Below are 57,671 nucleotides of genomic sequence, written 5' to 3' on the forward strand. Positions count from 1 at the left end.
TGCTGGAAGAAAAACAATTGCGAACAACTTTGACCGTGCGTCTGAGTTAACGGCTGTTCCTGATGCGCGAGTGCTGGAAATGTATAATGCTTTGCGCCCTTACCGTTCAAGTAAGCAAGAGCTGTTGGATATCGCTAATGAGCTGGAAACAAAATACCAAGCAAAAATCAGTGCAGCTTATGTTCGGGAAGCGGCAGCACATTATGAAAAACGGAAAAAACTTAAAGGTGACAACTAAATTCTAGTTCGGAAATTCAGGAAGAGGAGCAATGAATGATGAAACGTGTAATTGGGATTGATATTGGAAATTCCTCAACTGAAGTCGCTTTAGTTGAAGTCGATGACCATCAGCATGTCCGATTCCTAGAATCAGCAATTGCGGATACGACCGGAATAAAAGGAACGAAGAAGAATCTATTTGGTATCTACAAAGCGATTAATGAGGCTTGTTCAAAAAATCGCCTTAAGGTTGAAGACATCGATCTGATCAGGATCAATGAAGCAACGCCCGTTATCGGGGATGTGGCGATGGAAACCATCACAGAAACCATTATTACTGAATCAACAATGATTGGACACAATCCGAAAACACCTGGTGGATTAGGACTGGGTGTAGGAACAACGCTTCGGTTCAATGAGTTTGAAAAAGCAGGTAAAAAAGAGATCCCTTATATTTTAATCATTGATAAATCCTTTGATTTTGATGATGTGGCTAAAAAAATCAATCAGCTAGTCGCGAATGGTTATCTGATCACTGCTGCGATTATGCAATCCGATGATGCTGTTTTGGTGAACAATCGTCTAACACATAAAATTCCAATAGTCGATGAAGTTTCCTATATTGATAAAGTACCAGTAAACATGCTGGCTGCGGTTGAAGTAGCGGAAACAGGCCGGGGGGTTTCTCAATTATCTAATCCTTATGGGATTGCGACGGTTTTTGATCTTGATTCGGAGGCAACTAAAAATATTGTCCCTGTTGCAAGAGCCTTAATTGGCAATCGTTCTGCGGTGGTGATCAAAACGCCAAAGGGTGATGTCAAAGCACGAACAATACCTGCTGGTAAAATCGAGATCACTGGAGGAAATCGTCGTAGTACTGTAGGAATTTCGGCGGGTGCTGAAAAAATCATGGAAGCTGTATCGGCCTTTGAAGTAATCGATAACGTTACTGGAGAATCTGGAACGAATGTTGGCGGTATGCTGGAAAAAGTTCGCTTAACAATGGCTGAGTTGACGGATCGACCAGTCAATCAAATCTTTATTCAAGATTTATTGGCGGTGGATACCTTTGTGCCGATTAGTGTCAAAGGTGGTTTAGCCGGTGAGTTTTCAATGGAACAGGCGGTTGGGATTGCCTCAATGGTCAAGTCTGATCACTTGCAAATGTCCAAAATTGCTGATGAAATTCAACAGGATTTAGGCATTAAAGTTGAAATTGGCGGAGCGGAGGCTGAAGCGGCGATCTTAGGAGCATTGACCACACCGGGAACTTCTGCACCTTTAGCGATATTAGATTTAGGCGCGGGTTCGACAGACGCATCGATTATCAAAAAGGACGAAACTATTGTGGCGACCCATTTGGCAGGTGCAGGAGATATGGTAACGATGCTGATTCAATCGGAATTAGGTTTAGAGGATGTTTATTTAGCTGAGGACATCAAGAAGTACCCTTTAGCTAAAGTGGAGAATATTTTCTATATCCGTCATGAAGATGGTTCTGTTCAATTCTTTGATGAACCTTTAGATCCAGCTTTGTTTGCCAAAGTGGTGGTGGTAACACCTGATGGATATGTGCCAATACCAGGAGACGATTCCATCGAGAAAATCCGATTGGTTCGACAAACAGCGAAAGAACGTGTTTTTGTAACCAATGCGTTACGAGCTTTGCGGCGTGTTAGTCCGACAGGAAGTATTCGAGATATTCCGTTTGTCGTAATCGTTGGCGGTTCTGCTCTGGATTTTGAAATACCTCAGATCGTCACCAATGCACTGTCTCATTATGGATTAGTTGCGGGTCGAGGAAATATCCGACAAATCGAAGGACCGCGGAACGCAGTGGCAACGGGATTAATTCTCTCCTATCTAAGGGAGGGATTCGATGGAGCTTGATTTAAATGTTCGTCCAGTTGTGTTGATCTATATTTCTAAAAATGTGTCAACGGAGGATATTCAATACATTCTTTATGGCTTGGAAGAAGAAAAAATTCCTTTTTCGATTGAGCAAAGAGATTTTTCGACAGCGACAGAGGCTGCTTATGTCGCGTCGAACACTTCTTCTTTAAATGTTGGAATCGGCTACGTAAATAATGAAGCAGCTCTGCATTATAAAAATTTGGCACCAGAAACTCCTTATCAATCGATTCAACGAGTTGTAACTTGTCCGCCGATGATTTTGAAAAGGTTCGGCGGGAATGCGGCACGTTTAGTAAAGGGTGTGCCATTCAAATCAATTGATCCTATGGAGGTGAAACTATGAAACAAGCAATTGGCTTAGTCGAGGTGAAGGGTCTGGCTAGTGCTATCGAAGTATCAGATACGATGGTTAAGGTAGCAAATGTTGAACTTTTAGGCGTTGAAAAGGCAAAAGGGTTTGGCTGGATGACGGTTAAGGTTGCTGGTGACGTTGGCGCTGTGAAGGCAGCAGTTGATGCTGGTAAAGCAAAAGCAGTCGCCAACAATGTGTATTTGTCAGCACTGGTTATTCCTCGCCCAGCCAATAATTTAGAAAACTTCTTCTTTGCGAAGGAGAAAAAAGCCTCAGATTTACCTGCGGAAAGATCGGATAAAACGCCAATGGTTAACGAACCTGTGGTAGAAGAAGCGAAAAAAGTTTCAGATCAACCGAAATCAGAAGAGGAACCAGTGGCGGCGGAACCGATTAAAGAAACGACAGACAAAAAAGAGGCGGTAAAAGAAGAATCAATTAAGGAAGAGCCAATCAAACAAGATCAGGTTAAAAAAGAAAAACCAATCAAGGAAGAACCGAAGAAGAAAAAGAATCCTCCTAAAGGATCAAAGAAATCTTCGGAGTCCAAAAAGAAGAAATAGCGCCAGAAAGTAGAGCTCTTAAAAATAGGATTAATTTTTACGTCAGGAAAAATTAGTTCATTGAGATGAAATAGGATGGCAGTTCCACTTTTAGCAGTTAGATTCAAAAGAGATCAATCTGAAAGAAACTGTTAATTAAGAACAAAAAAGTATAGTGGAATGGTATACGGCTTGAAAATAGGATTAATTTTTACGTTAGGAAAAATTAGTTCTCTGAGATGAAATAGGAGGAATAGACATGAATGATGCATTAGGAATGATTGAAACAAAGGGACTTGTCGGAGCTGTAGAGGCAGCAGATGCGATGGTCAAAGCGGCGAATGTAACCTTAGTTGGGACTGAGAAAATTGGTTCTGGATTAGTTACTGTGATGGTTCGCGGAGATGTTGGTGCAGTAAAGGCAGCAGTGGATGCAGGAAGTGCGGCTGCTGATAAAGTGGGGGAAGTGGTTTCCGTTCACGTAATCCCAAGACCGCATCGTGATGTTGACGAAATTTTGGTCCCTAAAGTAGGCAATGAATAATTACAGTGTCGAGGAAATCAGAAAAATTGTTCGTGAAGTGTTATTGGAGATGCAAGCAGAAACATTTCCAATTGGCATCTCTAACCGACACATACATTTAACGGAAGAACATTTCAATATTCTATTTCCGAATGAAACGATAGAACCTCTAAAACCTTTGAAACAACCAGGTGAATTTGCGTCGAAACAGACAGTATCCTTAGTAGGAGCAAAAGGAGAAATTAAAAAGGTTCGAATCTTAGGGCCATTACGGAAACGATCTCAGGTAGAAATTTCAAAAACGGATGCACGAAATTTGGGTCTTCAGCCACCGATTCGTTTGTCTGGGAATTTAGACGATGCAGTGGAAATCATGATTCGCAGTAAGGCGGCAGAACTGACTATTCCTGCGGCTATCATAGCGAAACGCCATATCCATCTTAATTTTCAGGACTTGGAACGCTTGAAATTGAAGGAGGGACAGATTGTCTCAGTAGAGATTTTCGAAGGGACACGTAGAACGATTTTTCACGATGTAGAGTTGCGACCGGGAAAAAATTTTGTTTTAGAGATGCATGTAGATACAGATGAAGCCAACGCTGCAGATATTCAGCCAAATACAAGAGGACGGATTATCAAGGAATAATCCAGAGGAGGAAGTATGGAATCAATCGAAAAGGCCAATCAATTATTAACTTCTTTTCATGAACTTGTGAACACCAAACAAGCGCAGGCGTTTAATCCTGAAGATGGTTATAAAGTTGGAGTCGATTTAGGTACTTCCTCCATTGTATTAGTTGTTTTAGATGGAAAGAATCAGCCGGTTTTCGGTGCCTTCGAGTATGCAAACGTTATCCGAGATGGACTAGTCGTTGACTATCAACAATCAGTCCAAATTGTGAATCGTTTGCGTATTCAAGCAGAGGAAATACTTGGGTTTTCGTTGAAAGCAGCATCAGGCGCTATTCCACCAGGAACAGTGGGAAACAACAAGCGAGTAGTGGCAAATGTCATTGAAAGTGCCAATATGCTGGCGGATCATTTAGTCGACGAGCCTACAGCAGCTGCTCTAGTTTTAGGTGTAACTGAAGGTGCGGTAGTAGATGTCGGTGGTGGAACGACCGGTATCAGTATTTTTGAACAGGGACAGCCAATCATCGTCGAGGATGAACCCACTGGTGGGACACATATGACGTTGGTTATTGCTGGAAATAATAAAATATCAATTGAAGAGGCTGAACTGCTTAAGCGAGATCCAGCACGTGATCGAGAGAATTTTATTATTTGCCGTCCAGTGATCCAACGAATGGCGAATATTACTGCCAATGTCCTGCGAAAGCATCCAACAGAACCGATTTATGTTGTTGGTGGCGCCTCGTATCTATCTGAGTTTGAAAAAGAATTTTCAACGTATTTGAAACAAGAGGTATACAAACCGAAATATCCTCAATTTGTAACACCAATTGGAATTGCGATGTCATCTAAGCCAATCATGGATTTGATGTAAAGCGAGATCCAATGGAAACAGTCACTATATTAGTAATTAGAACTGGGAGTAAGAATATGGACGAGTTAATTAAGCGTATTATTTCAATTATCAATGAACGAGAGCAAAATACCTTAGTTCTTTCTTGTCGTACGCCTTCCCCTGTTAGCCAAGGAATTAGAAGCTTTCTATATAACAAGCATATTCATTTAACCGAGGTAGATATCCTATTTTTAGAGCGGTTCATAAAAAAAGACGAACAAGATCCACTGGTGAAATGGCTGTATCAAAGTTATAGCTATGATTGTCGTCTGACCTTTGAACTTGCTTTCTCAAACACAGATTTGATTCCCAATGAATTATTCAACGAATGCAGTGTTCGACTGCTTAATAATCAAGGAAAACAATACTTTCTATTACCAAAAAGGGTCATTACTTACCAACAAGTAGCGATGCTGACACAACAGGATATTCTACTCATTGCATCCAATCAGCTCATTACAGATTTGGCGAGGGACCGATTGCGGGAAAGAAAAGTCGTTGTTGAAGAAAGGATGTCCGTTCTACTTTTCGCAGGAATTTAAAGGAAACTAGCCGAACGTGAAAATGGATTTGTATGATAAATGCACGAAAAGTAACCCATCCTTAATTAGAGAAAGGAGTTCAACCCTATGCTGATGGCAAAAGTAATTGGAAGTGTCGTTTCAACTCAAAAGGATGCCTCATTAGTTGGAAAAAAATTGATGATCATTCAACCGATTAACTCTGAGCAACAGGATATTCGCTTCCAGCAGGTGGCGGCGGATACAGTAGGGGCTGGTATTGGAGATTATGTTTTATTAACTAGTGGCTCTTCTGCTAGAAAACTGTTTTCGACTCCTTCAGATGCTGTTGATTATGCAATTGTTGGAATTATTGACACGTTTGATTTTTAGGGAGCTGAGGAAAGTATATGGCGATTTATACAAAAACGGGAGATAAAGGAACAACAAGCCTTTTTGATGGAACAAGAGTAAAAAAATCAGATCTGCGTGTCGATACCTACGGAACATTTGATGAATGTTGCGCCCAAGTCAGTGTAGCTCAGAAACTGGCGAGAGATTCAGAAACGATTCAGCATTTAGAATGGGTCCAACAAAAGCTTTTTCAATTGAATGCGGAAATCGCGACACAAAAAGATTTCACGAAATTGGAAGAAAAAAGCACATTGATTGGATCAAAAGACATTCATCAAATGGAAGAATGGATCGATCAGTACACTAAACGATTGCCTGAATTGCATCAGTTTATTTTGCCGGGGCAAACCCATTCAGGCGCTCAGCTGCATGTAGCTCGTGCAGTTTGTCGCCGGGGTGAACGTTTATTGACGGACTTATCTGAAGCAACAGATATACGCGAGGATCTTCGAAAATTTGTAAATCGACTATCAGATTGTCTTTATATTTTTGCTCGAATGGAAGATCAAAAGGAGAGCGAACAAAAGTTAATCAATGAGATCCTTCGCCGCTATCTCGAAAAAACGGGCGTACCACTACAGAAAAGTCCATTAACGATGTATCAAGAAATATTCCGTGCTTGTGAAGCACAGGCTGTAAAAATGTCTCTACCTGTTTCGATGGCATTAGTTGAAAAAAATGGCAAGCTTGTAAGCTTTTATCAAATGCCAGGTGCTCTGCTGGTCAGTGAATCAATGGCACAGAAAAAAGCATATTCTGCTGTTGCCATGAAAATGCACACGCATGAATTAGCGAAGCTAGTCCAGCCGGACGGTGCCCTTTACCAATTAGAGACGTTGACTGATGGACAAGTCGTTACTTTTGGTGGAGGATTTGTAATTAAAGATGTTTCTGGAAATGTCATTGGTGGCTTGGGTATCAGTGGTGGTGCCGTAGAGGAAGATATGGCGATTGGTCAAAAAGGTTTAGAGAAGTTGAAGGAGATTGGCTATGCGTGAAGAAGAAGTAAAGGAACTGATTAAAAAAATTCTTCAAGAAGCTCAAGCAACTACCTCTCCAGCGAAGGAATATGGTGTTTTTGAGACCGTTGAAGAAGCCATTCATGCGGCAAAGTTTGCCCAAGAATGCTACGAGAATCAAACTTTAGAAACAAGAAGAAAAGTCATTGCCGCGATACGTTGCGGCATGCAGCCGCACATTGAAAAAATTGCTCGCGATACGCTAGAAGAAACTGGCATGGGGCGTTACGAAGACAAGATACAGAAGCTGCAGCTGGCGATAGATAAAACACCGGGGGTCGAGGATTTACGTACAGAGGCATTGACCGGTGATAATGGGATGACCTTGTATGAACTATCTCCATATGGTGTAGTGGGAGCGGTTACACCAAGTACCAATCCGGCTGAAACGGTTATTTGTAACGCCATTGGCATGCTGACAGCCGGGAACGCTGTATATTTTAGTGTTCATCCAGGAGCGAAGAAAATTTCGAGTTGGGTCGTAAGTAAAATGAATGAATTGGTTTACGAAGCTTGCGGTATCCAGAATCTGATCGTAACAATTGCCGAGCCTTCAATTGATGCAGCACAGGAAATGATGATACATCCGGATGTGCCATTGTTAGCTATTACTGGCGGACCAGGTGTGGTTCGACAAGCTCTGAAAAGCGGGAAGAAGGTTATCGCGGCAGGGGAAGGAAATCCGCCTTCACTTGTGGATGAGACGGCAAATGTCGAAAAAGCTGCGAAAGATATTGTAATCGGTGCATCGTTTGATAACAACATTCTTTGTACGGCTGAAAAAAGCGTCGTTGTCGTAGAACAAGTAGCGGATTACTTGATCCTTCAGATGGAAAAGCAAGGGGCCTATTTGGTACAAGATGACGCGGTTATTCAAAAAATGATGGACATGACCATTATGGAAAACGGTGCGCCTAGTCGGAAATTTATTGGTAAGGATGCCAATTACATTTTAGCCGAGGCGGGTGTCAACGTAGACTTTGATGTACGGGTGATCATTTTACGGACAGATAAAATTCATCCTTTTGTTGTGAAGGAAATGCTGATGCCGATTTTACCGATTGTTACAGTGAAGGATTTTGATGAAGGGTTAGCAACAGCTCTGCAGATTGAAAACCGACGTCATCATACCGCGACCATGCATTCACAAAATGTTGGTCGAATGAATATCGCGGCGAAGAAGTTTCAAACGTCAATCTTTGTTAAGAACGGCTCCTCTTTCGCCGGCTTAGGTTTTGGCGGAGAAGGCCCAGCCACCTTTACAATTGCCACGCCAACAGGAGAATGTACGACCTCGGCGCGGGATTTTGCTAGAAAACGCCGCTGTGTGCTGACTGATGGGTTTTCAATTCGCTAGAGGGGAGGTTTTTGTTTGAAAAAATGGTCAATGAAACCAGAAATCTATTCTGGTTTTGCCAGTCTGGAACGACTGCAGCAATTTGAAAAAGAAAACCTCTGCTTCGTGTGTGACCCCTATTTAGCGGAGTCCGATAGCTTAAAAAGAATTTTAGGTTATGTGAAGCGGACAAATACGGTGGAAATTTATTCTGAGATTATCCCCGATCCGCCAATTGAAACAGTAATAGACGGAATCGAAAAGATGACAAAACACCAACCGACCGTGGTTATCGCAGTTGGCGGAGGCTCGGCCATTGATACGGCTAAGGCGATGTTGTTCTTCTATAAGCGAACAACAGGCAATAAAGTAAAGCGGTTTGTCGCTATTCCAACGACTAGCGGTACCGGATCGGAAGTCACAAGCGCATCTGTGATTACGGATACTCAAAACAAAATTAAATACCCGATTTTTCATGAAGCGATCATTCCCCATGAGGCAATCTTAGACGCAAGCCTAGTCATGTCTAGCCCGCCTTCGGTGACAGCGTTCAGCGGGCTGGATGTTTTAACTCATGCAATGGAATCGTTAGCTTCAGTAAATCGAACAAATTATACCAATGCTTTGGCAGAAAAGGCGACAGAGTTGGTTTTCCAATATTTACCAACTTGTGTGAACCAAGGAATGGAGCTAGATGCCCGAATTCAAATGCATGAAGCTTCTACCTTAGCCGGTTTGGCCTTTGATGCGGCAGGTCTGGGTGTCTGTCATGCGATTGCTCATCAAGTGGGCGCGAATTTTAAGGTCCCTCATGGGCTAGCAAATTCTATGCTGCTTCCCTATGTAATAGAAGCAAATAGCAAGAATAAAGAAACTCGAAGAAATTACGCAAGAATTTCACGTAAATTGGGCATCTGTCCGCCAAGTTTGCCAGATCATTTGGCTGTTTCAAACCTCTCTCAAGCGGTTCAACAACTAGCGATCGAATGCAAGGCGCCAATTAAGTTAAACAGCTTTGGGGTTCAAGAAGAGACAGCTTTGCAAGCGGAGGATACGATTGCGAATAACGCATTGAATGACACGACATTCAAGACCAATCCGGTTCAGTTCTCAGTAGAAGAAATCAAAGAGATCTATCGCAAAATCATTAAGTAGCAATGACAAACGGCATGAACATCAGACTTATTTTTCTGAACAGAAAAATAAATACATTAAAAAGAATAAGGGTGTCAGTTCCTCTTTTGCAGTTTGCTTGAGTAAAAAGGAAATAATGAATTACAACTAGCTAAAGATCGAACAGTATAGAGGAATGATATACGGCATGAACATCAGACTTATTTTTCTGAATAGAAAAATAAATACATTAAAAAGAATAAGGAGGTCTCATAATGAATAGTCCAGTATTTGGTGAATTTTTTGGTACGATTGTTCTGATCCTATTTGGGTCGGGGGTTGGTTGTTCTGTCAATTTGAAAGGTACTTTAGCAAAAGGTGTTGGTGCTAGTTGGCTATACATCGCGGTAGGCTGGGGTGTGGCGGTTATGCTAGGTGTGCTCAGTAGCGGATACTTCGGTTCACCTGGTCACTTGAATCCAGCGGTTACTATTGGATTTGCTGTAGCAGGTTCTTTTGAATGGGGACAGGTAGCACCATTTATTTTGGCACAGGTTGCTGGAGCCTTTATAGGTGCCTTGATTGCTGCCATTCATTTCTGGCCGCATTTCCAACAAACAACAGTGGAAGAAGGCAATAGTGTTGGTATTTTTGCTACAGGACCAGCCATTCCAAGCACAGCATTAAATTTAGTTAGTGAAATCATTGCAACTTGTTTCTTCGTTTTAGCGATTCAATTAATGCCTGCTGATATTCCTCCTGGATTACAGCCATTGATGCTTGTATTTGTTCTGATTGGTATTGGGTTGTCATTAGGTTCGACCACCGGTTATGCCATTAACCCTTGTCGAGACTTCGGTCCACGGTTGATGTATGCAGTAATGCCAATTCCAAATAAAGGAGATGCGAATTGGGGTTATGCTTGGATTCCGATTGTCGGTCCAATCATCGGAGCTTGTATCGCGACCTTATTAGTAAAAGGTTTAGGATAAAAATTATTGCTGTGAATTCAGTATCTTATCATTTTATGACGAGATACCGTATTTATTATCAGCAGAGGAGGAAAAGATGGCGAATAAAATTATGTCTATCAATGCCGGCAGTTCCTCGTTAAAATTTCAATTATTTGAGATGCCTGAGGAAGAGCTGTTAGTAAAGGGATTATTTGAACGAATAGGGTTAGAGGATCAAATGGTTTTCTCCTATTCAATGAAAGAGGAAAAAGTAAAAACAACGGTTGAGGGGAAGACCCATGAAGCAGCCATCAATTTTCTTTTGCGCTTTTTGCTAGAGAGAAAGATTTTAACTAGTTTAGACGAACTTTCTGCCGTGGGACATCGTGTGGCTCATGGCGGTGAGGAATTTAAGGCATCGAGTCTGGTTGACCAAAATGCTCTGATAAAAATCAAAGATTTAGGCAAGTTGGCTCCTTTGCATAATCCGGTAAATGTCGTGGGGATCGAAGCGCTAAAAAAAGAGTTACCTAATTGTCCTCAAGTCGCTGTTTTTGATACGTCCTTTCATCAGACGATGGCACCAAAAAATTATATCTATCCGTTGCCCTATCGTTTTTATGAAGAGAATAATGTGCGTCGCTATGGTTTCCACGGGACGAGCCATCAATTTGTAGCAACAGAGGCAGCTAGCTATTTAGGAAAGCCTTTGGAATCGTTAAAAATTATTTCCTGTCATTTGGGGAATGGAGCGAGTATCTGTGGGATCAAAGAAGGCAAATCTGTGATCACGTCTATGGGCTTTACACCATTAGCTGGCTTAATGATGGGGACGCGCTGTGGCGATATTGATCCGTCTATTATTCCATTTTTACAAAATGAGAAGAATCTTTCAGCCAGTGAGATGGACCAGCTGATGAATGGGGAATCAGGATTTAAAGGTGTGACAGGGTTCAGCAGTGATACACGGGATATTATCAGTGAAGCTGAGAAGGGTAATGAGAAGGCAAAGCTTGCATTGGATATGTTTGCAGGACGCGTGAAGCAAACAATTGGTGCCTATACTGCGGAGCTTGATGGTATGGACGTGTTGATTTTTACTGCGGGAATAGGAGAAAACTCTTCTGTTATTCGTGAGATGATCTGCGAGAATCTAACCTTCTTTGGTGTTCAGATCGATCAGGAGCTAAATCAGCAGAATAATAAAAAAATCAGTTCAGCGGCTTCTTCTGTAGAGGTATTGGTCGTAGAAACGAACGAGGAGCTGATGATTGTTAGAGATACGTTCCAATTGATTTAAATAAAGTGTATGAGCTCAGAAAAATGCCATGGATTCGAAAAAATCCATGGCTTCTTTTTATTGGATCAGACTGTCAATCAATTCTGGATGAGGATTGGATAAGACGATCTTATTGATAAGCATCGCCTGATCGCGAGCGCCGTTTGCACCAGCTTCAACCGCGGCTTTCACGGCTGCGACGTCACCTGTCAAAACAACGAAGGATTTGCCGGCGATGCCTGTACCTAACTGAATCGCAATCAGTTCAACGTCGGCAGCCTTAACTGCGAAATCGGCTGCGATAATTGAGCCGGTGGCTGAATAATATTCTAATACTCCCACTGCTCGAATGTTTTCTGGTACTTTGGCCATGTTAATGGCTTGGATCACGAAACTGTTGATTCGTGGGATGACCAATTCACCAACGACGTAGCGTCCTCCAAGTTCAACGCCTACTTCCATAGAGCGCTCAATGGCTGCGACCTGCCCGCAGATCATGATGTAGTATTTTCCAGGACAACTTGCTCGCGCCATGATTAATTTCGCGTCAGCGGCTTTCAGCATGTAGTCCACGACCTCAATTCCTTTGGCGATACTGTTTAGTTCTAAAAATCCGATCGTATCCATTAATTTCATTAGTTGTCCCTTCTTTCAATTGTAATACCGGTATCTATAGCAGTCACTGTACCATCAATGCTTGCATGAATAGCTGCACCTAATGCTTTTTCAGGTTTTCTGCCGATCATCTCGCCAGCTTTGACTTGATCGCCCACCTGAACAGTCGGCTCACAAGGTGCGCCGATATGCATCTTCAGCGGAATAGTCACGCGATTCGTTTCATACTTTGCTAATTCTTCGACTGTTAAATCAACGTATTGCTTCAGTCCGTCCTTCAATAAAATTTTAACTGGAGAGACCTGCTGAAACTCCCGCATGATAGAAGGGGAAAGGGGCTGTTCGGTTTTCTGATACCGAATGCCTTTTTCTGCTAAACGCTGCTTCACATACTTATTGACTTGCCGTGGTAAAAGCCCCATTGGACAGGCAATCGTCTCGCAAATCCCGCATTCGCAGCAAAGGAGCGCTTCCTTCCAGATCGGGTCGTCATCAATATCCTCAGGAATCTCTGTAATGGTTAAATGACGCATTACTCGATGAGGATGAATGGGGTGCCCAATCTGATATCTAGGACAAAGCTCTGTACATAACCGGCATTGAATACAGGAGGAACGGGCTTTATTGATCATCTGAGGGATTTCTTTTTCTAGCAATTCATAGATAAAGTCCCGTTTCTCCATAATGATAATGCCAGAGGTTGTCTTCGTTACTACTTGCTGGGAGAAGTCCTCCTTTGTACCGGTTTTCCCCATCATCGGTCCGCCGTTGATAAATAGAAAATCGTCGATCGTCGCACCGCCGGCCAAAGCCAAACAATCTTCAAAAGAGGTGCCAATTGGAACCTCTAGGATTTTTGGTTCATTGACTGCACCTGTGATCGTCAATAACTTATGTGTGACATTTTTTCCTTGCTGAGCGTGGAAAACATTCAGCATAGTGGAAATATTGGAGATAACACAGCCGACTTCAATTGGAATGCCTCCTGGAGGCACGGTTCGACCAGTGACTTCAAAAACCATAATCTGTTCGTCACCAGCGGGATAGAAATTGTTCATTTTGAAGATAGAAATTGGTGCATTGTATTTCTGAATGGCCTTTTCTAAGGCATTGATTTCTTTTGTGTAATGCCCCTTTGTGGCGATCACGAGATGCTCTGCCTCTAATAATTTTCCTACCGCTGTAATAGCTTGAATACATTCTTCCGCATAATGATTCATGACATAATGATCGGTTTTTAGAAGCGGCTCGCATTCCGCCGCGTTGATAATAAAATACTCCGCTTTTGTATTGTATTTCGCAGCAGTAGGAAAACCAGCCCCGCCGCAGCCGACAATACCCGCATCCGTAATTTGTTCCAATAGCATACTCGTACCTCATTTCTTCAAGTTAAAATAAGAGCGTTTTCATTTTCCGGAGTCAATTTTTTTAAAAAGTCTTTTTGTGTTGATTGGATCAAGTCGCAAACCTCTTCAGTAGATCTTAAGTGTTGGCGGTGAGCTAGGAGTGTTTGTGCTAGCATCATCGACAGACCTTTTGCTAGAAAGATTTCTTTGGGTTTGGCTAAGCAGTCAAAATCTGGAAATTCACCTAAGTTTGCGATACGGTTGATATTCGCTATCGCTAAATACCCTAAAGAATCTTGAAAGATTTCTATGATTCGTGTTTGTTGATAACCTTCTGCATGACTAGAAAAGAAAGTAAAATAAGTTTTGTAAGCATCCTTGATGACCAGCAGCAGATAGGTACACATAGACGTGTCACCCCGTACGCTGAAAGCCGCATATTGTGAAAGGATATTCGCTAAGAAATAGCCGATGTCATAGGAAAAAGGGCCGGTCATGGTATATTCCATATCAATCACTTTAAAGGAATTCTGGGAAACAAAAACATTGGACGAATGGAAATCCCCATGGATCAGACAGTCATCTTGATCGGTGATACGTTCAATCAATGTCTGCCAGTCACTTCGTATAGTTTTATCCGCCAAAATAGTATCTAGAATTGCCAGTAGTGCTTCTTGATCGGGCGTTTTCTTTGTCTCAGTTCTAGGCGGCGGCTTCAAAATGAAGTCCGTAATAATCAGTCGCATATCGGTATTTTGAAAGTAATTTTTTAACGCGTGCCAATAGTCAGTGGACAGTTTCATTTTCGAGGTTGCTAAATGCGTCCGTGCTAGATATTCTCCCACCTGTTTGCCTAATCGTGGAAATTGATCGCCTCGACAAAGAGCAAAACGCAATACGCTCAGATAAGAGAGGTCTTCCATAATGAAGAGGTGCTCAGTTGGATCGGCATAATAGGTTTCAGGAACCATTTGGGGCGCTAAGCCGGCACGCAGTTGATACGTCATGTATTCTAAATAATTTCGTTTTGGATCAATCGGGGCTAGTGAGATCCCGCTGGAAATCGTCTCCTTTGAATGCTTGACGATGTAGGTTTGTTTTCCTTGTTTAAGGGTGTAAAGATAATTTAAATAACCATCAACGTATTTGTCTTTCTCGTTACAAAGAGCGGTCACGATGAGGGGACTGGTTTGATTAAAAAGAGAGGTCCGTTGAAGCAGATATTTCGGTAATGTCGACTCACTAATCTCCATCGTTTTCCTCCTGTTCAAAAGGGATCATAAAGCTTATAAGAATCCTATCCTACCAACCATTTTATCGAAATCTAGAAGGAAAATATATAATAAAAATATGCACTTCAAGGATGTTTGTGAAAAAGCTTATCCCCGCTAGGATCAGGAAAAATACAGAAAAAAAGTGAGCAAAAAAATACAATAAAAAAACCGTTCTCGTAAAGAAAACGGTTACAGATCATACATTACTTCTTCGTAATTTTCTACATAATAGCGAAAGTTTTTCCTTCCTCGACGAACGATTGAATGTCCTTCAGCCTCAAGCTTTTCTATCTGTGCCTCTACACCGCCAGGATATTTCGGATTGATTTCTCCCTTATTTTTAAGTGTGCGCCAATAAGGGGTCAAGTCGGTCTCCCGCTGCTCGCTAGCCCAGGCAGCAATTGAGATAAAGGCTCCGGCAGTAATTGGTTCAGTAAAATCCCCACCATTTTGTTTTGCCAAATAGTCTCTGATCGCACCAGTGGTGATGATCTTACCATAAGGAATTCTCTTCATAAGCGCATCATAATCTAAAGGGGGGGCGAAGTACATTTTTGTCCCACCATACCGTTTGATCACTGCTTCATCGGTAATGATCTGCATTTTCGGCATCCCTTTATCCTCATTCATCATTGCATTGAAATCCTTTTTATCCTCATTAGCCATGAGGGCCACCTCCTACTATCTTATAATCATGTCGTCATTACGCGCGCAATTCCTATTACTAGTTTACCTAGTATAAAAATAGGATGCAATGAGACAGTTTATTTTTTTTGAAAAAAAGTTGGCACATTTTTGTCTAATTTTTTTGTAGTCGTAACAATAAAAAGTTCTTCAATCGAGGACAGGCTGCCGCAGGTCAAGAGAATCAATCCAAAGGGGGTGATGGGGAGGAGAATTAATAGAATAGGAGATAAGAAAAGCAACAGGCCGGTCAATTTATTTAGATAGGTATGCAAACTGGCGAATTGGTGAAAACGGAAGAAACCAATGACGTATGTCAGACAGCGAATGAGGACAATGACGCCAGCTCCCCACAGTAAAAAAGACGGTAATTGGATCGTAAAGACGATTTTAGAGACAACAACTAGAAAAAAGATCAAGTCAGCAATACTATCTAAAAGCGTTCCAAAGCGGCTGGTCCAGTTCATTTTTCGTGCGATCCAGCCGTCTAAGATATCAGTTATTCCCGCAAAAAAATAAAGGGGAAAGAAAAAATAATCAGGAGCAATCAGTATGAAGAATGAAGCCAAAATACGAAAAATTGTTAATATGTTCGGAATATAATTCATGGGACTGCTCCTTCTTTGAATATAACTTAACTTTAGCATGTTCTTAGCGGGTTTGAAATCAAATTGACATCTAAATGAAATGAATTTGTGCTATTTTGATAAAAAGGGTAATGAGGAGGGTAAAATGACTACAACATTGATTATCGATCATCCGTGGAAGGGCAGCTTTAATCATGGGATTCTGAATCGTTTGATCACAGGGTTGGAACAAGATCAAAAGATTTTTCAGGTCATTGATCTAAACAAAGATGGCTTTGATCCAGTTATGAAGGAAGAAGAATTGGCTGTGTATCAAAGTGGGTCGGTCTTAGATCCTTTGGTCCTGCACTACATGAATTTGCTGCGGGAGACGTCACAGTTGGTACTGATCTTTCCGATCTGGTGGTATAGCTCACCGGCAAGTTTAAAGGGCTTTCTTGACAAAGTATTATTAAATGAATTCGCTTTTTTCGATGGCGGCAATGGGATTCAGCCGTTATTGTCAATTGATTCGGTGGTTGTTTTCACGACCTCTGATCAACCCACAGAAGGGCTGGAAAAGCGTTGTACACGCAGCTACAAGCATCAGTTGACCACTACTTTAGAAGATATTGGGATGCGGAATATTTCTTGGTATCATTTGGGTTCTGTCAAAAATTTAACAGAGGAAGAACGACAAGCGTATCTTGAATCTGTCTATAGTAAGATTTAATAAGCTTCGAGGTGCAGCAATTAGTTGAGCCTCGAAGCTTATTTCTTTATTTGCCAGAAGTGTCTGCTTTTTTGAAGATGTCATGATACTCTTCAAGAATCTCAAGAATTTGCCGACCGATCCTTTCGTAGTCTGGGGTAGGTAAGTTTGCTTCAGAAACGCGCAACTGTCCAGCTTCTGTGCCAAAGCCGACACCGTCGATCAGTACAACGCCATTCTTTTCCGCCAATCGAACAAGAAAATCAATATATTCAAAATGACTCGCCAAATACTGACGAAAAGCTTTGCCATATCTCGTTTCTGCCAGTTCGTAGATATTGATCAGTGAATAATACTTCGAGTTGCCCTTCGTGTCATCAGTAGAGATTCCTAACACGTTGTGCAGGTCTTCATATCGTTGTTGGATAATGCTTCGGGAAGCGTCAATATAGGCGTCTTTTTTTCCAGCTAATAAATGGGTCAGAGCAAATAGCACTTCCATAATCTGCTGTGGTGTAGACAGCCCCGCCGTATGGTATAAACCAATCGACCGGCTGTCAGCGACCAGACGTTCAATAAAAGGCAGCTTTTCCGGCTCCATGACAACGAAGTGATAGCGCTGGTTCAGCTGTCTCTGCTCATCGTTAGGCAGCTGTCGGATCAAACGGTCAAACACATTTTCTTTGTGTGCGGCGATTAGACCCACACGCCAGCCAGTCGCACCGAATAATTTTGAAAAGGAATAGACTAATAAGGTGTTATGAGGCGCCACCGCGTAGATTGTTTGAAAGTCTTCAACGAACGTTCCATAGACATCATCAGTAATGATCATTAAATCAGGATGCTTTATCAGGACTTTTTTAATTTCATTGAGAGCGGAAGGAGTCAGCGCCTTTGCTCCGGGATTACTTGGATTAACGATAAAAAAGGCCTTCAGGTTCGTATCGGCTAATTTCTTAAGCTCACTTGGCAATAATTCCCAATGATTGTCCTCTGTGGATTGCAGGTTGACTTCCACCAGCTCATAATCGGCTAGTTCGGGAATTTGCAAATAGGGAGTAAAAATGGGGGTATTGATCGCAATACGGTCCCCTGGACGAATTAGCTTGTTTTCTCTCAGCGAGTTAAAAATATACACGATGGCAGCCGTACCGCCTTCAGTGGGGAAAATATCCGTTTGATCTGCTAATGAAGCACCGTTATACAAAATGGATTCCAAATAATGATTTAAAATGATTTCGCTGTTTTTAAGCACGCGGCTGGGGACTGGGTAATTATTTCCAAGTACGCCGTCAGTCAATTCTTTAATAAACATTTCGGTATCAATACCAAGCTGCTGGCTGTAATCCAGCATTTGAAGGAAAAAGGCATCGATCTCCTTCGTCTCTGGGGACAAAAACTCTTTAAAACGCGTCAGCATATCCTGCTGCTTTGTGTAACCAATCAGATCGCCTTCTGAAATTGTCCGTTCAGATTCACTTAGGCCAAATTCTACTAAACGGTTAAAGGCAAGGCGCGCTTTTTTATTGATCCAATTCGGATTGCCTCTGCCTGCATTCAAAAAGATATTTTGCCGTTGATTGTTTTGCGCCAAACGCAGCATTTGATCACTGATTTCGAATGAGCCAAGCTGCTCTAATTTCTTTTCATCTGAAGTATCCATTCACTTTGCCACCTCCAAAACTTAGCGTACCGCGCATCTGATTTTTACGCAAATGAAAGCCCAACAAATTCATTGATTCGATTGAAAGAGAGGGTATCGGACGAACCAAATTGATAAAATCTCAAACTTTTTATAAGTTTTTGCGAGAAGCTTCTTGCGGGGTCTTGCACCGGCATCTTTTTATCGGTACACTGGCTAAGATGCGATAAAAGCGACTTGCTTAAGTTGGATCATAGGGCAATAAAAGCAGGGTTCTTTTTCGCCTTTTGAAAGAGGATTTTTAGAGACGAATTAGGAGGATTTATTTTTTTATGGAAAACGAGAAAGTGACACAGCCGAATAAGAGCGACTGGTTTTTACGCTTCATCAAAGGAATGTTCATCGGCTCTGGATTTATTTTACCGGGAGTCAGCGGCGGTGCTTTAGCGGCTGTATTTGGGATTTATGAACGAATTATTTCATTTTTGGCTCACATCACGAAAAACTTTAAAGAGAATGTCTTATTTTTTATTCCAGTAGGATTAGGTGGATTAGCGGGAGTATTTGTCTTATCTTTTGCAGTCAGCTTCTTACTAGGCGAATTTGAGACAATTATGCTGTGGTTTTTTGTTGGTTGTATTATCGGAACGGTTCCCGCATTATGGAAAGAAGCTGGGAAGAAAGGCCGAGATACCAAAGACTATGTCATTATTGCGGTTAGTTTCGTCGTAGGCTTTTTGTTCCTGTGGAAAGGCTCAAGCCTTTTCGGAACAGTGGATCAAAACTTTTTCACGTGGATGATTGCAGGTGCATTGATCGGATTGGGTCTGATCGTTCCTGGTTTGAGTCCTTCAAACTTTCTGGTCTATATGGGGATGTATAAAGCAATGGCCGATGGCTTTAAGACTGTGGACATGGGGGTAATTATCCCTATTGGAATTGGTGGGTTAGTCACAGTGTTAAGCTTATCGAAAGTCATGGATTGGGTATTTAGTCATTTTTATGCGCCAATGTATCATTTTATTTTAGGAATTGTTTTTGCTTCGACGGTCATGATTGTACCGACCGATTATAGTGGTATTGGCTTCCTTGGTTTCGTTGGTTGCGCGGTTCTATGTCTATTAGGTGCTGCATTAGGATGGTGGATGAGTCGCCTAGAAGAACGTTATGTTCCAGAAGATTAAAAAAAATTTGACATTTGGGCTTGCATTTTTGATGAGAAGTCTTTAATATGGTGTTAAGCATTTGGAATAGTAATAAATTTTATCGGCAGCAGAGAGTTGATTCACCGTCTGAAAGATCAACACGCCCTCTGGGATTTATGAACCTACCAAAGTTGATTGTTGTGAAAGCAGCACGCGTCTCTAGCGTTATTAGAGCTGAAAGTTGGGTCAACAAGGTTTGACCAAGCAAGGTGGTACCGCGAAATTATCCGTTTCGTCCTTACAAATATGTAGGGATGGAGCGGTTTTTTTATTTTTATTTTCTAGGAGGATGCATGAATGACAAACTTACAAAAAGAAGATTTTTCAAAATGGTATTTACAAACAATTCAAAAAGCTGACTTGATGGATTATTCACCCGTTCGTGGCTGTATTATCTTTAAAGCCGATGGTTGGGAACTATGGGAACATATTCAAGAGGACTTCAATAAATGGTTGAAATCTCAAGATATCCGTAACGTTTACTTCCCAATGCTGATCCCTAAGCATTTCCTAGAAAAAGAAGAAGAGCACGTTGAAGGGTTTGCGCCAGAATTGCCTTGGCTGACAAAAGTTGGTGACGAAGAATTAGAAGAGCCTTATGCATTACGACCAACATCTGAAACATTGATTGGAGATGCCTTCTCTAAATGGATCAACTCTTACCGTGACCTTCCTTACGAAATCAATCAATGGGCAAATGTTTTCCGTTGGGAGAAAAAGACAATGCCGTTTTTACGTACATCTGAATTCCTATGGCAAGAAGGACATACGGCCCATGAGTCTGAAAAAGATGCACGTGAACGTACAATGAGCGCATTAGAAGCCTACGCGACATTGATCGAGGACACTTTAGCGATCCCAGTTTATCGTGGACAAAAAACGCCGTCAGAACGCTTTGCCGGTGCCGTGGATACTTATTCTGTAGAGGCAATGATGCGTGACGGGAAAGCCGTCCAAGCAGGAACGTCTCATTACCTAGGTCAAAACTTTGCGGAAGCTTTTGATATCAAATTCTTAAACCGCAACAACGAACATGAATTTGTTTATACGACTTCATGGGGAATTTCTACTCGTTTGCTTGGATCATTAATCATGGTTCATGGGGACGAACAGGGGTTAGTGTTGCCACCAAAAGTTGCACCAACACAAGTTATCTTGATTCCAGTGGGACCTTGGCAAAAGAACCCAGCAATTCTAGATCGTTTGACAGAATTGAAAGCATCTCTAGCGGAAAAAGATATCCGTGTACGGATTGATACCACAGATAATACGCCAGGCTATAAGTTCAATGAGTGGGAACTAAAAGGGGCGCCATTGCGAGTGGAATTTGGACCGCGTGATTTAGAAAATAATCAAGCAGTGATTAAAATGCGTGATCTAGATGACAAAGAATCTGTATCACTAGATGGCATTGAAGATTATATTACTGAGCAACTGGATGTTATGCAAAAACGTTTATTCGAAAGCGCACAAAAACGCTATGAAGCGAATGAACATACTGATATTGATACATTAGATGATTTGAAGGCACATATCGAAAAATCTAAAGAAGCTGGCGAAGTTCCAGGATTTGTCTTAATCGGTTGGGATGGTACTGAAGAAACAGAAGCTAAGATCAAAGAAGAAACTGGCTTCACTACTAGAAATATTCCATTTAATCCACCTGTTGAAAAAACAGTCGACATCGTTAGTGGAAAGCCTGCGAAACACACTGTTTGGATCGCACGCGCTTATTAATCTATATGGATGATAGTAGCTTTTGCAGGTTTATACCTGTCTAAGTAATATTATCAATGCCCGGCTTTACGAAGCCTTTGTTACTTGAGGAAGTCCGCTACAGAATCACTTTTTATATAAATGAGTTTTTGCAATTACTGTTTAATCAATCAGCCACCAGTAAGCAGGACGGTCGGGAATTTGGTTTCCCAAAAGGTTGATCTGTGCGGTTATATTCTTAGAGCCAGCAACAATCAAAGACATTTGATTGTTGCTGGCTTGTTTTTGCGAGTCCAACTTTTTGCAGTTGGCTACGTTTGGAACCGATGAAGGGTATTATGTAGAATAAAAGTTACGAGCTGTTTAGTTGGATCGTATGCGATGCGAAAATTGAGTGATTTTTCAGGTCTTTGGAAAAATCATTTCGTTATGGGAGCTAGCTGCAAGTTATTTAGGATATAATCAGTGATAAGTATTTCAAAAAAAGTTGGAGAAAGAAGATTAACAAAATCGTATAGGCACGTAGTTAAAAGAATAAATAGCAGGAGGTAGTATGGACTATTTAATCCGAGAGTTAAAAGAATCGGAATATCCGTTGTTGGAAGAGTTTTTGTACCAAGCGATTTTTCAAAGAGATCAAGAAAACCCGATTCCAAGAAGTGAACTGAATAAACCTAGTATCAATAGGTACATTCGTGATTTTGGCAAGTATGTGGATGATTTCTGCTTATGCGCAGAAGTCGATCGTAAGGTTGTTGGGGCAGTTTGGGTTCGAAACATTCAAGGATTTGGTTCGATTGATGATCAAACCCCTGAATTCTCAATCTCACTCTATTCGGACTATCGTGGGAAGGGGATCGGCACAGCGATGATGCGAGCGATGCTTCAAAAATTGAAAGAAAAAGGATATGCGAAAACTTCTTTGGCTGTTCAGAAGGATAATTATGCTTTGAAAATGTATACTGCTGTTGGTTTTGAGATCGTTGATAAAAATGAAGAAGAATATATCATGGTATGTCCGTTAAATTAAGTTTCCGTAAGCGGGTTATACTTTTGAAAAAATCCTTCGAACTTTGATATAACTTCTAATAAAGTCGGCATGTGTTAAGATTGATCTCTCTGGATTGACAGTGAATAGTCTAAAAAAATTGACTAATTAATTAGTATGATTTATGAAAGTTTCGAATAAAATAGAAATTTTATTTTAAGAACCTGCCAAAAACTGGTTCGGAGCAAAAACCTTTATCAGCGATCCTCGGTCTCTGTGTACTCGCAGGAAGTTTCTTCCTATTATGGATCCGCAGATCAAAAAAAGAGGAAGAAAAATAAATAAGTAGAATCCGAGAGGTGAAATCATTTTTCCCTCTCGGGTTTTTGTTTCTTTTCAATTCAAAAAAGAATCGGTACAATGAATGGTAAAGAATGGAGGCAAATGATGAAAATCGTAGTTTTAGATGGTTATGCGTTGAATCCAGGAGATCTGAGCTGGAAAGGCTTTGAAGAATTTGGCGAGGTTATCGTTTATGATCGTACATCCTTTACAGATAAAAAGGAAATCATCGAGCGAATCGGTGACGCGGAAGCGATCCTGACGAATAAGACGCCGATTGATGAAGAAGTTTTGGCCGCTGTTCCGCAGTTGAAATATATTGGTGTGGTGGCGACTGGGTACAATGTTGTAGATATCGAAGCGGCTAGGAAGCGAAATATTCCGGTGACGAATATTCCAGCGTATGGAACAGCCGCAGTTGCACAGTTTACTTTAGCGCTTTTATTGGAGATCGTGAATCAAGTCGGTGTTCATAATGACTCAGTCCACCAAGGCGACTGGCAACGGAGTGTTGATTTTACCTACCAAAAAACACCATTGATGGAGTTGCAGAACAAGACGCTTGGATTGATTGGCTATGGTGAAATTGCACAAGCAACAGCGGCGATTGCCCATGCTTTTAATATGAAGGTTATCTATTGGAATCATCGTCCAAAAGAACCGCAGGCTTCATGGGCGCAGCAAGTATCTATTGAGGAGCTCTACCGTCAAGCGGATATTATCAGCCTACATGTCCCGCAGACAGCGGAGACACAAGAGATGATTAATCAAGAAACCATCCATCAAATGAAGGATGGCGTCGTTTTATTGAATACAGCACGCGGCGGTCTATTAGATGAGGCAGCTGTCGCAGAAGCTTTAAACAAAGGGAAAATTATCGGTGCAGGTGTCGATGTGGTCTCTAAAGAGCCGATGGCTGATAATAATCCATTACTGAAGGCTAAAAACTGTATTATTACGCCTCATATTGCTTGGCGGCCATTGGAAACTCGAGAACGGTTGATGGGAATCGCAGTAGATAATTTCGCTGCATTTATAGCAGGAGAAGAACAGAATGTCGTGAATAAGCGCGACTGATTGGGACATTTTTGTTCAAAGATATCACCTTTTTAAAAGGGTGGTATCTTTTTTTGTAAGAAATGTGATCACATTTAGTTAGATAAAATAATTTTATTTATTTTAAAAAGTTGCATAAACCCTTCATCTGTTTGTTTTTGGACGCTTAGAATTATTGTTAGTTATTTATTGAACTTAATAAAGTAATTGTAAAAAAGGTAAATAGAATAGATAAAGTTACTATTCAAAAGGTTTATATAAAATATTATAAGTGAATACTTCCTTCTTCCTATTTACAATACGGTTATTTTATGTATAAAATATTTTTGTGAACGGTTACATAAGAATTATTACTATAAAGGAATCAAAAACAACGGACGGAGGATGAAACGAATGAAGGAAGCATTGTTAGGGCAGCGACAAATTTTTGGTATGTTGAGAAAGAGCTTAGAAAAACGCGTGGCTCAGCGCTATGAACAAACGAAAAATGCGGCGGAGATCGTAGAGGCGGCAGTGGCTATTTTGGTACGTGACGCACTTTCTGTGGGGGATTTTGCCTACCTGTTCCCAGAGCTGATTCGTGAGATTTTTCTGACTGCTGCACCTAATGACACGTTGCGTCGTCATTGTGTCTATTTCCGCGATTACTTTGTAGGTGAAGAAGAATGGCAGACAGTCATTGATCGCCTGTTTAAGAGTGAAGAAGAATACCTCGAGCTGACAAAGCAAGCTCGTTCCTATAGGAAACTCTTGATTAAGAGAGGCGCTGAGACCTTCGAGAAGACAGCGTTTCAATTTGATCTTGCGACGGTTTTTAAAGATGGCAACGGGAAAAGATACGCCTGGACATTACGTGATACGAAACAGATTCCAATCGGACAAGAAAGTGAAACGGCTGAAATATTGGAAATTTTGACCACCTTGACCATCTTCCAAACGGGAGGTGTCCGTCGTTTTGCGGAATATGTGAAATTCAAAAGTATAAAAACCTGTATCGATACGCAGCATGAAGCCAGTCAACCAGAACAAGAAGAACTGTCCGAAATGGATTCATCGGATGAAAAATGCGAAATTTCTGAAAAAGAAGAACCGTCTGAAGAGGAACCGGTGTTGGCAGAACCTTCGAATGAAAATAAAAAAGGCAAGCTGAACTATCAGGAAATCGCTGATCAGATCGATGCGAAGTACCCGCTGCCTTGGGAGCTGCCGCTAAATGAGTCAGCCGCCGCAACGGCACATAAGCCCAAAAGCTCTGAAAGACGTCACGGCAAAACGCAAGAAGAAATTGAACAGGGACGCGAGAAAAGAAAATGGGAGAGAAAAGTCAAGAAACTATTGACTGGAAGGAGATAGCGGTGTGCTTTTTTGCGCATAGGGTTTATTCAGCGAGCCTTTAAAAAGAAAAAAAACGAGCACATACGTACTCGCTTTTGCTTATTATTATCGAATTTAAGAAAAAGAGCTTTTCGTTCTTTTTCTTCTATTTAAATAGTTGATCGATTGTTTCGAAATCTTCCGTCGATAAACGAATATCTACGGCTTTAGCATTTGCTTCGACTTGGTCTGGCCGTTTTGCGCCAGGGATGACCACATCGATTTGCGGATGCTTCATATACCAAGCCAAGACAAGCTGTGTAACAGTAGCTCCGTAATTTTTCGCGATAGGTTTTAGTTGATCAACTTTTTTGATAATCTCTGCGAAACGTTCTCCCTTGAAGTCTGGATTTTTGCTGCGCAGATCGCTGTCTTCGAAGGTTGTTTCTTCACTGTACTTCCCTGTCAATAGACCTGAGTCTAGTGGATAATAAGGAACGAAGCTGATTTTATTTGCTTTCAAATAAGGAAACAGTTCTTTTTCATGTTCGCGGTGGATCAGGCTGAAGCGTTCTTCGACGATATCGACATAGCCGTCTTGATTGGCTTCCTTTAATTGTTCCAATGAGAAGTTCGAAACACCGATCGCACGAATTTTACCTTCTTCTTTTAGCTCATGTAACGCTGCTACTGCTTCATTTTTCGGAGTCGTCTCATCAGGAAAATGGATATAGAAAATATCTAGATAATCCGTTTGAAGTCGTTGCAGAGCAGCCTCTACCGCGTTACGTAGAAATTCTGGCGAGTTATTGAACTTTCCATCCTGTTGCATGTCATGAGCGGCTTTCGTCGCTACGATCACACGGGAGCGATCAAACTCAGGCTCTTGCAATACTTCACCAATCAATTCTTCTGAACGGCCACGCCCATAAGAAAAAGCGGTATCCAATAGAGTTATTCCGTTATTGATGGCAGTGCGAACAACATCTTTTCCAATTTCATCTGTCAAGTTCGGGTAAAGGTTGTGTCCACCTACGGCATTCGTTCCTAGACCTAAGTCGCTTGCATAGACTCGTGATTTTCCAATTCGTACATCTGTCATATAGTATCCGCTCCTTGCTTTTTTCGTCTCACTAAAGAAACGATCATTCTTTTTCAAGTTTAAAATAAAGTATGAAAAAAAGCGACTATTCTTTTTCGAACTTCAGATATACCCATGAAATCACTTGACTTTCATGCATTTTTTTAGTAGCTTAGGAAGAGATAAAAACATCAATGAAATATCTATGAAGGAACCAGTAAATTACGAAAAAACGTACAGAAAAAATTGCCTTGGCTGAAAGCAATTTCGTGAAAAGTAATTGAAAGACAGTCTGGAGATGAGCGCGTGCAAAGCCGCTCCGTTACGCAAGCGTTAATTGCTAGAGAAAAAAGAGGGAGACTCTTTTTAAAAATAGGTGGTACCGCGATAATATTCGCCCTTGTTCGTTCACACGAGCAAGGGCTTTTTTTGTCAGTTGCACTATTCGCAGTTTGCCTATTGAGAAAGTATATTCATTATATAAGGTAAATTTTAGCTCAAGATGTATAGTGCAATGATATGCGTACGAAAATAAATTCATTTTTCCAGTTTTTAGAAAAATGATTTCCCTATTAATGAGCTAGTTGCGAGTTCTGCTTTTTGCAGCTTTTAACGTTTGAAAGGTAACTATAAGTTTGCAGCAATCTAGTGAACAAGTAGTATAGCAGAATCGTATGCGTACGAAGATGAGCTCATTTTTCACGCTTTTAAAAAATGATTCCCTTACTTGTGAGCTAGCTGCGAGTTCTTTTTACCAAAACGTACAAATTTTTAATCCAAGGTATAACACCTCTACAGAAGGGTATCTGGCTTGAAGAGCAATCGTACTTTTCTGCAAAGTTAAAATAAATACATCAATATGAAGGAGATAAACCATGAGTTATCAGCGACCAAAAGGGACCAATGATATTTTACCGGGAGAAAGCGAAAAATGGCAGTTTGTCGAAGAGACTGCCCGCTTAGTATTCAACGACTACCAATATCAAGAGATCCGCACACCGATTTTTGAACACTATGAAGTCATCGCCCGCAGCGTTGGGGATACGACAGATATCATTTCAAAGGAAATGTATGATTTTCACGACAAAGGGGATCGTCATGTGACGCTTCGTCCTGAAGGAACGGCACCAATTGTACGGGCTTATGTTGAGAATAAATTGTTTGGACCAGAATTCAAGAAGCCTTATAAGGTTTACTATACAGGTCCGATGTTCCGATATGAACGTCCGCAAAAAGGCCGTTTGCGTCAATTCCACCAAATCGGTGTAGAAGCCTTTGGCAGTGAAAATCCGAGCTTGGATGTTGAAGTAATGGCGATGGCGATGGATTTCTTTAAACAGCTGGGGATCACTCAGCTGCGTTTAGTGATCAATACTTTGGGAGACAAAGAAACGCGTACAAACTATCGTCAAGCGTTAATTACGTATTTGGAGGCGCATGAAGAAGAGTTAAGCGAAGATTCTCGTCGTCGTTTACATGAAAATCCATTACGGGTCTTAGACAGTAAAGATCGCAAGGATCAACCAATTGTTGCGGATGCGCCAAGCATCTTAGATTATTTAAGCGATTATGCAAAGGACTACTTTGAAGGTGTCACAAAGACATTGGAATATTTGAATATTTCCTATGAAATCGATCACCGGATGGTTCGTGGTTTGGATTATTATAACCATACGATTTTTGAGATCATGAGTGATGCTCCTGGAATGGGTGCACAAACAACGATCTGTGGTGGTGGACGTTATGACGGACTTGTAGAAGAACTGGGCGGACCGGAAACACCAGGTATCGGTTTTGCGATGGGGATTGAACGGATTCTATTAACTCTGGAACAAGAAGACGTAATGATTCCAAGTGCGGCAAGTCTTGATGCCTATGTAGTAGGACTTGGTGAGGAAACAAATATGGAGAGTTTGAAGGTCGTTCAAGCGATTCGCGGCTTTGGTTTTTCAGCAGATCGGGATTTTATGGGAAGAAAAGCAAAAGCGCAATTTAAGACGGCTGATAAGGAAGGCGCGAAGCTTGTCCTAACCTTAGGTGAAGATGAGTTGGCAAAAGGCGTCATCAATGTGAAGGATTCTGCGACTCGGGAAGAAAAAGCTTTTCCACTAGCTGATCTTTATGAAGACTTTGCAGCAATCTATGATGAAATGACCATGCCAAAGCTTGATTAAATGAAATAAATCTTACTTTTAACAAGGTAGATTACTTAAATAAATGGAGGAATGAAAAAATGGCTAGACGTACTGTCTATTGCGGACGCGTGTCCGATGAGTATTTGGATCAAAAAGTAACATTAAAAGGGTGGGTGCAAAAACGTCGTGATTTAGGCGGATTGATCTTTATCGACCTACGTGACCGTGAAGGGGTTGTACAGGTAGTTTTCAACCCAGAAGAATCAAAAACGGCTTGGGAAGTTGCGGATCAATGCCGCAGCGAATTTGTCGTTGAAATTACAGGGACAGTTATCCGTCGTGATCCAGGTGCCGTGAACAAGAAAATGGCGACTGGGGATTATGAAGTGAAGGGTGAAGCGATCACTATTTTAAATAGTGCAAAAACGCCGCCATTCTCAATCGAAGATGAACAAAATATCAGCGATGAAGTGCGCTTGAAATATCGTTACATGGATTTGCGTCGTCCGAAAATGACACAAAACCTGATGATGCGCCACCGCTTAACGCAATCAGTTCGTCGCTTCTTAGATGACAATGATTTCTTAGATATTGAAACACCTTACTTGGCGAAATCTACACCAGAAGGCGCGCGGGACTACTTAGTTCCTTCACGTGTGCATGCGGGACATTTTTATGCGTTGCCTCAATCACCACAAATTTTGAAGCAATTATTGATGACTGCTGGCTTTGACCGCTATTATCAAATCGTTCGTTGTTTCCGTGATGAAGATTTACGTGGGGACCGTCAACCAGAATTTACTCAAATCGATATCGAAACAAGCTTCTTAACGGCTGAAGAGATTCAAGAATATACAGAAGCGATGATCGCGCAAGTAATGAAGGATGTTCGCGGCGTTGAAGTAACGCTGCCATTCCCACGTATTACTTGGGATGAAGCGATGGAACGCTATGGGTCAGACAAACCAGATACACGTTTTGACATGGAATTGATCGATGTTACCGATATCGCTGCTGCGACAGACTTCAAAGTATTCCGTATGGCTTCTGACAACGGCGGCGTGGTTAAAGCCTTGAACGCAAAAGGTGCGGCGGACAAATATTCTCGTAAGGAATTGGATCGCTTAGGTCAATTCGTTGGCCAATTCGGAGCAAAAGGCTTGGCTTGGATCAAAGTGGATGAAAATGGCGAGCTAACTGGCCCAATCGCGAAATTCATGGGTGGCGTCAGTGAAGAGTTGAAAAAGGCAACAAATGCCGAAGCGGGCGATGTTTTGATGTTTGCGGCGGATCAATTCTTAACAGCAGTAACTGCTTTAGGCGCAGTTCGTTCAAAAGTTGGGAAAGAGCTTGGCTTGATTGATGAAAATCGTTTTGATTATCTGTGGGTTGTTGATTGGCCGCAATTTGAATTCGATCAAGAGTTAGGCCGTTACGTCTCTGCTCACCATCCGTTCACGATGCCGATGGAAAAAGATATTCCGAACTTGAAGGAGCACCCTGAAAAGGTTTATGCGCAAGCTTATGATATTGTCTTGAACGGCTACGAATTAGGTGGCGGATCTTTGCGTATTAATACCCGTGAATTGCAGGAGCAAGTCTTTGAAACATTAGGCTTTACTCGCGAAAGCGCCAATGAACAATTCGGCTTCTTATTGGAAGCATTGGATTATGGGTTCCCTCCAATCGGCGGAATCGCCCTTGGCTTGGATCGTTTTGCGATGTTATTGGCTGGTGAAGACAATATTCGTGAAGTCATTGCCTTTCCTAAGAACGGGAAAGCAGCAGACCCTATGTCTGATGCGCCAAGTACCGTATCGCCGTTACAGCTTTATGAGTTGAGCATTGATGTAACAAAAATAGAAGAATAATTAGAAAAGCTAGTCTGTAAATCGATATATAAAGTATCATGTGGGAAAGTTCGCTGAATGATTTTTCATATTTCTAATAACTCTAAGAATATACTAAGAGAAGTGCCTGCCATCATGGTAGGTGCTTTCTTTTTTTTATGAAAATACGTATAATGTGAGTGAAATTTTGAAATGAGGCGGACATAACATGATGAAAAAGAAGATAGAGGAGTGGCCCCATCACGATTACGCCACCCGATTATCTGTCGCAGTTGTTTATGCATTTTTAGCGGCGATTGCCGTAAACTTTTTTTACCAACCAGGACACATTTATTCCAGCGGAGCGACCGGCTTCGCGCAAATCTTAACGACCTTGTCGCACCGTGTGATTGGCTTTACGGTGCCTGTATCCATCACTTTATTTTTGATCAACGTGCCCTTGTTTTTCTTGGCATGGTTTAAGATTGGTCATAAGTTTACGATTTTTACATTCATCACCGTTTTCTTAACGTCGTTCTTCATTCACATTATTCCCCAAACGACATTAACGAAAGATCCGATCATTTGTGCGATCTTTGGTGGGGCGATCATGGGTGTCGGTATCGGCTTTGCCTTGAAGAATGGCTTGTCTTCTGGCGGATTGGATATTTTGAGTATTACAATTCGTAAGCGAACAGGAACTTCCGTTGGCTCGATCTCGATCATTTTTAATATTATGATCATGCTGATGGCGGGAATTCTATTTAGCTGGCAATACATGTTCTATTCTGCTTTGGCGATCTTCATGAGTGGAAAATTGACCGACGCGCTTTATACAAAGCAGCGCAAGATGCAGGTCATGATCGTTACGAAATGTCCCGACCAAGTGATCAATGGTATTCAAGATCAAATGCGTCGCGGGATCACGATCATCAACGAAGCGGAAGGGGCGTATAAGCACGACAAGCAGACCGTTTTATTCACCGTCGTTACCCGCTTTGAATTGCCGGTATTGGAGTCAATCATGCGGGAAAATGATCCTGATGCCTTTGTAAGTATCTCAGAAAATGTACGAATCATGGGACGCTTTTACGAAGAATCCATGGATTAAAAGGACTAAAAAGTTGGGACAATTGTCTCAACTTTTTTTACGAGTCAAACGCTGGTTCGTAAAATCTGCTGGAAAACTGTCTCTTTCAGAAAATGGAGTGCAGGTTACTTAGTGGAGTATACTTAAATGAAGATGATTGGATCAAATTTGAGCTGGCTGAATCAAGTTTCTCATCAAACGTTCGTCTGCTAAAAACTAAAATATTTAGGAAATACTTTTTTTATTGAGAAAATGTTGCAGTTTGCAAAAATAATACGTATAGTTAATTTGATATTCTATAGTAAAGTTGGAAAGTAAACTTATGGGAAAAAGACTAAAGCATAGTCGCTATATTACTGGGTTTGATGGGATTCGTTCCCTAGCGGTAATCGGCGTAATTTTATATCATTTGATGCCTGCGCAAATGCGGGGCGGATATTTAGGGGTTCCTGTTTTTTTTGTGGTCTCGGGCTACTTGATCACAGATTTATTGTTGCAGGAATGGAAGCAGACCGGCCGAATTGATATCAAGCAATTCTATTATCGACGGATGAAGCGCTTGTATCCGGCGTTGGTTACAATGCTGATCGGGGCTTCGGCATACATAACATTATTTCAGCGGAACCTATTAAATAATTTACGAGGCAACGTCATAAGCAGTTTGTTCTATGTAAACAACTGGTGGCAGATCAATCATGGGATGTCTTACTTTGACCGCTTTTCTGGCGAATCTCCCTTTACCCATATTTGGTCGTTGGCTGTTGAGACACAGAACTACATTTTGTGGCCGATCGTGTTTGTTTTACTGATGAAGCTGGTGAAAAATAAGGGGAAAGTCTTTCTGGGAATTATCGGAGCGGCGTTCCTATCTGCTATTTTAATGGCGGTTTGGTTTGTTCCAGGGCAAGATCCGACGCGTGTCTACTACGGCACAGATACTCGTTTATTCTCGATCCTATTAGGTGGTGCATTGGCCTTTATTTGGCCAAGTACTCGACTGAAGGCCAAGATTCCACGGCAGGCGAAACGGATACTAAACGGCATTGGACTAGGTTCGTTGCTATTATTAGTTCTTGCCTTTCTCTTTATGCGAGACGATTGGTCCTTCGTTTATTACGGTGGGATGTTCTTAGTGAGCTTATTAAGTGTTTTACTCGTGGCTATTACGGCACATCCGGGAGCAAGCTGGAATCGTTGGTTGACGAATCCAGTCTTTTCATGGATCGGAAAACGCAGTTATGGGATCTATTTATATCAGTTTCCAGTAATGATCTTCTATGAAGCAAAGGTTAATGTTGCGAATCATACCTTTCTTCATACGATCATGGAAGTGATTCTGATTCTTTTTGTTACAGAGCTCTCTTATCGATATGTGGAGACACCGCTGCGTCGCTTCAATTACCGTCGAACCTTCACCTCATTGAAGCAATCATTTTGGGCGCCAATCAAAAGTCGCAGAAAAATCGGTTTTATCTTTTCGAGCGTGCTTACTATAATTGCCGTTGTCGGAGTAATTATCGCGCCGACAAATAAGGTCGATGCGAATCAGCAGGCATTGCAAAAGCAAATCGAACAAAATAAACAGGCGGCGAAGAAAACAGAGGTACAACCTTCAGGCAGTGACTCGACTGACGGCAGTGCGCCAACAGAGGAAACCACCAGCAGCTCGGAGGCACCGAAAAGTCTAGGAGATAAGTACAATCTTAGCAATCGTGAAGTCACCAAAGCGAAAAATCTAAAGGTGACAGCTTTCGGGGATTCTGTGTTACTAGCAGGTTCAAAAGGATTAACGGAAATTTTCCCTAATATGGTGGTAGATGGGGAAGTCGGACGACAACTGAAAGACAGTCCGCCACTTTTGCAAGCGTTGAAGGACAAGGGTGAGTTGAACGATACTGTCCTATTGAGTTTAGGAACAAATGGTGCTTTCAGCAAAGACGATTTTGCTCAGATCATGAATGTCTTAGGAGATAAGCATGAGGTCTTCATTATCAATACCCATGTCCCAACCCGACGTTGGCAGAATGATGTGAACGCGAATTTACAGGCTGCATCAAAGGAATATAAAAATGTTCATTTGATTGACTGGTATGATTTCAGTAACGATCATCCAGACTGGTTCTATGATGATCAAGTCCATCCAAACGATGTTGGCTCAGTTCATTATTGCCACCTGATCGCAAAAGAAATTTTAAAAGGGGTATAATCAAAAGAACGTTTTGTGAGGGATCACAAAACGTTCTTTTTTTGGTTGTCTTGTATATATTTTTCCTTTTGTTTACGAGGTAGTTTTTTAAAGGCAGCTTCGGCTTTTGTTGCTTCGCTGCGTGTTTCAAAGCGTTCGGCATGGATCATCTGCACAGGTCGGCGGCTTTTGGGATGCGTGTATTTTGCTCCTGTTCCAGCGTTGTGTTCAGCTAAACGTCGTGTCAGATCCGTCGTATATCCACCGTAAAAGCTGTGATCACTGCAAAGAAGGACATAAAAGAATTGATCAGTTGCCATAAAGCATCTCCTGTAAGTCGGCTGAGTAGCTGCCGGATTGGTCATACGTATATAATGGTGGAAGAAAACGCAACCCCTCGCTTTTGCCATCCTTGATTCCTTCGATCAAAAGGGTGTTGGCTTCTTTTCCTGGTTTAGGATAAACAAATTGGATCCGTTTAGGTGCGAGACGATGGGCACGCAGACAATCCACGATCTCCAAAAAGCGGTCCGGGCGATGAACCATCGCAAAACGACCATTCATTTTCAACAGCTTTGCAGAGACACTGACGACATCTTCTAGTGTCGCGTGAATCTCGTGGCGAGCAATCGCTAAATGGGGATTCGGATTTTTTTGACTAGTAGGCAGCTCCTTAAAATAAGGCGGATTGCAGACCACTAAATCTGTCGAGTCCGCTCTGAAAACATCAAATGTTTTTTTGAGATCCAGCTCGTGCATTGTCATTTGTTCTTCTAAATGGTTCAAAGCGATACTTCGCTGTCCCATATCAGCGAGGCGAGGCTGGAGTTCGATCTGATCAATGGTTGCGGCTGTTTTTCGACTCAAAAAAAGCCCAATTGCCCCATTTCCGGCGCAAAGATCAATGATTTTGCCGCGTTTTGGTACACGAGCGAAATTTGCTAGTAAGACTGCATCGATCGAGAAAGAAAAGACTTCTGAGCTTTGGATAATTTGGATATCCTCGGCGTAAAGCTGATCGATCCGTTCACCATTTCTTAACAATTTCTTTTGCCCCCTTAAAAAAATCATACCGTTGTATTATACTACGTTTAGTGAGTACACTGAAAGGAAGAAAAAATGTTTTTTAAATTTATTCGTGTCATCGTTCGCGTCCTCTTAGCCATCATCAATGGCAATGCGCACTATCAAAATAAAGAGAAATTGCCAGAAGGAAATTACATTTTGGTCGCTCCTCACCGAACATGGTGGGACCCGTTTTATATGGCGCTTGGTGCATCACCAAAGCAATTCAGCTTCTTGGCTAAAGCGGAGCTCTTCAAAAATCCGATTCTGCGTTTTATCTTGGTCCATTTGAATGCTTTTCCTGTGGATCGTGATAAGCCTGGACCCAGCGTTGTAAAACGACCAGTAAAAATGTTGAAGGATTCTGATAAAGGCTTGATCATGTTTCCGAGCGGCACGCGCCATTCATCCGAATTAAAAGGCGGAATGGCTTTGATTTCACGTCTATCGAAGAAACCGATCGTTCCATCCGTTTATCAAGGACCAACTAAATTCTCACACCTGTTCAAACGGACTCCCGTGATTATTCGGTATGGCGATCCGATCGATATTTCCGATATCAAGAAAATGGATAAGGCTGGTTTGGCGGAAGTAGAGCGTAGAGTTCAAGGTGCGTTCGATCAGCTGGATCATGAGATTAATCCAAACTATAAATACGTGGCTAAAGAAAAGGACGCTGAGTAGTTCAGCCATAAACGATAAACAAAACAGGTATCCATCTCAAAATTGAGAGGATACCTGTTTTGTTTATCCTAATAAGGGAAGAATCCAAGTGGTCCATATCCAACTGATAGGCATCACTAAGAGCATCGCCGGAATCATGTCAGCGGTCGGAAACATCTTGACCTTAATCATACGAAAACCGGTGGCAAGCATTAGAAAGCCACCGCAGGCTTTAAAATCCAGAATCATGGCTGGCGTAGTCAAAGGGAAAACGACTGTCGCGACTAAAAATAAACAGAAAAAAATGAGGAATTGCGGGATCGCGATGACAGAGACCACATAACCGATATTGCAGGCGAAAATCGCAGCGGTAAAGAAATCGAGAATTGATTTTGCGATTAGGATCGTATGATCTCCCGTCATTCCTTCTGTTAGGCTGCCGAATATTCCAGTCCCGCTGGCGCAAAAAAGGACGACAATAGTGACGAGTGTACTCATGTAGTCGTCGTATGAAAGCTTTAACTCCTGTTGCGGGAATTTCGCGATGGGTTTTTGCATCAAGGTTGCTGCCGCATTAATCTTTTGATTAAAATTTAAGAGCAGTCCTAATGATGTACCTAAAATGATGGCTAAGATCACGGCGGGCATATTTGCCATTTGACTGATGCTGGGAATCCCCATCGCCATAGAACAAACGCCGAAGATCAAGGTGATTTGCACTTTGAAATCTTCAGAGAGTAGATGGCCTAAGAAGCCGCCCAAGAGCCCTCCGATAATGATGGATAAAGAATTAATAATAATACCGATTGGCACAAAATTTCCTCCTTTTTTTTGTCACTTGATTTATCGTAGCGCAAAATTCGTTGAAGAGAAAGCTTTTTATGAAACGATACTCACTTGCCTAGCAGAAAAAAATGCTGAATCGTGTTATACTTTTGGGAAGGACTAAATGAGGAAAAGGGTGGATCAATGAAAGTTTTACATACGGCTGACTGGCATATCGGAAAAAAGCTTCACGGGTATGATTTACTGCCAGATCAAGCATACATTCTTGATCAAATCAAAAAAATCGCAAAAGAAGAAGCGGTGGATGCCATCGTGATCGCGGGAGATTTGTATGATCGGTCAGTACCGTCTGAAGAGAGTGTCCGGTTATTAAATCAAACAATCGCAGACTGGAACTTGCATGAGGGGTTTCCTTTGCTGGCGATTTCAGGCAATCATGATAGTGCGACCCGCTTAGCTACGGGAGCGCCTTGGTTCAATCAAGCGAATTTCCATCTACATACTCGTTTGGCAGAAGCCTTCACTCCAATCGAAATGGCGGATACACAATTTTATCTTTTGCCCTATTTTGAACCCGTTGATGCACGGATTTATTTCGAAGACCCTGAGCTGCGAACGATTCAGCAGGCAATGCCTAAAGTAATACAAAAAATAGAGGAATCTTTTGATCCAGCGAAAAGTCATGTATTGGTGAGTCATTTTTTTGTTGCAGGGAGCAGCAAGACAGACTCTGAAACGAAGATTGAGGTTGGTGGCCTTGATGGGATCAACGGTACTTTATTAGAGGCGTTTGACTATGTGGCGCTGGGACACCTTCATGGCAAGGATGCGTTGAAGCTCGCGAATGCTCGCTATAGCGGCTCGCCATTAAAATATTCTCTATCAGAAAAGGACCAAACAAAAGGGGTTTGGATCGTGGAGACGGAAACGGGAGAGTTCACTTTTCGGGAGGTAACACCGCTGCATGAGATTCAGGAGCTGCAGACGAGCTTTGCTTCTTTATTAGATCCGACGTTTTATTCTGCTATTGATCGGGAAAATTATCTCTCGATCCTCTTAGAAGATCGAGCGGTGATTCCCAATTTGATGAATCAGCTGCGCCAGGTTTATCCGCGGATTATTCAAGTGGAACGGGCCAATGGCTTTGAAACAGCAGTCGAAGCTCGACTGAAAACAGAAAATATCAAGGAAAAATCTCCTATTGCCTTAACCGAAGATTTCTTTATGGACGTTTCGCAAAATGAATTAACAACCTTACAAAAGCAATGGATTGAAGAGGGCTTACATACGATCCTTAAAGAAGGAGGCGCAAGCGAATGCTTCCGAAGAAAATAATCATGGAAAATTTCGGTCCGTTTCTTCATGAAGAAGTGGACTTTGAAGAAATGTCTGATGCGCCGCTGTTTTTGATCAGTGGAAAGACAGGTGCGGGCAAGACTACGATTTTTGATGCCATCACCTTTGCTTTATACGGAGATGCTTCCGGTGGGGTCCGCTCATCAAATGAAATTCGCTCGTCCTTTGCTGAGCCCACGGAAGAAACCCGCGTTCAATTTCTATTTGAACATCAAGGACGGCAATATTCGATTGAGCGCTGGCCTAAACAAACATTGGCTAAGAAAAACGGTAAAGGCGAGACAACGAAGAATCAAAAAGTTCAACTGAGTATTTATAATGACGCAGGTCAAGAAGCGGAGGCCTATACAAAGGTTGATGCGGTGAATGAAGTGATCTATCAGATTCTGCATTTACAAAAGGATCAATTTCGTCAGATCGTGATGCTGCCGCAGGGAGAGTTTCGAACCTTCTTAAATGCCAACAGTACAGAAAAAGAAACGGTGTTACGCAGTTTATTCGGAACGAATATTTATCGTAATTTTACCGATAGCCTGAAGCAGCAAAAGAGCGAATTGGAAAAATCAGTCAGCGAGCTGACGACCCGCATTGATCAGCTGTTTCAGCAGGTTATCAGTGAAAAAGGAGCCACCTATGAAGAATCTCTGATTTTTGCGAAGGATTATCTTTTGGAGGAGGAACAGGCACTTCAAAAGAGCCAAAAGGAGTTGGCGGAAAAACAGGCGGAGCAAAAAGCGCTTCAGCAGAAATTCCAGCAGGCGCAGGAGCTTTGTGAGAACTTCAATCAAGCAGAGGAAACCCAGCAGCAGCTACAGGAATTAGAGGAACAGCTTCCTGAACAGGCGGAGAAAAAAAGTCGACTAGTTCAGGCACAAAAAATCGAAAAATTGCGACCGACCTATGAGCGGGTCCAAGAGTTGGAACTTCTTCAAAAAAAGCAAAATCAAGAAGCTGATGAAAATCAACAACAAGCAGAGGCGTTAGAGACACGCTATGCGGAGTACCAAAGAATTACCGCTGATTTTGAAAATAGTAAATCTGAATGGGCAGCGAAAGAAAAAGAACTCCAAAGCTTGGAATCTTTTCGACCTTTAGTTGAACAAAGAGAGCAGCTAACGACGCAAAAAGCGAAGTTCGTTGAACAACAGACCCAGCAGCAAACCCAACTGACGTTGATCAATGAGAAAATAAAGGCTTGTGAAGAAAAGCAAAAAACGTTGGAAGCCAAGCGGCAGACTGAAAAAGCTTGGCAGGAGCGACGGTATGAGGAACTGCAATATCAGCAAAAAATTCTGCAATTGCTGGAGCTAGATAAGCAGATCTTTGATCAACAGGAAGAGGAAGAAGATCAGCAGATCAAGCTGGCTCAATTGGTTGAAACAGCGAGTCGTACTAGCAATCAATTAACGAGTGAAACAGCAATCTATAAGAAATTAAAGAGTCAATGGGCATCTGCGGAGATTGCTCGCTTGAGTATGGATCTTCTACCGGGTGAGCCTTGTCCGGTTTGCGGCTCGAAGGAGCATCCTAATCCTGCGCAGCATGAAGAAATGTCTACGGAAAATCTGGGACAATTGCAGGTAGCACTCGAAACACAAGAAGCTCGTATCAAACAGCTGGAACTACAAAAGGAGCAGGCGGAAGCTCGTTATGAAGTAGCGATGAAGGCATTTGACCACCTGCAAAATGAACGATTAGCCGCACAGGAATCTCTGGAGCAGCAACTTCAGGATTGCCAGAAGGCTTTCCAGGAGTATTATCAGCTAGAGGTAGCTGCTGAAATAGCGGAGCTTACAGAGTTTCTCAAGCAGCAACAGGCTGAAACAACGAAGGCTTTGGTTGAGATCACTGAAGCCGATCATGCGTTACAGCAAATGACAACAGAACTCACTGAGGATCGAACAAAAAAAGAGGAGGCTGAAGCAAGTCTTCATACACTCAATGGTGAGCTGCAAACGCTTCAAGGCAGACTTGCTGGATTAGAAGAGCAGACAGCTGCTTGGCAATTAGCAGAGCTTGAAGTCCGTATCAAGGAATTATCAGAAAGCCTGTCAGAATACCGTAAACAACTTCTAGCACACGAAAAGCGGATGAAGGAAACGGAGCAGCAGCGGATTCGATTGCAAGAGAACCAAAAGCTGTTGATGAAGCAGCAGCTAGAAACATCGGAGAGTCTGCAGCAGTATCAGGAACAATTACAGCAACAATTCGTTGAAGCAGGCTTAGACATGACCGATTTAACAGCGCCAGCGCTTAATCTTTCAGCATTGGAAAAAGAGATTGCGGCTTTCGATCAAGAGTTATTGATTTTAAGAGATCGACAGGAGCGTTTAAAAGCAGCCATCAAAGGGCGAGAAAAACCCGAGTTGGCGCCTCTACAGCAGCAGTTGGCGGAAAAAGAAGAAGAGCTCTCCCAATTCCAGCAGCAGCATTATGGAAAGGAAAATCAATTGCGTCAGCAGCGTGAGCTGGTCGAAGCAATCGAAGCGCTCCAGCAGCAAAGTAAGGGACAGTTGGATGAATTGAGCCAAATGATCCAGCTGTATCAGACGATGAACGGAGACAATCCACAAAAAATCAGTTTGGAGCGTTATGTGCTGCAATGGTATCTCGCTGAGGTGCTGGAAAGCGCCAATCAGCAGCTGAATCAGCTGACGAAAGGCCGATATCGCTTTGAATTGAAGCAGGAGACCGGACGTTCAAAGGGCAATACAGGCTTGGAGATCAACGTATATGATGACAATGCCGGTGCGACCCGCAGTTCCCATACACTGTCAGGCGGTGAAAGCTTTATTGCTGCACTTTCTCTGGCATTAGGGCTAGCGGAAGTGATACAAAACCAAGCTGGCGGCGTGACGATTGAAGCACTATTTATTGATGAAGGCTTCGGCTCTTTAGATGAAGAAGCGTTAGAAATGGCGATGGAGGCCTTAGAAGGCATCGAAAATGCGGGGCGGATGATTGGTATCATCAGTCACGTAAGAGAGTTGAAGGAACGTATCCCACAACAAATTATTGTGGAAACTAGCGGAACGGGACGCAGCAGTATTCGTTACCAGCTAGAAGGATGGAGTGAAACGTAAATGAGATGGAGTATTCCAGAAAAAGTGATCGAACGCGGCAGAACGTACTTGAAAGAGGGGCGGGTCTTATCCGTTGAGGCAGACCCTGCTCGGCGTGTTTGGCATGGTGAAGTATTAGGCAGTGAACTTTATCTGGTTGATTTAGATGGCAGTGGAAAAGAAAATGATATTTGTGCGTGTCCTTATTGGGAGGAACATGGTTATTGCAAGCACACTGTAGCAGTAGAATTGTATTTGCGGGAAAAAGGACTGTCTCGTGTGATCAAACCTGAAACAGTGCTGCCTAAGAAAATGGAGAGCAGTGTGTCCTTTGCGGATTTGTTGAATCAAGGCTTTTCTCGTTTGGCTAAAGAAGCCGAACCGTTGCAATCCTTGTTTGTTGAATTCGTAGTCGAAGCGATCCCCACCAATCCTTATCATCCTGAATTGGATGTATTGGCGGTGTCACTGCGCATCGGCAGCAATCTAAGCAAACGCAGCTACATTGTAAAAAATTTGTACGACTTTTTGCATGCTTATCAAACGGATTCGGCTTATACCGTCAATAAGCAATACAAATTCCAGATTGAAGCCGGCGCCTTTGACCCTAAATGCCGCGATTTGATCGAGGATTTAGTTGGAGTCAGCGAGACGTATCAGCTATTAGGAAAAGCCGGACTGCAGGTCAAGGGGAAATTAGACAAGCGCTACCTTCTATTGCCTGTCCACCGAATACAGGAATTATTGGAAGCGATGGAGAAAACGGGGAATTTGAGTATTCATTTGGGTGATAAGGTCTATTCAGAAGTCCACGAAGGACAAGAATTGCCGTTAACCTTCACGCTAGAAAAACGTGGAGAAAACGATTTCGGCTTAACGATCGAGGATGGTTTTACGAACTACTATAGCAATTATTTCATGGGCTTTGTAGAGAATTCCTATTACCTGATGACCCATGAGCAGCAGGATACGTATATCACATTGAAGCAGCTGATGAAGCGCTTGAAAGAACCAGTTATCGCCTATGAGCAACGACAGCTTTCACAATTGTTTACAGAGGTCTTTCCTTATTTACGGAAAATCGGACGTGTCATTGTAGCTGATGAGGTGGCGGAAATTATGAAGGAAGAGCCGCTGCGAGCAGTGGTAATCTTCCGAAAGATTAAAGGGATGGTCAAGGCAGAGGCAGAATTCCACTACGGGAATGCCTACTTTTCTACCAACGAGGCCCACCAGCCCAAACTGCCTAATAATGTTGAGATTTTGCGGGATAGTAAGAAGGAGAAACAGATTCTAGACCTCTTTGATACGTACCGATATCAAAAAATCGATACTGGATTTGAGAAGAAGCTGCCGGTCAAAGAGAATCTGTACTATTTCTTCAAAGTCGAAATAGAAGAATTCAGACGCTATGCAGAAGTACGAATGGGGAAAAAGCTGCGTCAACTCTTCCTAGATGGGGAAGAATTCCAGCCGACCTTAGAAGTGAATCAAGAAGGCTCATGGCTGGACATCAAGTTTGATGTCACTGGTATCAAAGACAATGAGATTGATCAAGTCCTGAACAGCCTTTTGCGGAAGGATCGTTTTTATACGCTTGAAAACGGAGAGGTCTTGTCCTTTGATTCAGAGGCCTTCCAGCAAACAAGTGAGATGATTGGCCAGCTACGGGAACGCATCAGTGCAAAAGATGGGTTGATTCGCTTACCGAAGAGCCAAGGAATTATGCTGGAACAGCGATTGAAGGATAACCCGCAGGCACAGTTTAGCGAGAGCTTTACCACGATGGTACAGGATCTGACTCATCCTGAGGATTATCACGCTGCGCTGCCTGATACACTTCACGCAACACTGCGGCCTTATCAGGAAGCTGGTTTCCGCTGGCTGAAAATGCTTAGTGATTACGGTTTCGGCGGAATTTTAGCAGATGAGATGGGACTAGGGAAAACGATTCAAGTAATCACCTTTCTACTAGCTGAAAAAGCTCAGCAGCCGATCAAAGCACTGATCGTAACGCCAGCAAGTTTGGTTTATAACTGGCAGGCTGAGATCAAAAAATTCGCACCAAGTATGAATTCGGTAGTGGTTTCAGGAAACCGGAGTGAGCGTGAGCAATTACTTGCGGACGCGGAAGAAGTGGTCATCACTTCTTATGCAAGTCTGCGCCAAGACATCGATTTACATGAGGCGATGGGCTATCAATATATGATCCTTGATGAAGCACAGATGGTAAAAAATGCGGCAACGAAAACCTCCAGTGCCTTAAGAAATCTATCGATACCGCATCGCTTTGCGTTGAGTGGGACACCGATTGAGAATAACTTAGAAGAGCTTTGGTCACTATTCCAAACGGTGATGCCAGGATTCTTCCCGCCAATCGGACGTTTCCGTCAATTGGCGGTATCTGAGATCGCGAAGATGATTCAGCCATTTGTATTACGTCGAGACAAGGATACCGTCTTGCAAGAGCTGCCAGAGCGAATCGAGTCCAATGTTCTAAGCAGCCTGACTGAAGAGCAGAAAACCGTCTACTTGGCCTATCTGAAACGAATGCGGCAAGAAGTGGATCAAATGGATTCTGCGACCTTCCGCAAGCAGCGGGTAAGTATTTTAGCAGGACTGACACGTTTGCGACAAATTTGTGATGATCCTCGCCTCTTCATGGAAGGGTATGAGGGCGGTTCAGGCAAATTAGAGCAGGTCAAAGACTTGATTCATGCAGCAAAAGAAAATGGCAGACGTGTATTGCTGTTCTCTCAATTTACCAGCATGCTTTCCATTATTGAGAAGGAATTTGCGGAGGAAGGAATTTCCAGCTTCTATTTAAGAGGTAGTACGAAAGTTTCTGATCGTCTGAAAATGGTGGATGCCTTCAATGAAGGAGAAAAAGATGTCTTCTTGATTTCACTAAAAGCAGGGGGAACAGGATTGAATCTGACGGGGGCCGACACCGTTATTCTTTATGATCTATGGTGGAACCCTGCGGTGGAAGAGCAGGCCGCTGGTCGAGCACATCGAATCGGTCAGAAGAAAGTCGTTGAAGTTTGGCGAATGATTGCTGAAGGTACGATTGAGGAACGAATGAATCAACTGCAGCAGGAAAAACGTGAACTATTCCAAAAAGTGATCCAAGGCAATGAAGAACAATCCAGCAAGCTTACAGAAGAAGATATTCGCTTAATCTTGAGTTTGGGAGAATAAAAGTAGAAAAGTTTGCAGCGCTCAGCGTTGCAAACTTTTTTTATGGGTGATGGCGTTACTCAATTCGCTGAAAGACGTAATCTCCTTTTCAAACAACGCTGTTTGGCCCTTGGGGATCGCTCTTAACTGATGATTGAACCACCAAACAGACCAGTCGGCGGCTTTGGCCCCAACCACATCATTATCAAAACTGTCTCCGATATACAGTAGCTTGTCGGGTGTCAGATCAAGTTTCTTTTCCATTAATTTAAAAATCCTTGGATCCGGCTTTTGAATTTGGACGCCATCGGAGATTATGATCTTTTCTGAAGGAATCCAATGTGTTAGTTGTAGTGCATGGATCTTATCCTCTTGCCGCTTCACAGGTCCATTAGTAATGATTCCCAACGGCGTTTTCTGGGCGACTAAAAAATCTAGCATTGTACAGATCGCTGGTGGGAGTGAAATAGTTTGTAAGGCCTCATCATATGCTGTTTGAAAGGCATCAAGATCCGAATCATTTGGTGAGAATTCAAAATCAGATAAGGCCAGTCGGATACGTTCGTAGCGCATTTTCTCCAGCGACCATTCACCAGTGATCGATTTCATGTAATGGAAATCACTATAATAGCGAAAGCGAATGAACAATGCGTTCATTTTTTCAGTCGGGAATGTGGGAAAAAGCGAATGGATCGCTTCAGCAAACGGGGCTTGTTGCACATATAATGTATTATCTAAATCAAAAACAATTCCTTGAATCATCGGACCACTCCTAAATTATCAATGCCTTCATTATACCAAAAAATGCTTTTTTTATTGTTAGAAAACAAAAAAACAACATGTTTAGATGAGTGGTGTTATGTTATTCCGATTGATTCAGATGGAAAAAAACATAGCGTGTAGTCAATCAAAAATATTCTTACAAAAAAAAATAATGATTGAAAAGAGAAAAACACGTGAATTTTTAGGCTTCACCATTTTTTGAAAACCTTATAAAAATTTTGATTTTTTTTGATTTTTTGTAAGCTGTATCTATTTTATCTCATGATTTTACTGATAAAATTTAATACAGATTAAGGTTTTACCGTTCGCGATTAAGTAACTGCAAATTAATAACTATTGTCTTTTAATGAGCAATCTATTTTAAAATGATTCTAAAAAGACCTTGTAAAACAAAGTTTTTTTCGCGTGTTTTTTGTTTTTTAAAATATATTTTAATAATTTTGATAGAATAAAAAAATTATTTTTCGAATATAAAGTTGATAATTTGACAAAAAATCGCCACTCATTAATACAGATTACATACCTGTTATAACACTACCTTAAATGAGAGCCGCGCCACGGTTTTCTCATCTTGACAAACCATTGCTGTCGTGACACCCTTGCCCCCCTTAAGATAAATTAAATAACGCTAATATTTATAAAGAAAATACGTAGCACCTCTTTTTTTTGTTACCTTTTTTTTGTATAATAGAAACAGATAGCAGGAAGCTAGTATCACCTGTTACAAAAATTGAGAGTCAAGAAAAGGAGTGATATGCATGTTAACACTATATACTTCCCCTAGTTGTACATCATGTCGGAAAGCACGTGCTTGGCTACAGGAACATGAGATTCCTTACGTTGAACGAAATATTTTTTCTGAGCCATTGAACATCGATGAGTTGAAGGCCATTTTACAAATGACTGAGGACGGTACTGAAGAGATCATCTCTACCCGTTCAAAAGTTTTCCAAAAGTTGAACATGGATTTAGATGAATTGTCACTAAAAGAATTGTTGGACTTAGTTAAAGAGAATCCTGGATTGCTGCGTCGTCCGATCATGATAGACGAGAAGCGTCTGCAAGTTGGTTTTAACGAAGATGAAATTCGTCGTTTCTTACCACGAGACGTTCGCCAATATGAATTACGTCAAGCCCAATTAATGGCTGGATTATAGAGTAAATACCCCGCGATTGCGGGGTATTTTTTTCTTTATAATAGCTGAAGTCGCGTTAGTTCTTTTTCTAATGGAGGGAAGTTCTTTTTATAATGAAAGCCCCGCATACCAGTTTCTTCAGCAGCTAAAATATTGGCGGCCATGTCATCAATAAAATAGCATTCGGCAGGATTTAAGCCGAAATGACTATAAAAGGCTCGAAAGATCTCGTGCTCGGGTTTGGATAATCTCCAATCTGAAGAGATAAAGATCCCATCAAAGATGTCATGATTGGGGACTTTATCCTCATAGAGATAATAATCTTGTGGCGCATTCGACAGAATGTAGACATTTAAGCCCTTGTCCTTCAATCGTCGCGGTAATTCTGCCATATGTGGCAGGGGAGTTAGACCGTTATACCAGGATGCTAAAAGCTCTTCTGCAAGAGGGCGCAGTTCACGAGGCAAGCGAGTTTTGACTGATAAAAAGAGTTCATCTTTTGTCATGGTCCCTTTGTCATAACGCAGCCAATCCACTGAACCAAAGATTTCTGACACCAGCATTTTTTGCTTTTGAGGATCCGTCGTTTTTTCACGGACAAAGCGCATAGGGTCAAAATCGATTAAAACGTTTCCTAAATCAAACACAATACTCTTGATCATTAAAAGACCTCCTTTACCAAAGTATACGTCAGTTAGACGAGCATACAAGAACGATTCCTATTTATTAACGAAAACTTGAATTGAACAGACTTTGAGCTCGTGTTTGAAGTAGCGAGCCTTGTTTATTTATAGGAATTTAATAAAATTCGTCGGCTTTCTTTACTTTTAGTCGGAATCAGTTACAATGAACATATAATCTATCTTTAAAGTGAGGTGTGCCAAGATGGAGATGGAACACATCAATGAGAATACGATCCGCGTCATTATCGAGAATGAAGATTTAGCTGAACGAGGAATTACTTTTCTAGATTTACTAGGAAATCATCGTGAAATCGAATCTTTCTTCTATAGTATATTAGAGGAAGTCGATATCGAGGATGAGTTCAAGAGCAGTGAGGCTGTCACTTTCCAAGTACTTCCGAAGAATGACGGATTGGAGCTATTTATTAGTAAAAACCTGACACCTGAGGATCTCAATAAAATGAACAACTCAACAGAGTTCGAAACAAGTGATTTCGATCAATTGATTCGGCAGCAGATTTTAGCAAACTCTGAGAGTCTTGAAGAAGACGGAAAAGTAAGTCGATTACGGGTTTTTCAATTAAATAGTTTTGAAGACATGATTGAATTGTCGAGCTATCACTTTTTAGATGAGGCCTGGTGTGATTTATACCTGCTAGATGGGACATACTATCTGCAAGTCTATTTTGACCCTGAAGTTTTCGGTGAGTTCGGATTATCCGATGTGATCGCTGAAATTTTAGAATATGCTCAAGATTCTGCCGTTTCGACAGAAATGTTAGAGGAATATGGAAAGCTTTTGATGCATCGTGATGCAATCGAGATTACGCGTGCGCATTTCAATTAAAGTGTTCACTGCCATCGTTCGTTTGAACGGTGGTTTTTTGTCGTTCGTACAGCAAAAAGAAACGGGGATTCTGCAAAAAAAGAGCGGCTCGACAAAAGTTCGCGAAAAACTGCGTATCTTTTCATGAGGTGAGAAGAATGCTGTTTGCGTATACAAAAGAAAAAGAAATGATCCCAGCGTCAGAAAGTCACGAGGGCACTTCCTTTTACTGTCCAGATTGTGGAGAACGATTGATTCGAAAAGCGGGAAAAGTAAAGATTCCTCATTTCGCTCATCGGTGTAGTGGAGAGTGTCATGGGTTGAGTGAAGGGGAAACGCCTGAACATCTAGAGTTAAAGCAATTATTTTTTTCATGGGGAAATCAATTTGAACACGATTGGAAGCTGGAGGCACCATTGTCCGATTTGCCGCAGCGTCCCGATTTATTACAGAACAAATTGGCAGTGGAGATTCAATGTTCGTCAATCAAGGGGGCACGTTTGGCGGAACGAATGGCGGGATATCGCCAGCAGGGGTATCAAGATTGGTGGCTGCTGGGAAAGAAATTATGGCCTACGGACAAGTTTTCAGCCTTGCAAAAACAATTTTGCTCCTTTGATAAGGAGCGAGGCTTGCATCTTTGGCTAGTAGAAAAAGAGCAGATCCGTCTCCTTTATCATATTCATGAGATGGAGCAATTGATTTATTGCGAGGAGTGTTGGCCAAGCTGTTCACAGCCCTTGAGTGAAATAATCAAAGCTCCTGTAACTAAACGTCCTATACACCTTTTTCCTACGATAGAAAGTATTAGAAAACGAAAGCAGGCGCTAAGTCTTAAGCTGGTTCAAAGCAATCCGAAAATTCGAGTCTTGCAGCATTATTTTTATCAAGAGCGGCGACACGTATTGTATTTGCCGGATTGGATGTACTTCCCTAGTCGGTATTCCTTTTTTTATCACGATGATTTATTGGTGTTTCGTTTCTTGTTTCAAAAGGAAGGGAAGAATGCTTCAAGGATTTTTGACCAGTTTTTAGCCTATCGTGAAGAAAACCAAAGGGAATGGCTTTTTCATCGTATTGAACAGCGAGAAATATTGGAGCGCCTCTACTTAGAAGCTCTTTTTTGTCAAAGAAAGGCTAAAGTTTCATCTGCCTGACAGCTTTTAAAAATACTTTTTTCAAAATTGTGGTAAGATTGATGGTGATTAAATAGATGAGGGCTGTCTGTTCTTTATGGATTTATCATTATAAAAGAGCAGAAAATCTCAAAACAAGTTAGGAGTGTTTTTATGAGTGAAGCAAAACAATTGCCAAAACGGCAGGAAGTACCCACTGAACTGACTTGGGACTTAACTAAAATTTTTACAGATGACGCCGCCTTTGAAACAAAATTCCAGGCCTTATCTGATGAACTGACTGAAGTGGACAAGATCAAAGGGAGTTTAGGAAAAGGTGCGGCCGAATTTTTAACGGCGATCGAATATGTCTTAGATATTTATCGTAAGGCGGAAGTCATTTATGTATATGCTCATTTAAAAAATGATGAAGATACCGCCAATACGACGAACCAAGCATTGTATGCGCGAGCTTCTAGCTTAATTGCACAAGTGAGTGAAGCGGTTAGCTGGTTTGAGCCAGAAATGCTGGAGCTTTCTGACCAAGAAATCTGGTCATTTTTCGAAGCAGAGCCCAAATTAGAATTATATCGTCATTTTGTTGAGCAGATCATTTCAGAGCGAGCGCATGTCTTGCCGGCTGAACAGGAAGCCTTATTAGCAGGAGCCAGTGAAATTTTCAGCAGCTCAGCAGATACTTTTTCTGTCATGAACAACGCCGATCTTAAATTTCCAGTGGTACAAAATGAAGCAGGCGAAGATGTTCAATTAACACACGGTGTGTATGGTCAATTATTGGAAAGCACGGATCGAAAGGTGAGAGAACAAGCCTTTAAGGCGCTGTACTCAGTGTACCATCAATTCCGTAACACCTTTGCTTCAACCTTAAGCACGCATATTAAAGGGCATAATTACAAGGCGAAGATTCGCGGATATGCCTCTGCGCGGGCGGCTGCACTTAGCGGAAATCATATCCCGGAAGATGTTTATGAAACATTGACGCTAGTAGTCAACCAATATTTACCTCTATTGCATCGTTATGTGGAATTACGGAAAGAGCTGCTCGGTTTAGAAGAACTGCACATGTATGATTTGTACACACCGCTTTTAGCAGAAGCGCCAGTGAAGTTCACTTACGAAGAAGCACAGGCAAAAGCGTTAGAAGCATTGAAACCACTAGGTGAGGAATACTTAGAAGTCGTTAAAAAAGCCTTCGATGAACGCTGGATTGATGTTGTGGAAAATCAAGGGAAGCGCAGCGGGGCCTACTCTTCTGGTGCCTATGACACACAGCCATATATTTTATTAAACTGGCATGATCGCCTAGATGAATTGTATACATTGGTACATGAGATGGGTCATAGTGTTCATAGCTATTTCACACGACACACGCAACCTTATGTTTACGGTGATTACTCCATCTTCTTAGCCGAAATTGCTTCAACAACCAATGAGAATCTTTTGACCAGCTATCTATTGGAAACAGAAAAAGATCCCAAAATTCGGGCCTATATCATTAATCATTTCTTAGATGGCTTTAAGGGAACGATTTTCCGTCAGACGCAATTCGCGGAGTTTGAGCACTTTATTCATACAGAAGATGCTGCAGGAAATCCATTAACTAGCGAACACCTAAGCAAGTTTTACGGGGAACTAAACGCGAAGTATTATGGACCAATCGTAGTGAATGACGAAGAAATCAAGGATGAATGGTCAAGAATTCCGCATTTCTACTATAATTACTATGTTTACCAATATGCGACTGGTTTTTCTGCAGCAAGTGCCTTAGCGAAACGAATCGTAGAAGGCGAGCCAGATGCATTAGAAAAATACTTAACCTACTTAAAATCCGGCAGCAGTGATTACCCAATCGAGGTCATGAAGAAGGCAGGGGTTGATATGACTCAGCCAACCTATATTGAAGATGCGATGGAAATTTTTGCGCTACGATTAGATGAGCTGGAACAACTTGTCCAAGAACTAAAGGCATAAATAAAATGAACAGGGGCTTCGGCTCCTGTTTTTTTATGGACTCCATCAACTAAGAGCTAAAGAATGAGAGAATCTTATTATTGCATAGAAAAATATTTATTTTTAGTTAAGATTGCTACTTTTTAAGGTGTAGAAGCGAAAGAAATAACTTAAAAAATAGGAATATATGCATGAAACAAAACCCCTAAATCATAGGAAATGAGACGGCTTTCAAAGGAAAATTATTCAAATATTTGAAAGAAATTTTACAATTGGAATTTCTCTTTTGAGTTTTATTATGCGAGAATTAGCATAAGTAGAGGGGGTGGATCATAATGGCAAAACCAAACAAAAGAGACAAGATTGACTTGTTTTTAAAATTATCAATCGCTGTCATGTTTATCACTGGTTTTCTAATATTTATGTATCCATTTGTCGTCGATTCGATCAATAATTACATTGATCAGCAGCGTCTGGAAGAGGTTCAAGACAAGATGGAGGCCCGATCAGAAGCTGAAAAGAAGAAAAGACTGGACAAGCTCGAAAAAGAAAATAAAAAATTAAAAACGATCATTCCTGGTGCTGGAAGTTTTGATGATCCCTTTGAATCCTCCCTTCAGGGAACCAAGAGTCCTAAAAAGGAATATTATGAAAAGCATATGATTGGCGCTATCTTTATTCCAAAAATAAAGGTCAGCTTGCCGGTTTACGATGAAACCAATGACTTTTTATTGGATAAGGGAGCGACAGTTTTGCAGGGAACCTCTTTTCCGGTAGGAGGAAAGGGCACGCATTCAGTCATTACTGGTCATACCGGGCTACCAGAAAAAAAGCTGTTTACAGATTTAGAGCTGCTTAAAAAGAAGGATAAGTTTTACTTACATATAGAAGGGAAAAAATTAGCTTATCAGGTTGATCGCATAAAAATTGTGAAACCTGATAAGTTTGACGCGCTTAAAATTGAATTGGATCGTGATTTGGTCACTCTGCTGACCTGTACACCCTATGGAGTAAATAGCCATCGGTTATTGGTAACCGGGCATCGCATAAGCTATCCGGTTGCGGCCGCTGAGAAAATCAAGGAGACAGAAAAGTATCATCGTCGTCGCGTGTATTATCTAGTTGCAGGCTGTCTTTTGTTTGCTCTGATCTTCGGCTACTTTGTATGGCGGAAAATCATCCTTTATCAATCAAAAAAACGCAATTACAATTTCGTTTTCTATCTATACGAGAATGGCGAGCCGTTACCTGGTGTCCGTGCATTGCTTACGCAGAAGCGAGATGTGGTTCGAATTGATGGGAAACTTGTTCACACTGTCAGCGATGCCTATGGAAAAATTGAGTTCAAACAAATCCCTGGTGGCGTCTATCGAGTAGAGACTGAAAATGGCTTGAGTGTAAAAGGAAAAGTTTGGCGATTGAAGGATAAGAAATTCAAGATTTTAAGCCATCGCAGTTACAAGAACATCAAGCAGAAGATCAAGCATTTTATTATTGAAAGCAAGGTGAGCTAGCATGAAGAGATCACCGAAGCCTAGAAGCGATAAACGGCAAATGCTCAGCAAAATCTTTATGATCCTAGTCTTTCTAGTAGGCGTGCTGGTCATGATGTATCCTTTTTATATCAATGCAGTAAATGATTTTATTGATCAAAAGAGGATGGAGGAAGTTCAGGAACAAAATATCAAGCAAAACAAGGAACAAGTTCGTAAAGCCAAAGAGCGGATGAAAAAGCGTAACGAAGAATTAAAAAAGAATGGACTTGTTCCAAAGGCGCCAAAGTTTACGAACGATAATGAGCGGAAGATTGTGAGTGATGAATACATCCGCAAGCATTTGATCGGCGCCATTAGTGTTCCCTCGATTGAGGTGACGCTCCCCTTGTTTGATACGACCAATGAAAAGCTGCTGCAGGAAGGGGCAACGGTATTACAAGGGACGTCCTTTCCGACAGGTGGAATCGATACTCACTCTGTCATTTCTGCCCACAGCGGCTTGCCAGAAAAGAAGCTGTTTACCGATTTGGAAGATGTGAAAATAGGTGAGATTTTTGTCATCACCCTGTTTGAAGAGAAACTTGCCTATGAGGTAGACAAGATAGATGTGGTGGAACCGCGAGATACATCCGTCATCGACATTGAACCGGGTCGAGACATTGTAACACTTTTGACCTGTACGCCTTATATGATTAATAGTCATCGATTATTGGTGACGGGGCATCGAGTCCCTTATACTGAGGAAATGGCACAGGCGATCAAGAAGGCTGATGATACTAGAAAACTCAAAGAATTACTGACGTTGATTGGGGTCGGTGTCGCGATTTTAGTTCTGCTTTTTGGAATTTATCGCGCGATTCATGTCTATCTGCTAAGAAAACGCCGATTCAATCTCAACATCTTGCGAACCAATTTAACGGGAAATGCCTTGTCAGGAATCGAATTGGCCATGTACACGAAAAATGGCAAGCGCCCCGTCCAACGAAAAGGGATTCCGCTGATGGTAATAACCGATGATGAAGGACGTGCTCGCTTTGAGAATATCCCAGGCGGCGTGTATTGTATTAAGGACAATAAAGAGGTTGGTTTTAAGGTTGGAATAAAGAAACTGCGGCAAAATAAAATCAATCTCTATTTAACGAAGCAGCAGAAAAACTATATCTTTACAAAGAATAATGCGGTACAAATCAAAAAATAAGCATCGCTGCCTTATGAGGCACGATGCTTATTTTTTAGATTAGTGATAAGTGATTGTCATCCGTGGACTGTCTAGCTGTATTTTTACTTTGTGATTCTAAAAACGCGATTAAGGATTCCTTCGTGTTATATGTATCTAGGATATGATGGATCGTGTCGCACCCCTCGATGCGAATTCCGGCGTCACAATCATCCGCGTAATTATAAATGACTGCTGATGGATGCGAGGTGATCTCCATCTCGTGAGCGATCTGTTGGTCCGTAAGAAAGGCCTCATGAACAAATGCTGAGTGACGGTCTTCTAAGAACATTTCGATGTCTCCACCAATTTTGGTGAATAATTGAATAGCCAGCTTTTTTGAATAGGGCTGCTTTTCCACACCAACCGTTTTTTGCAACTCGACCAAAAAATCACGCCCACGCTTTTTACCTTGCAGATGTGCGGCTTTAACATCTAAAGCGGCAGAATGAATTTCCTGTGAAAGTTCGGTTCGCAGCTCAATGTCTTTTTCGGAGGCGCCAATTCGCTGCATAAACTCAGAAACGGTTTTTAAGTTCATAATAGGAATCAGGCGTAGCTGAATCTTCATGTCATATTTGTTAATCAAATCAATGATCCGTTGCTCGATCGATAAACATTTTTTTCCAATTGGATTTACAAACAAATAAATTTCGATCACTGGAGCCCCTCCATTTCTTTTTCTCGCCTTTGCTGTTCAGCAACAGCTCGTGCGACCTTGTTTTGTGTTTTGCGATAAGGGATATGAAATCTGCTTAATAATTGATTAAACTCACCTTCATTATAGGTTGAATCAGGGACTTCAAGCTCTAGCTCAAAATCATGCTGATCGCCATACCAACTTTCATCTAATGCCAGCTTTCCTTCTGGAATGTCGAATTCCGCTCGTTTTGTGATTAATTTCCCAATTAGTTGCAAGTCATACCGAGCGATCGCTAACTGGTTTAATTGTGTCAAAACTTCTTTCGCTTCTGAAGCAAATGCTCTATTTTCGATTGCCTGTGCTGCGGCATCCACTGTGAGGGAATCAGTTACCTCAAGCAGACCAACATCTTGAGGAATCTTCAAAGTCGCTTCTGCTTTGGTAGTGAAGCGACGAATCCGTAACCCCATTCCCAGATGCTTTAGTTGAAAATCCGCTGTATCGAAGTAAAGATTCGTCTGCATTACAAATTGTTCGTCTGTAACATTATAGTAACGTAACAATTCAGTGTATTCGTCTAGTGTTAACATACTCTTGAATTCGATTTCAATTTCTTTACTCACACTTATTCTACTCCTGATCCTAGAAAATTCCTAATATAAGACATCCTCACATAGAATAACCTGAATAGTCAAACAATTAGAACCATTTCCATGAAAATGTTAGTATTTTGTAATATTCGATAAACTGAGAAAATATGATAATTCTTTCTGCAGAAGGTTTGTGATAAGATAAGAAAGAATGGAAAAATGAAGTGAGGGATAGGCGATGGAGAGAGACTGGGATTCGTTTCTTGCTCCGTATGAATTGGCAGTAGCGGAGTTGAAGATAAAATTACGTGGATTGCGAAAACAATACCGCACAAGCGGAGATCATGTGCCGATTGAGTTTGTCACCGGTCGCGTGAAGCCAGTAGAAAGCATCCTTAACAAAGCAGAGCTGCGGGGGATCCCGTTAGAGCGTTTAGAAGATGAGATGTCTGATATGGCAGGCATGCGTATCATGTGTCAATTTGTTGAGGACATTCCTTTAGTCGTGGAAATTTTGCGACGTAGAAATGATATGAAGGTCATTCAAGAACGAGATTATATTACGAATCGAAAGGCCAGCGGTTATCGGTCGTATCATTTAGTGATCGAATATCCAGTACAGATGCTGGAGGGTGAGAAGAAATTGCTTGCCGAAATTCAAATTCGAACATTATCCATGAATTTTTGGGCAACAATTGAGCACTCCATGAATTATAAATATAAAGGTCAAATTCCTGAGGATATTCAGAAGCGATTGTTTCGTGCAGCCGAAGCGGCGTATCAGCTAGATGAAGAGATGTCCAGCATTCGCGATGAGATTCAAGAAGCACAGCATGTATTTAATCGTAAGGAACAGAAAAAGAAAGTGGGTCGGCATGGGACTACGGATCGGAATCATTCATAATCAAGAAGAAAAATCAATTCGAGTGCTGCAGCGTTTGCGCGGCCTATTATCAGAAAAAGAGGATCTGCATATCGTGGATCGTGATCCGGAATTAGTGATTACGATCGGCGGCGACGGGACATTACTATCGGCCTTTCACCGCTATAATCATCGCTTAGATGAGGTGCGTTTTTTAGGTGTCCATACGGGGCATCTAGGCTTCTACACTGACTGGCGTGATTACGAGCTTCCTGAGTTAGTGAACAGCTTGAGCTGTGAGCAAGGAAAGAGCGTCAGCTATCCACTGTTAGATGTTTTATTGACGACGGCAGAGGGCGATCAAAAACACTTTTTGGCTCTAAATGAGTCCACGATTCGTAAAGGAAGCCGGACGATGGTGGCGGATGTTTACATTAAAGAAGAGTTATTTGAACGATTTCGAGGTGATGGATTAGCGATCTCCACGCCAACTGGTTCGACAGCCTATAATAAAAGTGTAGGCGGCGCAGTCGTTCATCCAAGTATCAATGCAATGCAATTAGCTGAAATTGCGTCACTAAACAATCGAGTATTCCGTACTCTGGGTTCGCCAAGTATCATTGGTTCCCATGAATGGATCGATGTGCGGTTGAAGAGCGATGAACAGCATTTGATTACCATCGATCAATTAGATATTAATCGAAAAGGAATTGCATCAATCAAATACAAAATCGCCGAGGAGCGCATTCACTTTGCTTCCTATCGGCATATGCATTTTTGGCATCGAGTAAAAGATGCCTTTATTCGAGAGGATTAGTTTTGTGGAATTCAAATGGACATATGAAGAGCAGACCAGCTCAATTGTACGGACTTTTTTAAAGCGTCAGGGCATTTCGAAAAAATTGCTGGCAAAAATTAAATTTCAAGGTGGAAAAATCTTCGTAAATGAGACAGAACAAAACGTCTTGTTTTCTCTAAAAACCCATGATATTGTAACTGTTGTGATTCCAGATGAGGAGCCCCATGAAACGTTACTGGCAGACGAAGTACCGATCGAGATTGTTTTTGAAGATGAGCATGTCCTTGTTGTAAATAAACCAGCCGGGATCGCCTCTATTCCAGCACAATACCACCCGCGAGGAACGATGGCGAATCGAGTCAAAGCATACTACGTGAAGCAAAACTATGCCAATCAGGTTGTGCATGTCGTAACTCGATTGGATCGAGATACCTCTGGCTTGATGTTGTTTGCCAAACATGGTTTCGCCCATGCCAAACTGGATCAAGGATTGCAGAAGAAGCAATTTGTCAAAAAATATCAAGCACTTGTTTCAGGAGAAGTGGATTCCCTACAGAATCATGGGAATATTTCGATGCCGATTGGACGTGATCTGTCCTCATTGTTGAAGCGCCAGGTCATTGAAACGGGGCAAAAAGCCGAAACAGAATATTGGTTGAAAAAGCGAAATCAGACGTGTGCTTTAGTTGATATCCAGCTTCATACAGGTCGAACCCATCAAATACGAGTGCATTTTTCAGCAATCGGCTGTCCGCTTTTGGGTGACGAGCTATATGATGGTTCGCTAGATTTAGGCATTGAACGTCAGGCATTACACTGCTATTCCCTGACCTTTCCCCATCCCTTCAACAATGAACCGTTGTATTTTCAACTGCCGTTGGCTGAAGATATGGCGACAATAGCAGCCACGATTTAAATAAAAAAAATAATGCTTTTCCCAGAAATTCAGAGACAAAGAACGAAACAAAAGAGATTAGCACAATTGCCGAACAAGCAGTATAGCAGAAGGATATCCGTAACGAAAATCAAGGCAATTTTTCTTATTGGAAATTGCTACATAAAAAAGAGGTAGGTTGTCAGTTCTGCTTTTCCCAGAAATTCAGAGTCAAAGAACGAAACAAAAAAGATTAGCACAATTGCCAAACAAGCAGTATAGCAGAAGGATATCCGAAACGAAAATCGAGGCAATTTTTCATAGAAAAATTGCTACATAAAAAAGAGGTAGGTTGTCAGTTCTGCTTTTCCCAGAAATTCAGAGTTAAAGAACGAAACTAAGAAGAGTCGAACAATGACCAAACAAGCAGTATAGCAGAATGATATCCGAAACGAAAATCGAGGCAATTTTTCATAGAAAAATTGCTACATAAAAAAGAGGTAGGTGAGATTGATGGATGAAAACCAAGAAGAGCTAGAAATACATTTCCAACAATTAAGGGAGGAACTGGACCAGAATGAACTGCAGTCCTTTCGTGATCATTTTCTAGAGATGCATTTCTATGATCAGGGGCAATTTTATCAATCTTTGAATCAAGAAGAGCGTCAACTGGTTTATTCCTATCTATCACCCAAAGAATTGGCCGATATGTTTGACGTCATTGAAGAAGACGATGAACATATGGATGAGTACCTGAGTGAGATGCGTCCACAGTATGCAGCGGACATGTTGTCTGAAATGTATACCGATAACGCGGTAGACTTACTGAATGAATTAGATAAAAAGCCAGTAGCGAAGTACCTGAGTCTAATGGACTCTGAGCATGCGAACGAGATTCGTGAGCTGCTGCATTACGAAGACGATACTGCTGGTTCATTGATGACCACGGAGTATGTCTCAATTGTAGCGAATCAAACGGTTCGTTCCGCCATGTATGTGTTAAAAAAAGAAGCACAAATTGCCGAGACAATCTATTATACTTATGTAGTAAATGATGAAAATCAGCTTGTAGGAGTTATTTCTCTCCGTG

The 57,671-nt window shown here is 41.7% G+C and carries 53 protein-coding genes and 1 other annotated feature (2 of these 54 cut by a window edge); of the genes, 39 read left to right on the top strand and 14 right to left on the bottom strand.

Features of this window, described 5'->3' with window-relative positions:
- From RV13_RS06495 to RV13_RS06560, 14 genes are all read left to right on the top strand, one after another.
- Positions 1-238 carry the 3' portion of a diol dehydratase small subunit gene (locus RV13_RS06495; RefSeq protein WP_010746542.1) on the top strand. It extends 275 nt beyond the left edge of the window, so only the last 238 of its 513 coding nucleotides appear in the window; its start codon lies off the left edge, out of view; its stop codon occupies positions 236-238.
- A gap of 38 nt (positions 239-276) precedes the next feature.
- Positions 277-2,112 (top strand): diol dehydratase reactivase subunit alpha, encoded by a 1,836-nt coding sequence (locus tag RV13_RS06500; protein WP_028021116.1) that lies wholly within the window; start codon positions 277-279, stop codon positions 2,110-2,112.
- Positions 2,102-2,479, top strand: a complete 378-nt coding sequence (locus RV13_RS06505) for a glycerol dehydratase reactivase beta/small subunit family protein (RefSeq protein WP_010746540.1) — start codon at positions 2,102-2,104, stop codon at positions 2,477-2,479. The genes RV13_RS06500 and RV13_RS06505 overlap by 11 nt, the downstream gene beginning before the upstream one ends.
- The gene (locus RV13_RS21520; protein WP_010746539.1) at positions 2,476-3,051 is read left to right on the top strand and encodes a BMC domain-containing protein; all 576 of its coding nucleotides are present in this window, start codon (positions 2,476-2,478) and stop codon (positions 3,049-3,051) included. The genes RV13_RS06505 and RV13_RS21520 overlap by 4 nt, the downstream gene beginning before the upstream one ends.
- A gap of 238 nt (positions 3,052-3,289) precedes the next feature.
- Positions 3,290-3,574, top strand: coding sequence for a BMC domain-containing protein (locus RV13_RS06515; protein ID WP_010746538.1), 285 nt, complete (start codon positions 3,290-3,292; stop codon positions 3,572-3,574).
- Positions 3,567-4,199, top strand: coding sequence for a phosphate propanoyltransferase (gene pduL / locus RV13_RS06520; RefSeq protein ID WP_010746537.1), 633 nt, complete (start codon positions 3,567-3,569; stop codon positions 4,197-4,199). Before RV13_RS06515 ends, pduL begins: the two co-directional genes overlap by 8 nt.
- A gap of 15 nt (positions 4,200-4,214) precedes the next feature.
- Positions 4,215-5,060, top strand: a complete 846-nt coding sequence (eutJ, locus tag RV13_RS06525; RefSeq protein ID WP_010746536.1) for an ethanolamine utilization protein EutJ — start codon at positions 4,215-4,217, stop codon at positions 5,058-5,060.
- 56 nt (positions 5,061-5,116) lie between these two features.
- Positions 5,117-5,623, top strand: coding sequence for a PduM family microcompartment protein (gene pduM / locus RV13_RS06530; RefSeq protein WP_010746535.1), 507 nt, complete (start codon positions 5,117-5,119; stop codon positions 5,621-5,623).
- 87 nt (positions 5,624-5,710) lie between these two features.
- On the top strand, positions 5,711-5,974 hold the full coding sequence (locus RV13_RS06535; protein WP_010746534.1) for a EutN/CcmL family microcompartment protein: 264 nt from the start codon (positions 5,711-5,713) through the stop codon (positions 5,972-5,974).
- Between the two features lie 17 nt (positions 5,975-5,991).
- Positions 5,992-6,993, top strand: coding sequence for a cob(I)yrinic acid a,c-diamide adenosyltransferase (locus RV13_RS06540; protein ID WP_010746533.1), 1,002 nt, complete (start codon positions 5,992-5,994; stop codon positions 6,991-6,993).
- Positions 6,986-8,371 (top strand): aldehyde dehydrogenase family protein, encoded by a 1,386-nt coding sequence (locus RV13_RS06545; RefSeq protein WP_010746532.1) that lies wholly within the window; start codon positions 6,986-6,988, stop codon positions 8,369-8,371. The genes RV13_RS06540 and RV13_RS06545 overlap by 8 nt, the downstream gene beginning before the upstream one ends.
- Before the next feature lie 15 nt (positions 8,372-8,386).
- Positions 8,387-9,505, top strand: a complete 1,119-nt coding sequence (locus RV13_RS06550) for a 1-propanol dehydrogenase PduQ (protein ID WP_010746531.1) — start codon at positions 8,387-8,389, stop codon at positions 9,503-9,505.
- Positions 9,506-9,738: 233 nt separating this feature from the next.
- On the top strand, positions 9,739-10,455 hold the full coding sequence (locus RV13_RS06555; protein WP_010746530.1) for an MIP/aquaporin family protein: 717 nt from the start codon (positions 9,739-9,741) through the stop codon (positions 10,453-10,455).
- 76 nt (positions 10,456-10,531) lie between these two features.
- Positions 10,532-11,716 carry an acetate/propionate family kinase gene (locus tag RV13_RS06560; RefSeq protein WP_010746529.1) on the top strand — a complete coding sequence of 395 codons (1,185 nt, stop codon included), beginning with the start codon at positions 10,532-10,534 and terminating at the stop codon, positions 11,714-11,716.
- A gap of 57 nt (positions 11,717-11,773) precedes the next feature.
- Here RV13_RS06560 and RV13_RS06565 read toward each other — a convergent pair whose 3' ends face one another.
- The 5 genes from RV13_RS06565 to RV13_RS06585 all read right to left on the bottom strand — a co-directional run bounded on the left by RV13_RS06565 (position 11,774) and on the right by RV13_RS06585 (position 16,222).
- Entirely contained in the window at positions 11,774-12,331 is a 558-nt protein-coding gene (locus RV13_RS06565; RefSeq protein ID WP_010746528.1) for a BMC domain-containing protein, read from the bottom strand.
- Complete coding sequence (locus tag RV13_RS06570; protein WP_010746527.1) at positions 12,331-13,677, bottom strand: 4Fe-4S dicluster domain-containing protein; 1,347 nt, start codon at positions 13,675-13,677, stop codon at positions 12,331-12,333. Before RV13_RS06570 ends, RV13_RS06565 begins: the two co-directional genes overlap by 1 nt.
- A gap of 17 nt (positions 13,678-13,694) precedes the next feature.
- On the bottom strand, positions 13,695-14,909 hold the full coding sequence (locus RV13_RS06575) for a phosphotransferase (protein ID WP_010746526.1): 1,215 nt from the start codon (positions 14,907-14,909) through the stop codon (positions 13,695-13,697).
- Between the two features lie 210 nt (positions 14,910-15,119).
- Positions 15,120-15,596, bottom strand: a complete 477-nt coding sequence (locus tag RV13_RS06580) for an MGMT family protein (RefSeq protein ID WP_010746525.1) — start codon at positions 15,594-15,596, stop codon at positions 15,120-15,122.
- A 98-nt stretch (positions 15,597-15,694) separates the two neighbouring features.
- Positions 15,695-16,222, bottom strand: a complete 528-nt coding sequence (locus RV13_RS06585; RefSeq protein WP_010746524.1) for a CDP-alcohol phosphatidyltransferase family protein — start codon at positions 16,220-16,222, stop codon at positions 15,695-15,697.
- A gap of 124 nt (positions 16,223-16,346) precedes the next feature.
- On the opposite strand from RV13_RS06585, the gene RV13_RS06590 reads away from it, so the two are divergent.
- A complete protein-coding gene (locus RV13_RS06590) occupies positions 16,347-16,913 on the top strand; it encodes an NAD(P)H-dependent oxidoreductase (protein WP_010746523.1) in 567 nt (188 codons plus the stop codon).
- Positions 16,914-16,959: 46 nt separating this feature from the next.
- Here RV13_RS06590 and RV13_RS06595 read toward each other — a convergent pair whose 3' ends face one another.
- Positions 16,960-18,555 carry a bifunctional aspartate transaminase/aspartate 4-decarboxylase gene (locus tag RV13_RS06595; protein ID WP_010746522.1) on the bottom strand — a complete coding sequence of 532 codons (1,596 nt, stop codon included), beginning with the start codon at positions 18,553-18,555 and terminating at the stop codon, positions 16,960-16,962.
- A gap of 311 nt (positions 18,556-18,866) precedes the next feature.
- Here RV13_RS06595 and RV13_RS06600 point away from each other — a divergent pair, with 311 nt between their 5' ends.
- The 6 genes from RV13_RS06600 (at position 18,867) to RV13_RS06625 (ending at position 25,194) form a co-directional block, all read left to right on the top strand.
- Positions 18,867-19,718 (top strand): DUF368 domain-containing protein, encoded by an 852-nt coding sequence (locus RV13_RS06600; RefSeq protein ID WP_010746521.1) that lies wholly within the window; start codon positions 18,867-18,869, stop codon positions 19,716-19,718.
- A gap of 318 nt (positions 19,719-20,036) precedes the next feature.
- The gene (gene proS / locus RV13_RS06605; RefSeq protein ID WP_010746520.1) at positions 20,037-21,476 is read left to right on the top strand and encodes a proline--tRNA ligase; all 1,440 of its coding nucleotides are present in this window, start codon (positions 20,037-20,039) and stop codon (positions 21,474-21,476) included.
- Positions 21,477-22,008: 532 nt separating this feature from the next.
- Positions 22,009-22,485, top strand: coding sequence for a GNAT family N-acetyltransferase (locus RV13_RS06610; protein WP_010746519.1), 477 nt, complete (start codon positions 22,009-22,011; stop codon positions 22,483-22,485).
- 182 nt (positions 22,486-22,667) lie between these two features.
- Complete coding sequence (locus RV13_RS21655) at positions 22,668-22,784, top strand: LPXTG cell wall anchor domain-containing protein (RefSeq protein ID WP_071875957.1); 117 nt, start codon at positions 22,668-22,670, stop codon at positions 22,782-22,784.
- A gap of 106 nt (positions 22,785-22,890) precedes the next feature.
- Complete coding sequence (locus RV13_RS06620) at positions 22,891-23,862, top strand: D-2-hydroxyacid dehydrogenase (protein WP_010746518.1); 972 nt, start codon at positions 22,891-22,893, stop codon at positions 23,860-23,862.
- A 372-nt stretch (positions 23,863-24,234) separates the two neighbouring features.
- On the top strand, positions 24,235-25,194 hold the full coding sequence (locus tag RV13_RS06625; protein ID WP_028021117.1) for a hypothetical protein: 960 nt from the start codon (positions 24,235-24,237) through the stop codon (positions 25,192-25,194).
- A gap of 127 nt (positions 25,195-25,321) precedes the next feature.
- Here the strand turns inward: RV13_RS06625 and RV13_RS06630 are convergent, their stop codons facing one another.
- Positions 25,322-26,257 carry an aldo/keto reductase gene (locus tag RV13_RS06630; protein ID WP_010746516.1) on the bottom strand — a complete coding sequence of 312 codons (936 nt, stop codon included), beginning with the start codon at positions 26,255-26,257 and terminating at the stop codon, positions 25,322-25,324.
- Positions 26,258-26,432: 175 nt separating this feature from the next.
- Positions 26,433-26,641, top strand: a binding site (T-box leader).
- A 470-nt stretch (positions 26,642-27,111) separates the two neighbouring features.
- Here RV13_RS06630 and hisS point away from each other — a divergent pair.
- From hisS to RV13_RS06650, 4 genes are all read left to right on the top strand, one after another.
- The gene (gene hisS / locus RV13_RS06635; RefSeq protein WP_060789360.1) at positions 27,112-28,410 is read left to right on the top strand and encodes a histidine--tRNA ligase; all 1,299 of its coding nucleotides are present in this window, start codon (positions 27,112-27,114) and stop codon (positions 28,408-28,410) included.
- Between the two features lie 59 nt (positions 28,411-28,469).
- Complete coding sequence (aspS, locus tag RV13_RS06640) at positions 28,470-30,242, top strand: aspartate--tRNA ligase (protein ID WP_010746514.1); 1,773 nt, start codon at positions 28,470-28,472, stop codon at positions 30,240-30,242.
- Positions 30,243-30,432: 190 nt separating this feature from the next.
- A complete protein-coding gene (locus tag RV13_RS06645; protein ID WP_028021118.1) occupies positions 30,433-31,311 on the top strand; it encodes a YitT family protein in 879 nt (292 codons plus the stop codon).
- 301 nt (positions 31,312-31,612) lie between these two features.
- Positions 31,613-33,496, top strand: coding sequence for an acyltransferase family protein (locus tag RV13_RS06650; RefSeq protein ID WP_010746512.1), 1,884 nt, complete (start codon positions 31,613-31,615; stop codon positions 33,494-33,496).
- Positions 33,497-33,519: 23 nt separating this feature from the next.
- On the opposite strand, the gene RV13_RS06655 is transcribed toward RV13_RS06650, so the two are convergent.
- Both RV13_RS06655 and RV13_RS06660 read right to left on the bottom strand, forming a co-directional pair.
- On the bottom strand, positions 33,520-33,795 hold the full coding sequence (locus tag RV13_RS06655) for a GIY-YIG nuclease family protein (protein WP_010746511.1): 276 nt from the start codon (positions 33,793-33,795) through the stop codon (positions 33,520-33,522).
- A complete protein-coding gene (locus RV13_RS06660; protein WP_010746510.1) occupies positions 33,785-34,519 on the bottom strand; it encodes a tRNA1(Val) (adenine(37)-N6)-methyltransferase in 735 nt (244 codons plus the stop codon). The genes RV13_RS06655 and RV13_RS06660 overlap by 11 nt, the downstream gene beginning before the upstream one ends.
- 75 nt (positions 34,520-34,594) lie before the next feature.
- Between RV13_RS06660 and RV13_RS06665 the strand changes: the two genes are divergently transcribed.
- Positions 34,595-35,224 (top strand): lysophospholipid acyltransferase family protein, encoded by a 630-nt coding sequence (locus tag RV13_RS06665; protein WP_010746509.1) that lies wholly within the window; start codon positions 34,595-34,597, stop codon positions 35,222-35,224.
- 63 nt (positions 35,225-35,287) lie between these two features.
- Here RV13_RS06665 and RV13_RS06670 read toward each other — a convergent pair whose 3' ends face one another.
- The gene (locus RV13_RS06670) at positions 35,288-36,016 is read right to left on the bottom strand and encodes a DUF554 domain-containing protein (protein ID WP_010746508.1); all 729 of its coding nucleotides are present in this window, start codon (positions 36,014-36,016) and stop codon (positions 35,288-35,290) included.
- Positions 36,017-36,172: 156 nt separating this feature from the next.
- Here RV13_RS06670 and RV13_RS06675 point away from each other — a divergent pair, with 156 nt between their 5' ends.
- The 3 genes from RV13_RS06675 to RV13_RS06685 are packed head-to-tail and all read left to right on the top strand — an operon-like array spanning position 36,173 to position 43,608.
- Positions 36,173-37,324 (top strand): exonuclease SbcCD subunit D, encoded by a 1,152-nt coding sequence (locus RV13_RS06675; protein ID WP_010746507.1) that lies wholly within the window; start codon positions 36,173-36,175, stop codon positions 37,322-37,324.
- Complete coding sequence (locus RV13_RS06680; protein WP_010746506.1) at positions 37,306-40,428, top strand: AAA family ATPase; 3,123 nt, start codon at positions 37,306-37,308, stop codon at positions 40,426-40,428. Before RV13_RS06675 ends, RV13_RS06680 begins: the two co-directional genes overlap by 19 nt.
- Positions 40,429-43,608 carry a DEAD/DEAH box helicase gene (locus RV13_RS06685; protein ID WP_010746505.1) on the top strand — a complete coding sequence of 1,060 codons (3,180 nt, stop codon included), beginning with the start codon at positions 40,429-40,431 and terminating at the stop codon, positions 43,606-43,608.
- A 21-nt stretch (positions 43,609-43,629) separates the two neighbouring features.
- On the opposite strand, the gene RV13_RS06690 is transcribed toward RV13_RS06685, so the two are convergent.
- Positions 43,630-44,349, bottom strand: a complete 720-nt coding sequence (locus tag RV13_RS06690) for an HAD family hydrolase (RefSeq protein WP_010746504.1) — start codon at positions 44,347-44,349, stop codon at positions 43,630-43,632.
- Between the two features lie 779 nt (positions 44,350-45,128).
- On the opposite strand from RV13_RS06690, the gene spxA reads away from it, so the two are divergent.
- The gene (spxA, locus tag RV13_RS06695) at positions 45,129-45,527 is read left to right on the top strand and encodes a transcriptional regulator SpxA (RefSeq protein ID WP_010739854.1); all 399 of its coding nucleotides are present in this window, start codon (positions 45,129-45,131) and stop codon (positions 45,525-45,527) included.
- A gap of 35 nt (positions 45,528-45,562) precedes the next feature.
- On the opposite strand, the gene RV13_RS06700 is transcribed toward spxA, so the two are convergent.
- Positions 45,563-46,168: an HAD family hydrolase gene (locus RV13_RS06700; protein ID WP_010746502.1), complete on the bottom strand. Its 606-nt coding sequence runs from the start codon at positions 46,166-46,168 to the stop codon at positions 45,563-45,565.
- A 223-nt stretch (positions 46,169-46,391) separates the two neighbouring features.
- Between RV13_RS06700 and RV13_RS06705 the strand changes: the two genes are divergently transcribed.
- From RV13_RS06705 to RV13_RS06725, 5 genes are all read left to right on the top strand, one after another.
- The gene (locus RV13_RS06705; protein WP_010746501.1) at positions 46,392-47,036 is read left to right on the top strand and encodes an adaptor protein MecA; all 645 of its coding nucleotides are present in this window, start codon (positions 46,392-46,394) and stop codon (positions 47,034-47,036) included.
- Positions 47,037-47,173: 137 nt separating this feature from the next.
- The gene (locus tag RV13_RS06710; protein WP_010746500.1) at positions 47,174-48,172 is read left to right on the top strand and encodes a competence protein CoiA; all 999 of its coding nucleotides are present in this window, start codon (positions 47,174-47,176) and stop codon (positions 48,170-48,172) included.
- Between the two features lie 132 nt (positions 48,173-48,304).
- Entirely contained in the window at positions 48,305-50,122 is a 1,818-nt protein-coding gene (pepF, locus tag RV13_RS06715; RefSeq protein ID WP_010746499.1) for an oligoendopeptidase F, read from the top strand.
- 314 nt (positions 50,123-50,436) lie between these two features.
- Complete coding sequence (locus RV13_RS06720) at positions 50,437-51,615, top strand: class C sortase (protein ID WP_010746498.1); 1,179 nt, start codon at positions 50,437-50,439, stop codon at positions 51,613-51,615.
- 1 nt (position 51,616) lies between these two features.
- Positions 51,617-52,795 (top strand): class C sortase, encoded by a 1,179-nt coding sequence (locus RV13_RS06725; RefSeq protein WP_010746497.1) that lies wholly within the window; start codon positions 51,617-51,619, stop codon positions 52,793-52,795.
- Between the two features lie 34 nt (positions 52,796-52,829).
- Here the strand turns inward: RV13_RS06725 and RV13_RS06730 are convergent, their stop codons facing one another.
- On the bottom strand, positions 52,830-53,474 hold the full coding sequence (locus RV13_RS06730; protein ID WP_010746496.1) for a DsbA family protein: 645 nt from the start codon (positions 53,472-53,474) through the stop codon (positions 52,830-52,832).
- On the bottom strand, positions 53,471-54,079 hold the full coding sequence (locus RV13_RS06735) for a CYTH domain-containing protein (protein WP_010746495.1): 609 nt from the start codon (positions 54,077-54,079) through the stop codon (positions 53,471-53,473). The genes RV13_RS06730 and RV13_RS06735 overlap by 4 nt, the downstream gene beginning before the upstream one ends.
- Positions 54,080-54,284: 205 nt before the next feature.
- Here RV13_RS06735 and yjbM point away from each other — a divergent pair, with 205 nt between their 5' ends.
- The 4 genes from yjbM to mgtE all read left to right on the top strand — a co-directional run.
- Entirely contained in the window at positions 54,285-54,950 is a 666-nt protein-coding gene (gene yjbM / locus RV13_RS06740; RefSeq protein ID WP_010746494.1) for a GTP diphosphokinase, read from the top strand.
- Entirely contained in the window at positions 54,922-55,725 is an 804-nt protein-coding gene (locus RV13_RS06745) for an NAD kinase (RefSeq protein ID WP_010746493.1), read from the top strand. Before yjbM ends, RV13_RS06745 begins: the two co-directional genes overlap by 29 nt.
- Before the next feature lie 4 nt (positions 55,726-55,729).
- Positions 55,730-56,623 (top strand): RluA family pseudouridine synthase, encoded by an 894-nt coding sequence (locus RV13_RS06750; protein ID WP_010746492.1) that lies wholly within the window; start codon positions 55,730-55,732, stop codon positions 56,621-56,623.
- A gap of 471 nt (positions 56,624-57,094) precedes the next feature.
- Positions 57,095-57,671, top strand: the start of a protein-coding gene (gene mgtE / locus RV13_RS06755; RefSeq protein ID WP_010746491.1) for a magnesium transporter. 794 nt of this gene lie beyond the right edge of the window; only the first 577 of its 1,371 coding nucleotides appear in the window; its start codon is at positions 57,095-57,097; its stop codon lies beyond the right edge, outside the window.

Origin of the sequence: Enterococcus raffinosus (genome assembly GCF_001886185.1) — a bacterium.
Taxonomy (GTDB): domain Bacteria; phylum Bacillota; class Bacilli; order Lactobacillales; family Enterococcaceae; genus Enterococcus_A; species Enterococcus_A raffinosus.

Excerpts from the sequence above, each read along its gene's own strand:
- RV13_RS06585 (WP_010746524.1), bottom strand. The coding sequence starts at position 16,222 with ATGAATTATATTCCGAACATATTAACAATTTTTCGTATTTTGGCTTCA.
- pepF (WP_010746499.1), top strand. The coding sequence starts at position 48,305 with ATGAGTGAAGCAAAACAATTGCCAAAACGGCAGGAAGTACCCACTGAA.
- RV13_RS06625 (WP_028021117.1), top strand. The coding sequence starts at position 24,235 with ATGAAGGAAGCATTGTTAGGGCAGCGACAAATTTTTGGTATGTTGAGA.
- RV13_RS06620 (WP_010746518.1), top strand. The coding sequence starts at position 22,891 with ATGAAAATCGTAGTTTTAGATGGTTATGCGTTGAATCCAGGAGATCTG.
- RV13_RS06590 (WP_010746523.1), top strand. The coding sequence starts at position 16,347 with ATGACTACAACATTGATTATCGATCATCCGTGGAAGGGCAGCTTTAAT.
- RV13_RS06580 (WP_010746525.1), bottom strand. The coding sequence starts at position 15,596 with ATGGCTAATGAGGATAAAAAGGATTTCAATGCAATGATGAATGAGGAT.
- RV13_RS06555 (WP_010746530.1), top strand. The coding sequence starts at position 9,739 with ATGAATAGTCCAGTATTTGGTGAATTTTTTGGTACGATTGTTCTGATC.
- RV13_RS06545 (WP_010746532.1), top strand. The coding sequence starts at position 6,986 with ATGCGTGAAGAAGAAGTAAAGGAACTGATTAAAAAAATTCTTCAAGAA.
- spxA (WP_010739854.1), top strand. The coding sequence starts at position 45,129 with ATGTTAACACTATATACTTCCCCTAGTTGTACATCATGTCGGAAAGCA.
- RV13_RS06665 (WP_010746509.1), top strand. The coding sequence starts at position 34,595 with ATGTTTTTTAAATTTATTCGTGTCATCGTTCGCGTCCTCTTAGCCATC.
- RV13_RS06570 (WP_010746527.1), bottom strand. The coding sequence starts at position 13,677 with ATGCTATTGGAACAAATTACGGATGCGGGTATTGTCGGCTGCGGCGGG.
- RV13_RS06595 (WP_010746522.1), bottom strand. The coding sequence starts at position 18,555 with ATGGATACTTCAGATGAAAAGAAATTAGAGCAGCTTGGCTCATTCGAA.
- RV13_RS06515 (WP_010746538.1), top strand. The coding sequence starts at position 3,290 with ATGAATGATGCATTAGGAATGATTGAAACAAAGGGACTTGTCGGAGCT.
- RV13_RS06645 (WP_028021118.1), top strand. The coding sequence starts at position 30,433 with ATGAAAAAGAAGATAGAGGAGTGGCCCCATCACGATTACGCCACCCGA.
- RV13_RS06725 (WP_010746497.1), top strand. The coding sequence starts at position 51,617 with ATGAAGAGATCACCGAAGCCTAGAAGCGATAAACGGCAAATGCTCAGC.
- hisS (WP_060789360.1), top strand. The coding sequence starts at position 27,112 with ATGAGTTATCAGCGACCAAAAGGGACCAATGATATTTTACCGGGAGAA.
- RV13_RS21520 (WP_010746539.1), top strand. The coding sequence starts at position 2,476 with ATGAAACAAGCAATTGGCTTAGTCGAGGTGAAGGGTCTGGCTAGTGCT.
- RV13_RS06565 (WP_010746528.1), bottom strand. The coding sequence starts at position 12,331 with ATGAAATTAATGGATACGATCGGATTTTTAGAACTAAACAGTATCGCC.
- pduM (WP_010746535.1), top strand. The coding sequence starts at position 5,117 with ATGGACGAGTTAATTAAGCGTATTATTTCAATTATCAATGAACGAGAG.
- RV13_RS06690 (WP_010746504.1), bottom strand. The coding sequence starts at position 44,349 with ATGATTCAAGGAATTGTTTTTGATTTAGATAATACATTATATGTGCAA.
- RV13_RS06655 (WP_010746511.1), bottom strand. The coding sequence starts at position 33,795 with ATGGCAACTGATCAATTCTTTTATGTCCTTCTTTGCAGTGATCACAGC.
- RV13_RS06680 (WP_010746506.1), top strand. The coding sequence starts at position 37,306 with ATGCTTCCGAAGAAAATAATCATGGAAAATTTCGGTCCGTTTCTTCAT.
- RV13_RS06705 (WP_010746501.1), top strand. The coding sequence starts at position 46,392 with ATGGAGATGGAACACATCAATGAGAATACGATCCGCGTCATTATCGAG.
- proS (WP_010746520.1), top strand. The coding sequence starts at position 20,037 with ATGACAAACTTACAAAAAGAAGATTTTTCAAAATGGTATTTACAAACA.
- RV13_RS06675 (WP_010746507.1), top strand. The coding sequence starts at position 36,173 with ATGAAAGTTTTACATACGGCTGACTGGCATATCGGAAAAAAGCTTCAC.
- pduL (WP_010746537.1), top strand. The coding sequence starts at position 3,567 with ATGAATAATTACAGTGTCGAGGAAATCAGAAAAATTGTTCGTGAAGTG.
- RV13_RS06535 (WP_010746534.1), top strand. The coding sequence starts at position 5,711 with ATGCTGATGGCAAAAGTAATTGGAAGTGTCGTTTCAACTCAAAAGGAT.
- RV13_RS06610 (WP_010746519.1), top strand. The coding sequence starts at position 22,009 with ATGGACTATTTAATCCGAGAGTTAAAAGAATCGGAATATCCGTTGTTG.
- RV13_RS06575 (WP_010746526.1), bottom strand. The coding sequence starts at position 14,909 with ATGGAGATTAGTGAGTCGACATTACCGAAATATCTGCTTCAACGGACC.
- RV13_RS06700 (WP_010746502.1), bottom strand. The coding sequence starts at position 46,168 with ATGATCAAGAGTATTGTGTTTGATTTAGGAAACGTTTTAATCGATTTT.
- RV13_RS06710 (WP_010746500.1), top strand. The coding sequence starts at position 47,174 with ATGCTGTTTGCGTATACAAAAGAAAAAGAAATGATCCCAGCGTCAGAA.
- RV13_RS06540 (WP_010746533.1), top strand. The coding sequence starts at position 5,992 with ATGGCGATTTATACAAAAACGGGAGATAAAGGAACAACAAGCCTTTTT.
- RV13_RS06560 (WP_010746529.1), top strand. The coding sequence starts at position 10,532 with ATGGCGAATAAAATTATGTCTATCAATGCCGGCAGTTCCTCGTTAAAA.
- RV13_RS06505 (WP_010746540.1), top strand. The coding sequence starts at position 2,102 with ATGGAGCTTGATTTAAATGTTCGTCCAGTTGTGTTGATCTATATTTCT.
- RV13_RS06745 (WP_010746493.1), top strand. The coding sequence starts at position 54,922 with ATGGGACTACGGATCGGAATCATTCATAATCAAGAAGAAAAATCAATT.
- yjbM (WP_010746494.1), top strand. The coding sequence starts at position 54,285 with ATGGAGAGAGACTGGGATTCGTTTCTTGCTCCGTATGAATTGGCAGTA.
- aspS (WP_010746514.1), top strand. The coding sequence starts at position 28,470 with ATGGCTAGACGTACTGTCTATTGCGGACGCGTGTCCGATGAGTATTTG.
- RV13_RS06500 (WP_028021116.1), top strand. The coding sequence starts at position 277 with ATGAAACGTGTAATTGGGATTGATATTGGAAATTCCTCAACTGAAGTC.
- RV13_RS06600 (WP_010746521.1), top strand. The coding sequence starts at position 18,867 with ATGGAAAACGAGAAAGTGACACAGCCGAATAAGAGCGACTGGTTTTTA.
- RV13_RS06685 (WP_010746505.1), top strand. The coding sequence starts at position 40,429 with ATGAGATGGAGTATTCCAGAAAAAGTGATCGAACGCGGCAGAACGTAC.
- RV13_RS06650 (WP_010746512.1), top strand. The coding sequence starts at position 31,613 with ATGGGAAAAAGACTAAAGCATAGTCGCTATATTACTGGGTTTGATGGG.
- RV13_RS06720 (WP_010746498.1), top strand. The coding sequence starts at position 50,437 with ATGGCAAAACCAAACAAAAGAGACAAGATTGACTTGTTTTTAAAATTA.
- eutJ (WP_010746536.1), top strand. The coding sequence starts at position 4,215 with ATGGAATCAATCGAAAAGGCCAATCAATTATTAACTTCTTTTCATGAA.
- RV13_RS06630 (WP_010746516.1), bottom strand. The coding sequence starts at position 26,257 with ATGACAGATGTACGAATTGGAAAATCACGAGTCTATGCAAGCGACTTA.